Origin of the sequence: Streptosporangium fragile (assembly GCF_039534445.1) — a bacterium.
Classification (GTDB): domain Bacteria; phylum Actinomycetota; class Actinomycetes; order Streptosporangiales; family Streptosporangiaceae; genus Streptosporangium; species Streptosporangium fragile.
Map to the genome: position 1 here is coordinate 170,417 of NZ_BAAAVI010000004.1, position 54,655 is coordinate 225,071.

Genomic DNA, 54,655 nt, shown 5'->3' on the forward strand with positions numbered 1-54,655 from the left:
AGTTCACGTGGTGCCGGGAGGGAGTCCGCGCGTGGGCCCGCGCGGTGCCCGGGACGGCTCAGACGATCAGACCCCGCAGCGCCCGGGGACGGCGTGCGCCGTCGTAGTCGTGCCAGGCGGCGGCGAGCCGTGTCACCGACTCGGTGATCGTCTTCTCGTCGAACAGGAACGGCAGGCGCAGTCGGTCGCCGTGGCCGCCCGACGGATCGAACGAGCGCCCCGGGGGCACCGCGACCCGGTGGCGAAGGGCCACCTGGGCGAAGGCGTCGGCGTCGCCGTCCGGCAGCCGAGCCCAGACCGTCTGCCCGCCCTGGGCGGGTTCGGCGCTCCAGGTGGGCAGCCGCGCGCCCAGCTCGGCGAGGAGATGATCGTGCCGCCGCCGCAGGAGCGTCACCCGGTCGCGGCGCAGCTCGCCCACCTGGGAGAGCAGCCGGGCCGCCGCGAACTGGGAGAGCACCTCGCCGCCGAGGTCGTGGAGGGCGCGCAGCCGTGCCAGCCGGGAGACCAGCGGCGGCGCCGCGCGGATCCAGCCGACGCGCAGACCGCCCCAGACGAGCTTGCTCAGCGAGCCGACCGTGATGAGCTGCTGCCCGCTCGCGTAGTGGGCGAGCGGGGGTGGCGGCTCGCCCGAGAAGCACAGCTCGGCGGGGACCTCGTCGTCGACGAGCGGCACGTCGTGCTTCACGGCGAGCGCGGCCAGGCGGCGGCGGGTCAGCGGGGACATGACCGCGCCGGTCGGGTTGTGCCCGGTCGGGACGAGGTAGGCCAGCGCCGGGCGGTCCGCCAGCGCCGCGCCGAACGCGTCCGGGTCCCCGGCGGTGCGGAACAGCGCGGCGGCGTCGCGGAAGGACTCCAGCGCGCCCGGGTAGGTGGGCGTCTCGGTCAGTATCGTGTCACCGGGTGCCACCAGCAGGGCGGCCAGCAGGGTGAGCGCCTGCTGCCCGCCGTTCGTGACCAGGATCTGGTCCGCCGAGGTCGGCACGTCGCGCGCCCGGTAGTACGAGGCGAGGGCCTCGCGCAGCACCGGATGGCCGGCCGGGTGGTAGCCGATGTCGTGCCGTACCCGCGCCAGCCGGGCGGCGGCCTCCCGGTAGGCCTCGATCAGCGCCGGGGGAGGCTCGTCGGGTGCGGTGCAGGTCAGCAGGATGACGCCGTCCGGCGGGTCGAGCAGGTGCAGCAGCAGCGGGTTGACCACCGGGGCGGCGGGGCCGAGGGCCGCCGTCCGCTCCGCGGTGCAGACCCGGGTGCCGCTGCCCTGCCGCCGGACGACCTTGCCCTCCTGCTGGAGCAGGTCGTACGCGGCGACGACGGTGCCCCGGCCGACCGCGAGCCCTCGCGCGAGGAGCCGGTCGGGCGGGAGCAGGGTGTCGGGCGGGATCTCGCCATCGTCGATCATGGCGCGCAGCCGGGTGGCGAGCAGGAGGTAGAGCGGGCCTCTGCCCGACGACCAGCGCCCGAGGCCGGTGATCAGTTCGTCGTAATTGGCTCGCATGATGAACCAATATTGCCTGATTGGATCTGACAACCGACCGGTAAACCGGACATTCTTGACACATGACTGATTTCCGTCCGGAGACCCGTACCGTCCACCTTCCCCAGCCCTCGCTGAACGGCAGCCGCCCGATCGCGGTGCCGCTCTACCAGACCTCGGGCTTCGTCTTCGACGACCCGGCCGTCTTCGCCGACGGGATGGGCCGCCCCGACGGCCCCTTCGTCTACGGGCGCCTGTCGAACCCGACGGTCCGCTCCCTGGAGGAGGCCGTCGCCGGGCTGGAGGGCGGGGTCGCCGCGGTGGCCACCGGCTCCGGCATGGGCGCCATCAACTCCGTGCTGCTCGGCCTGCTCCAGCCCGGCGACCACCTGATCGCGCAGAAGGCGCTCTACGGCGGCACCGCCGCGATGATCAACGACCTGGTCGAGCGCTTCCAGATCTCGGTCTCCTACGTGCCCGAGAACGACCCGGCGGCGCTGCGCGCGGCCGTCCGGCCCGAGACGAAGCTGGTCTACCTGGAGACCATCGCCAACCCGGTGACCCAGGTCGCCGACCTGCCCGGGATGTGCGCCGCCGCCCGCGAGGCGGGCCTGATCTCGGTGGTCGACAACACCTTCGCCTCGCCGATCCTCTGCCGGCCGCTGGAGCACGGCGCCGACATCGTGGTCCACTCCACGACCAAGTATCTGAGCGGGCACACCGACGTGCTCGGCGGGATCGCGGTCTTCGCCGCCGAGGAGCTCCACCGCAGGGTGTGGTCCTTCGCGATCGAGCTGGGCGCCACCGCCGACCCCTTCGCGGCGTGGCTCACCCTGCGCGGCATCCAGACGCTGCCGCTGCGGATGGAGCGCCACTGCGCCAACACCCGCGAGCTGGCCCTGCGCCTCGACGGTCACCCGGCGGTCTCCGCCGTGCACTGGCCCGGCCTGCCGTCGCACCCCTCGTACGAGCTGGCGGCCAAGCTCCTGCCCGACTTCGGCGGGGTCTTCTCCTTCGACCTGGTCGGCGGGCGGGCCGCGGGCGAGCGGTTCATGAGCTCGGTACGGCTGGCGCTGCTGGCCCCGTCCCTCGGCGGAGTCGAGACGCTCATCCTGCACCCGGCGACCACCTCCCACCGCTCGCTCTCGGCCGAGGAACTCGCCCGGCACGGGATCGGCGAGGGCACGGTCCGGGTGGCGGTCGGCATCGAGCACATCGAGGACCTGTGGGCCGACTTCGAGCAGGCGCTCTCCTGACCCGGCGCTCCCGGCCCGGGCCGATGGAGTCCCGGGTCCCTACACTGCGGCGCAGGACCGCCGCGAAGGCCGGACGGTCGCCTTTTCGAAAGGGGCGCGTGTGAGCGTGTCGATCGGGGACGTGGAGCGGGCCGCCGGGCGGATCGCCGGGCATGTCCGGCGGACGCCGGTGCTGGAGGTCTCGCCCGGCCTCTTCCTGAAGCTGGAGGGGATGCAGCACGCCGGATCGTTCAAGGCGCGGGGCGGTTTCAACCGGGCCCTGTCCGCGGGGCGGCTGCCCGAGGCCGGGCTGATCGCGGCCAGCGGCGGCAACCACGGCCTGGCGGTGGCGCACGTGGCGCGGAGCCTGGGCGTCCGGGCGGAGATCTTCGTGCCGACGGTCGCCAGCCCGGTCAAGGTCGAGGGGCTGCGGGCCCTGGGGGCCGAGGTCACCCAGACCGGCGCCGTCTACGCCGAGGCGTACGAGGCCGCCGCCAAGCGCGCGGGCGAGACCGGCGCGCTGGACGTCCACGCCTACGACCAGGCCGAGGTCGTCGCCGGGCAGGGCACGGTCGGGCTGGAGGTGCTGGAGCAGACCGGGGGAGTCGACACCGTCCTCGTCGCCGTCGGGGGCGGCGGGCTCATCGCCGGGATCACCGCGGCGGTCGACGGCCGGGCCCGCGTGGTCGCCGTCGAGCCGGAGCTCATCCCCACCCTGCACCGGGCCCTGGCGGCCGGCGGGCCGGTCACGGTGGAGGTCGGCGGGGTCGCGGCCGACGCGCTGGGCGCCAGCCGGATCGGCGACATCGCCTACGAGATCACCGGCGCCGCGGGGGTGCGCAGCCTCCTGGTGCCGGACGAGGCCATCGTCGGGGCGCGGCGCGAGATGTGGCGGGCCTACCGGGTCGCCGCCGAGCACGCGGGCGCCACCGCCTACGCGGCCCTGCTCACCGGCGCCTACACCCCGGCCCCGGGAGAACGGGTCGCCGTGATCGTCTGCGGGGCCAACACCGACCCCGCGACCCTGACCTGACCCTCCCCGCGGGAGGGCCCGGGGTTTCCCGCACGGAGCGGGGCCCCGGGCCGGGGCGGTCGCCGGCCCGGGGGTGGGCGATCAGCGGTAGCTGTGCTCGGGGGTGGGGAAGGCCCCGGTGGAGACCTCGTCGGCGAAGGCGCGTACCGCGCGGTCCATCTCCTGGGCCAGGTCGAAGTACTTCTTGACGAACTTGGCGGGGTGGGCGGTCAGGCCCATCAGGTCCTGCCAGACCAGGACCTGGGCGTCGGTGCCGGGACCCGCGCCGATGCCGATCGTCGGGATCGACAGCGAGGCGGTGACCCGCTCGGCCAGGTCCGTGGGCACGCACTCCAGGACCACGGAGAAGGCCCCGGCGTACTCCAGGTCCTTGGCGTCGGCCATCAGCTCGTCACCCGCCTGGCCGCGGCCCTGGACCCGGTAGCCGCCGAGCGTGTTGACCGACTGGGGGGTCAGCCCCAGGTGGGCCATCACCGGGATGCCGGCCGAGACCAGCGCCTCGACCTGCGGGAGCACCCGGCGTCCGCCTTCGAGCTTCACCGCGTGCGCCCCGGCCTCCTTCATGAACCGGGCGGCCGTCTCCAGCGCCTGCTGGGGGGAGGACTGGTAGGAGCCGAAGGGCAGGTCGGCGACCACCATCGCGCGGGACGAGCCGCGCACCACGGCCGCCGTCAGCGGCATGAGGTCGTCCACCGACACGGGCAGTGTCGAGTCGTAGCCGTACACGACCATGGCGGCCGAGTCGCCGACGAGCAGGACCGGGATGCCGGCCTCGTCGAAGACCCGGGCGGTCATCGCGTCGTACGCGGTGACCATCGGCCACCGCTCGCCGCGCTCCTTGGCGGCGGCGATGTCGCGCACGGTGATCCTTCGACCAGCCTGGCCGCCGTACAGGGTGGTGGGCCGGCTGGTGACGGACGGAGAGGACATGGGACCTCCAGAAAAGTCTCGAGGCGCCCCAGTGGCGTCCCCGGACGGTTCCGATGATGGCACGCGTTCGAAAGGTGCAACAGACCCGGATCGTGCGGTAATCCGGTGGCGGGCGTCCCGGTGGCATACGACACAATGCTGCCGGAGGTAAGTAATAACAATGGCTTTGGAACCTTACCGTCGGCTGCTGGCCGTCCCGGGTGTGCGCTCGCTGCTGCTGGTGGGAATGCTCGCGCGCATCCCCTCGACCGCGGTCGCCATCACGTTGACGATGCACGTCGTGCGGGAGCTCGACCTGGGGTACGGCGCGGCCGGCCTGGTGACGGCGGCCGCCACGGCGGGGATGGCCGTCGGCTCCCCGCTGGCGGGAAGGTTCGTCGACCGGCGCGGCCTGCGGCCGGTGCTGGCGGTGACGACCCTCGCCCAGCTCGCCTTCTGGTCCACCGCGTGGGCGATGCCGTTCCCGGTGCTGCTGGCGGCCGCGGTTCCCGCGGGCCTGCTGAGCCTGCCGGTGTTCAGCGTGATCCGGCAGTGTCTCGCCGCGCTGGTCCCGGTCGAACAGCGCCGGCTGGGCTTCTCCCTCGACTCGATGATCGTCGAGCTCTCCTACATGGCCGGGCCCGCGCTGGCGATCGCCGGGGTGACGGCCCTGGGCAGTATCCCGACCATGGGCCTGGTCGCGCTCGGCCTGGTCGCCTCCGGGACGGCGCTCTTCGCGCTGAACCCGCCCATCCGCTCCGCCGACGAGCTCAAGGAGCCCGCCGGGAAGGTCTCGCGGCGCCAGTGGCTCACCCCGGCCATGCTCGGCCTGCTGGGCATGACGGCCGCGGCGACCTTCGTGCTGGCCGCCACCGAGCTCTCCCTGGTGGCGACGATGGAGCGAGCCGGCGACACCGCGTGGATCGGCCTCGCCATCGCCCTGTGGTGCGCCTACTCGCTGCTCGGCGGCTTCGTGTACGGCATGCTGCCCCGGGGCCTGTCGCCGCTGGTCCTGATCGGCGCCATGGGGCTGCTGACCGTTCCCGTCGGGCTGGTGGGCGGCGGCTGGCACTGGCTGATCCTGGCCGTGCTGCCGGCCGGCGTGCTGTGCGCCCCGGCGCTGTCCGCCACGGTCGACACGGTGAGCCGCTGGGTTCCCGCCGGGGCGCGCGGCGAGGCGATGGGCCTGCACGGCACGGCGCTGCTCATCGGGGGCGGCATCTCGTCGCCGATCGCCGGTGCGGTCATCGACGGCCCCGGCCCCGGCTGGGCCTTCGCCGCCGCCGGGGCGATCTGCGTGGTGATGGTGCTGGTCGCCCTGCCGTTCTGGCGGCGTACGGAAACCCCGGCCGAGGAGACGGTCCCGGCCGCCGCCTGAGGGCGGGGACGCGGGGGGCGCCGGAGCCGTTGGCGGCCGAGTCGTCCGGCGGGCCTCGGCGCGCCGGCGCGGTGGACCTCACCGCCTTGCTCCCGCGCCTGGCCGGCCCGGGGGAACGCGGGTCAGGCGCAGCTCGTGCGCGCCGTCCGCGCGGGTCATCTCGTAGTAGAGCCGCCACTCGCCGTCGACGACCAGGGCGTCGAGGTAGCGCACCGAGCCGGAGGCGTGCGGCGCGGTGACCCACGGCCCGTCGTCCGAGAGCCGGTGCCAGGTGAACAGGTCGGCCGAGACGGCGATCCCGCACCGCTCCTCGTAGTTCTCCTCATGCGAGGCCGAGCCGTCGTAGAAGCCGACGTATCCGCCCTGGACCGGGACGACGCTGTTCAGGCGGGCCTGGTAGCGGTTCCAGCCCTCGCCCACCGGCAGGACCGTGCCGTGCCAGGTGAACGTCTCGCCGTCCAGGCTGGTGGCCAGGCCGGTGGGATGGGTGGTGGCGCCGACGTTGTAGATGTCGCCGGTGCTGTGCGCCTCGGGGGCCGGGCCGGTCAGCGGCTCGGCGTAGCTGGCGAACAGGTACGTCACCGGCCCGACCCGCATGACGTACGGGTCCTTGACGCCTTCGGTGCCGGTCGAGGCCGCGGTCAGCACCGGGCGGCGGGTGGCGATGTCGAACTTCGACGGGTCCTCGGCGGTCAGCGCGTCGATGCGCCACCGGTTGTCCGCCGGGTCCACGTACGAGATGAACAGCCGGAACCCGCCGTCGTCCGTCGGCGTGAGGCAGAAGCGCTCCATCGAGGAGCTGCCGAGCTCGTCCTTGTGCACCGACCAGACGTCGGTGAAGCCGACGCCGTCCTCGCTGACGGCCACGGCGCAGCGCCAGCCCCGCTCGGTTTCGGCGCCGCGGGGGCGGCGCCGGCGGTAGGTGAGCCAGTACCGTTCGCCGTCGTGCAGCACGCCCGCGCACCCGACCCAGTAACCGGGCTCGTTCTTCTCCGGGGTGAGCACCACCGTCCCGGCCGTCGGGTCGAACGGGGCAAGGGGCAGGTGGACGCGATGCAACGGAACTCCTCTATGCGTTGTAGAAAAGACGGTCCAGGGCGACGGCGGCGCTGCCGACGACGCCGGCGTCGGCGCCGAGCGATGAGCGCTCCACGCGGACCGTGTCACGCAGGATCGGGAACGCCTTGGCGCGCAGGGCGGCCCGGATCCTGTCGAAGATCTGCTCGGGGGCGGTGTCGAAGATGCCGCCGAGCAGGATCAGCTCCGGATTGAGCAGGTTCACCGCGCTGGCCAGCCCGGTGGCCAGGTGGTCCACCAGGTCGTCGAGGATCGGCACGGCGCGTGCGTCGCCCGCGCCGGCCAGCCCGGCCAGGTCGGCGAGCGGGCGGGCGGAGGCGCGGCCGAGCAGCATGGACAGCTGCTCGGTCAGGTACGGCTCGGAGACGATGGTCTCCAGGCAGCCGGTCGCGCCGCACACGCACGGGCGGCCCTTCTCCACCACCCGCAGGTGGCCCAGCTCGGTGACGCCGTAGGTGCCCGGCCGGAACGGCTGCCCGCCGATCACGACGCCCGCCCCCACGCCGGTGCGGACGTACACGAACAGGAGGGGGTCGGCGTCCCCGGTGTGGCCGTAGCGGGCCTCGGCGAGCGCCATCGAGCGCACGTTGTGGTCGACGACCGTCGGCACGCCCAGCGCGGACTCCAGCGGGTCGCTGAACGCCACGTCCCGCCAGCCCAGGTTCACCGACAGCACGTTGCGCCGATGGCCGGGGTCCACCGGACCCGGCGCCGCCACCCCGATGCCGAGCAGTCGTTCGCGCGGCAGCCCGGCGCGGTTCACCAGCTTGGCGACCGCTTCGGCGATCCGTGTCACGACCTGTCGGGGCGGGGTGCCCGCCGGGTCGAAGGAGAACGAGCCGGCGCGCCGGACCCTCGCCGTCAGGTCGCACAGCCCGAGCTGTACCGTACCGGCGCCCACCTGCACGCCCACGACGAACCGCGCGCCGGTGCGCAGGCGCACCCGGGTCGGCGGGCGGCCCACCCGGGTGCCGTCCCCTCCGGCCGCCTCCTCCACGACCACGCCCTCCTCCAGCAACTGGCCGACCACCTTGGTCATCGTGGTGGCCGACAGGCCGAGCCGGCGTGCCAGGTCGGAGCGGGGCTGCGGCCCTTCGTCGCGAAGGCTCTGCAGGACGAGGCGGCGGTGCAGCCGCCGGACGTCCTGCACGGGGGTACGTCTTTCGATCATCGTCACCCTCGGCCGGAGTTGCTAACTAAGGTTGAGAAATTAAAGCTCCGGGAATTTTCACGCGTCAACAGGCGTAATTCGACCGTTACCCGAGGTGCGGGGGTGCGGCTGCCCCGCGTCGACCTGCATCGATGTGCCGGGCCTGCCCGGCGCGGCCACGCGCCCCCGTGGCGCCGGCGTCATGCGAACACCGCCATGGCCCCGTCCGGCCCGCGGCACTTCCCGGGGTGCGCCGCCGGTCGTGAACGGGGCCGGCGGCCGGCCGGGGCGAGGGTGTGATCACTCGTCCGAGGCCCGCGGCCGCCGGTCCGTCCTGATGCTCTTCGTCTTCCCCGATGGCCGCCGCCGGTGACCTGCGTCCTCGGCGGCGGGGGGCGGGCGCGCGCCGGCCGGCCGTGCGACCCCGCCGATCGTGAAGACCCGTCAACGCCGAGGTGAATACGAAACGATACTGTTGCGTATCGGAAGGATTGCCGCTACGGTAGTGTTTCGAAACTATGGCGTATCGAAAAACGGGGTCCTCTGTGGAACAGCAACTCGGCCACCCGAGACGGTGGCAGATCCTGGGAGTGCTGGTGTTCAGCCTCCTGGCGGTCGTCCTCGACAACACGATTCTCAACGTCGCGCTGAAGACGATCGCCGATCCCGTGGAGGGCCTGGGGGCCACCCAGAGCGAGATGGAATGGGCGATCAACTCCTACACCCTCGTGTTCGCGGGCCTGCTGTTCACCTTCGGGGTGATCGGCGACCGGACCGGGCGCAAGCGGATGCTGATGATCGGCATGGTCCTCTTCGGCCTGGCCTCGCTGGCCAGCGCCTACGCCCAGGACCCCATGCAGCTCATCGTCGCCCGCGCCTTCATGGGCGTCGGCGGAGCCGCGATCATGCCGGCCACGCTGGCGATCATCTCCAACGTCTTCCCGCCCCAGGAGCGCGGGAAGGCGATCGGCGTCTGGGCCGGGGGCGTGGGCCTGGCCGTCGCGATCGGCCCGATCACCGGCGGCCTGCTCATCGAGCACTTCTGGTGGGGCTCCGTCTTCCTGATCAACCTGCCGATCGTGCTGATCAGCATGGTGCTCATCGGGCTCGTCGTGCCCGAGTCGCGCGACCCCAAGCCGTCCAGGCTCGACCCGGTCGGCGTCATCCTGTCCATCGTGGGCCTCGTCGCCCTCACGTACGGCATCATCCGGGGTGGTGAGCTGGCCACGGTCGCCAGCGCCGAGGTGCTCGTCCCGACGATCCTGGGCGTCGTGGTGCTCGCCGCCTTCGCCTGGTACGAGCGGCGCATCGACCACCCGGCCTTCGACGTCACCTACTTCCGCGACCCCCGCTTCGCCACCGCGGTCGGCATCGTCGGCCTGGTGTTCTTCGCGATGATGGGCGCGATGTTCTTCCTGGTCTTCTACCTCCAGATCGTGCTGGGCTTCAGCGCGCTGCAGGCCGGGGCCCTGATGATCCCGTTCGCCGCCGCCCAGCTCGTCTTCGCCCCGCTCAGCCAGCAGATGACCAGGCGCTTCGGCGGCAAGCTGACCGCCACCGTGAGCATGGTCGTCGTGGCCGGCGCGCTGGGCTCGTACGCGCTGATGGACGAGCACACCCCCGTGCTCGTGCTGGAGATCGTCTTCTTCGTCCAGGGCGCCGCGATGGCCAACATCATGCCGCCCGCGACCACCGCGATCATGGAGTCGCTGCCCAGGGAGAAGGCCGGCGTCGGCTCGGCCATGAGCAACACCGTCCGCCAGGTGGCGGGCGCGCTCGGCGTGGCGCTGCTCGGCTCGCTGCTCTCGGCCACCTACCGCGATGAGATCGCCCCCGCGCTGACCGCCCTGCCCGAGCAGCTCAAGCACATCGCGGGCGAGTCGCTGACCGGCACGCTCGGCGTGGCGCAGAGCCTCGGCGAGCGTGGCGCGGCGCTGATCGAGCCGGCCAAGCTGGCCTTCGTCGACGGCATGCACGTCACCGCCCTCGTCTCCGCCGCGATCGCGCTGGCCGGGGCCCTGGTGGTGTTCCGGTGGCTGCCCGGCAAGGCCGCCGAGGCCCTCGTCCCCGACGAGGGGAGCCGTGACAAGGAACCGGCAGTAGTGTAGGCATGCGATGACGACCACCGACGAGACGCAGACGGCCCGCCCCGCGGGCCGTCCCCGCAGCGCCAGGGCAGAGAAGGCGATCATCGAGGCGACCCTCGACCTGATCGGGGAGAGCAGCGGTATCGCCGACCTGTCCATCGAGGCCATCGCCGCTCGTGCGGGGGTCGGCAAGACCACGATCTACCGGCGCTGGTCCAACAAGGAGGACCTGCTCGTCGACGCGCTGGCCGCCCTCAAGTCGCCGCTGCCGCCGCCCAGGGGGGTCTCGGTCCGGGAAGACCTGATCGCCTACCTCCGGGTCTTCCAGCACGACGCGTGCGACGCGCGCAGCCGCTGCGTGATGAACATCGCGATGAACGAGGTCGAACGGCACCCCCGCCTGGTGGAGCGCATCCGCCAGGCGGCCATCGAACCCCGCAGGGCCGCGCTCACGGCTCTGCTGCGGCGCGGCGTCGCCACCGGCGAGCTCCGCGCCGACCTCGACATCCCCATCGCGATGGCGACCATCACCGGCACCATGATGTGGTACATCCGCAGCGTGGAGCCGAGCGAGCACGAGAACATCCCGGAGGAGCTCGCCGAGCGGATCGTCGACCACCTCCTGGCCGGCCTCGGCCCCCGCTGAGCCTCCTGCCCGGCCCGTCCGGCCGTTCGGCGGGTCACCCGCCGTCGCACCGGAAAAGCCGCGGAATCCGGCCGTCCGGAAGGCCGGGCCCGGGGCGGGGGAGATTCGTCAGGGGGCCGTCTCCCGCCAGCGGTTGGTGATGGGCAGGCGGCGGTCGCGGCCGAAGTTCTTGGGGGTGATCTTGGGGCCCGGCGGGTACTGGCGGCGCTTGTACTCGGCGAGGTCGACCAGGCGGATGACCCGGGCGACCAGGGCCGGGTCGTGGCCGGCGGCGACCAGCTCGGCCGAGCCCATGTCCTTCTCGACGTAGTCGTCCAGGAGCCGGTCCAGGATGTCGTACTCGGGCAGTGAGTCGGTGTCGCGCTGGTCGGGGCGGAGCTCCGCGCTGGGCTCCTTCTCGATGGAGTTCTCCGGGATCGGCGGGGTCGCGAATCCGTACAGGAAATCGCTCGACGTGCCCGCCTGGGCGTTGCGCCAGCGGGCCAGCTCCCAGACCAGGGTCTTGAGCACGTCCTTGATGGGCGCGAAGCCGCCGGCCGAGTCGCCGTAGAGGGTGGAGTAGCCGGTGGCCAGCTCGCTCTTGTTGCCGGTGGTCAGGACCAGGTGCCCCTCCTGGTTGGACAGGCCCATCAGGATCATGCCGCGCACCCGGGCCTGGAGGTTCTCCGCGGCCAGGCCCGACAGCTCGATCTCCTTCTCGAAGGCGTTCACGATGTCGGCGATGGGCGCGACGCGGGCGTTGATCCCCTGCCGGGCGACCAGCTCCTGGGCGTCGCCCAGCGAGTGGTCGGAGGAGTAGCGCGACGGCATCAGCACCGCGTGCACCCGCTCGGGGCCGATGGCGTCGGAGGCGATCGTGGCGGTCAGCGCCGAGTCGATGCCGCCGGACAGACCGAGGATGACGGACCGGAAGCCGTTCTTGGCGACGTAGTCGCGGACGGCGAGCACCAGCGCCGCGTAGACCTCGGCGGTGTCGTCGAGGTGCGGGGCGATGGCGGGGGGCTCCGGTTCGTACGGCTCGACGGGCGAGGCGGACAGCTCCAGCCGCTCCACGGTGATCACGGTGCCGTCGCCGGCGTCCACCTGGAACGTCCCGAGACCGCCGAACCGGGCCTCGGGCAGCTCCAGGTCGGTGACCAGCAGCTCCTCGGAGAACCGCGCGGCCCGCGCGATCAGCTCGCCGGAGGCGGAGACGACGACGGAGTCGCCGTCGAAGACCAGCTCGTCCTGGCCGCCGACCTGGTTGACGTAGGCGAGGGCGCACCCGGCCTCCTGGGCGCGCCGGGTGACCAGGGAGAACCGTACGTCGTCCTTGTCCCGCTCGTACGGGGAGGCGTTGGGCACCACCAGCAGCCCGGCGCCGGCCTCGGCCACCACCGCGACCGGGCCGCCCTCCTGCCACAGGTCCTCGCAGACCGCGATCGCGACGTCGACGCCATGCAGCCGGAAGATGGGCAGCCGGTCGCCGCGCACGAAGTAGCGGTACTCGTCGAAGACGCCGTAGTTCGGCAGATGGTGCTTGGCGGTCTTGGTGACCACCCGGCCCCGGTGGAGCAGCGCGGCCGCGTCGAGCGGGGCGCCCTTGGGCTGCCCCAGACGCGGCGCGAGGTTGGCCCGGTCGACGTAGCCGACGACCACGGGGAGGTCGCCGAGCCCCTCGTCGGCCAGCCGCCGCGCGACGTCCTCGACCGCGGCGATGGAGGCCTCCACGAAGGAGCTGCGCAGCACCAGGTCCTCGACGGGGTAGCCGGTCAGGAACATCTCGGTGAAGACCACCAGGTGCGCGCCGCGGTCGGCGGCGCGGCGGGTCCACTCGACGAGCTTGTCGGCGTTGGCCGCCAGGTCTCCGACGGCGGGGTTGGTCTGGGCCAGGGCGATGCGGAGTTGAGCCACGTGCCCATCTTATGGGGACACGACAGAGGCCATCGTCCAGGCGATCCTTACCAGATCGTTTTCATGACATATCCCGCAATAGCGGGATATGTCATTTCCTATCCTTCCCAGCCGTACGGGCCTGGGCCTACTCCAGCACGCCGACCAGGCCGAGGGCGCGGGCCCTGGCGGGCTCCGCCAGGCGCTGGAGCTCCTTGCCGGAGGCGGAGAGGACCACCAGCGTGTTGGCGGTCGCGCCCTTGACGCGGACGGCGAGGCGGCCGTCGCGGAGGTAGCGGGCGCCCAGCAGCCGGCCCTTGACGGGGATGGCGATCTTCTTGCCCGTCCTGGTGTCGTGGATCGACGGGGTGAACGTCAGCGGCCAGGAGCCGTCGCCGCCGGGGGCGTTCGCGCCGATGGCGTTGACCACGACCCTGCGGGCGTCGGGAGACAGGCTCTCCACGTGGTTGGCGAGCTTGATGCCGGGGACGCGGCCGGAGACGCGCGTCCGGGTGTCCAGGAGATGGACGCCGTCGGTGTCACCGGCGTACCCGGCGAGCGTCCGGCCGTCGGCGGACCAGGTCAGGTGGCAGGGCCCGAGGGTCTTGCCGGCGTCGGACCGGCCCTTGCCGTCGGAGCCGACCACCGCCACGGTCGTGGCGGTGGTGCCGCCCTTGACCGGGTACACCAGGCGCCTGCCGTCGGCCGTCCAGGCGGGGGTCAGGCAGGGGCCGCCGTAGGCGGCGTCCTTGGCGATCACTTTGTCCGCGCTCCCGGCCCTGACGTGCAGGCGGCCCTTGTCGTCGATCCAGGCGACCCTGAGGCCGTCCGGCGCCACCGCGAACTGCCCGGCGAAGCCGGCGCCGCCGACGGTATGGCGGGTCCAGCCACCCCGGTGGGCCTGCACCTCGACGCCGCCGCCCCGGTAGCCGAAATAGACGGCGCCCGCGACGGGAGCCGTCCGGTACGAGGCCGGCGCGGCGGGTCCGGCGGGCGCGGCGGCGAGGGCGGGGGTGGCGGTGAGGGCGGCGGACACGGCGAGTGCGGCGCCGGCGGCCAAGGCCCGGTGCTTCAAGGAGATCTCCTCAGATGAGTTTCCAACGCATGGTTAGAGCCCTGAGCAGTGGAGAAGGTTTACACGCGGCCGGCCGGGACGGGGGAGGCCTCCGGCGGAGGGGCGGGGGGCGGAACGGAGGGAAGCGGCAGTACGGCCTCCACCACCGTGCCACCCCCGGGGGCCGGGCCGATCACGCAGGTGCCGCCGAGCTCGGCGGCCCGCTCGCGCATCGACACCAGCCCGATTCCCGAGCGCGGGCCCTCGGGCAGCCCGTGCCCGTCGTCCTGGACACGCACCACCAGCGACTCCCCGCGCACCAGCGAGATCACCGCGGAGCGGGCCCCGGCGTGCTTGCGGACGTTGGTGAGCGCCTCCTGCGCGATCCGGTAGGCGGCCACCTCGACCGCCGCGGGCAGGTTCGCCAGGTCGCCCTCGATCTCGACGGCGACCCGGGGCGTACCCTCGACGGCCAGTGCCCGTACGGCCCCGGCCAGGCCGAGGTCGTCGAGGGTCGGCGGGCGCAGGCCGTACACCAGCTCCCGGATCTCCTGGCTGACCGCGTCCATCCCGCTGCGCAGCTCCAGCAGGAGCCGGTCGGCCGAGGCGGGGGCGGTGCGCAGGCTGATCCTGGCCATGTTGATCGACATCGCCATGTCGGTCAGCGCGTGGCCGAGCCCGTCGTGCAGGTCCCGGCGCAGGCGACGGCGCTCCTCCTCGCGGGCGGCGAGGATGCGCTCCCGGGAGCGCTGCAGGTCGGCGGTCATCCGCACCGCGTGCGCCACGTCGGCGACGTACGGGGTGGCGACGGCGATCAGACGGTCGTTGTGCGCCGCGGCGAACCTGCGGGGGCCGGGGGAGCCGAGGAGCAGCCGCCCGACCGGCTCGCCGTGCCAGACCAGCGGTATCTCGCGTGGCGCCGGGTTCAGCAGGCCGACCTGTACCTGCCGGGCACCGGGCTCGTACACCTCGACCGCGACCCCGGTGACGCTCAGCCCGTCCTTGACCACCGCGGCGACGGCGGCCAGCGCGTTGGCCGGCTCGGTGTCGCGGACCTCCCTGGCCAGGCGGGCGGCGAACGCCCGCGGGTCACCGTGCGTGCCGTACATGAGCCGGTCCACCAGGGTCCGGAGCCGCTGCCGGAGCGGGTGGAAGATCACTCCGGCGAACAGGGCCGCCACCAGGCCACCGATCCGGTCGTAGCCCGACAGCGCCAGCCCGGCGACCGCGCCGACCGCGTAGACGGCGCTGATGATGGTGATCAGCCCGGCGGCGACGAAGGTGCGGCTGACCACGGTGTCGATGCCGTAGAGCCGGTAGCGCATCGCGGAGAAGGCGATGGACAGCGGGAGCATCACCGACCAGAGCGTGCCCACCAGCCACATCTCCTGCCCGAGGAGCAGGAACGCGATGTGGACCGCGAAGGCGCTCAGCGGCCAGGCGATCTGGCGGCGGAGCACCGGCCCGGCCCGCCGGAAGCGCAGGACCAGGGAGACCAGGGCGATGACCGCGAGGCCGACGATCGCCTGGCTCGTGCTGTGGTGCACCGGGGTGGCGTAGGGGGCGAAGGCGTCCACCCCGAGCGGGTTGGGGATGACCCTGGGCCAGGGATACTGCGTGTAGCCCGCCGCGGAGCGGAAGGTGGCGTTCACGATGCCCACGGCCATCATGATCACGGTCAGCGCCACCACCGGCCGCCAGCGCCGCGAGGGCAGCCGGCCGTCGGGGGAGAAGAGCGGGAGCAGGACCGTCAGAAACCCTCCGCCGATCATCCAGCCCGGGATCACCCCCAGGCGGAGATATCCGGCCAGGACCACGTCGCCGGCGGCCGCCGCGCGGAGCATCGTCATGTTGGTGAACACGTAGAGCGCGCAGCCCAGCCCGCCGAAGTACATCAGCCGGGCCGGGATCCGGGGCGCGCCGCGGAACAGCAGGAACGCACCCACCGCCGGGAAGGCGATCCCGGCCACGAGGTCGGGCGTGGCGCTGACCTCCCGGGACCACTCGGGCGGCAGGTCCATGAAGATCATGAGCCCGGTCACGGTGAGCGCCGCCGAGACGACGGCCGTCGCGACCATGGCGAACCGCAGCGGCACGCCGACCGGCCGGGGCGTGAGCGGCGTGGCGGGCTGCGGCGCGGTCACGGTGACCGCGCCGACGGCCCGCCGGGGCACGCCGTCCGCGCCGGCGAGCACCCGGATGCGGTCGCGCATCCGCGTGTCCATCCCTACCTGCCCATGTCACCGGGGTTGACCAGGCCCGACTCGTACGCGACGACGACGAGCTGGGCCCGGTCGAACAGCCCCAGGTGGTCCAGCAGCTTGACCACCGACTGCGAGACCGACCGCTCGGAGACCGACAGGGTCGCCGCGATCTGCCGGTTGGTCAGCCCCCGGGCCACCAGCTTCATCAGGTCCAGGTCGGCGTCGCCGAGACCGGCCAGGCGGGGCGGGGCGGCCGGGTTGGCGTGCCCGGCGAAGGCCGCGATCAGCCGGGTGGTGACGGCCGGGTCGATCAGCGCGTCACCGGCCTGCGCGGCCCGTATCGCGGTGATGAGCTGCTCGGGCGCCGAGGTCTTGAGCACGAAGCCGCTCACCCCGGCCCGCAGCGCCGCGTAGAGGTTGTCGTCCGTGCCGAAGGTGGTCATCATGATGACCTTCGGCGGCGCGTCGTCGGCCAGGATCCGCCGGGCCGCGGTCAGCCCGTCCAGCCGGGGCATCTGGATGTCCATCAGCACCAGGTCGGGTGAGGTCTCCCGGACGACCGTGATCGCCTGCTCGCCGTTCTCCGCCTCGCCGACGAGTTCGAAACCGGGTTCGCTGTCCAGCACCACGCGCAGGCCGGTGCGGACCAGCGCCTGGTCGTCGACGATCACGATCCGCACCCCCGGCAGGGCAGGCGCCTGCTCGTCGGCCGCGGCGGCGCGCGGGGGCGCGGGTTCGGCCGGCCGCGCGGTCACCGCCCCGGCGGGCGGGTCGAGGTGGACCGCCTGGGCGAGCATGTCGGACTCCAGGCGCTGCAAGGTGGCGCTGAGGTCGAGGCCGAGCTCGTCGCGGAGCATCGTCCTGGCCCGGCGGAGCGCCCCGAGCGCGTCGCCCTGCCTGCCGTTGCGGTACAGGGCCAGGGCGAGCAGCCGCCAGGCCTCCTCGCGCAGCGGGTGGGCCGAGGCGTGCGCCTCCAGGTCGGGGACCAGGGCACCGGAGTGCCCGAGTACGAGCCCCGCGTCGGCGCGGCGCTCGACCGCGATCAGCCGCAGCTCCTCCAACCGGCCCGCCTCGGTCACCGCCCACGGCAGGTCGGAGAACTCGGCCAGCGCGGGCCCCCGCCACAACGCGAGGGCGGCGTCCAGCCGCTCCCACATCTCGGCCGGCGTGCCTTCGGTCTTGACCGCGCTCTCGAATCTCCAGGCGTCGACCTGGCCGGTGGAGGCACGCAGCGCGTATCCCGGCGGGGCGGAGACCAGAACCTCGGCCTCCTCGCGCGGGGCGCGGCCGGGCTCCAGGGCACGCCGCAGACGCGAGACGTATCCCTGGATCGTGGACAGGGCCTGGGTGGGCGGCTCGCCGGGCCAGAGTTCGTCGATGAGCGTGCTCACCGGGACGGCCCGGCCGCCGGCCACCAGGAGCCGGGCCAGCACCGCCATCTGGCGTTGACCTCCGAGGTCGAGCACCGCGTCGCCGTGGCACGCCTGGAATGGCCCGAGAGCGTGAAATGTCAGCATTGCAGGCGTAAGGGTAGAGCTACCTGGGTCAACGTCATAGAGCGATACCCACCATCGTTCGCAGGCTGTAAGAAATCATCGGGGGTCAGATCTCTACATTCAAGTTGACCGGAAGTACCGCTTCAACCACCGTGCCCCCTTCGGGGGGCGATGTGATTATGCAGGTTCCACCCAGTTCGGCGGCGCGCTCGCGCATCGACGCCAGGCCGATCCCCGAACGCCGGTCGGCCGGGATACCGATCCCGTCGTCGCTCACCCGGACCGCCAGGTCGTTCTCGCCGCGCTCCAGCGAGACCCGCACCGTCCCGGCCCCGGCGTGCTTGCGGACGTTGGTCAGCGCCTCCTGGACGATCCGGTACGCGGCCACCTCGGCCGCCGCGGGCAGTCCCGCGAGGTCGCCCCTGACCTCGACCGCGACACCGGGGCCCGCCATCTCCGCCACCGCCCCGGCCAGCCCGAGGTCGTCCAGGGCGGGCGGGCGCAGGCCGTAGACCAGATGCCTGATGTCGCTGGTGACGCTGTCCATGCCCACGCGCAGCTCGGTCAGCAGGCGCTCGGCGATGTCGGGCGAGGCGTGCAGGGAGTGCCGGGCCGCGTTGATCGACATCGCCATGCCGCTGAGCGACTGGCCGAGACCGTCGTGCAGGTCACGGCGGAGGCGCCGGCGCTCCTCCTCGCGGGTGGTGACGATCCGCTCGCGGGAGCGTCGCAGCGCGCCGACCAGCCGGACCGCGTGGGCGGCGTCGGCCACGTAGGGTGTGAGCGCGGCGATGACCCGCTCGTTGTGCGCCGCGGGCAGGCGCCTGGCCCCGGGCGGGCCGATGAGCAGACGGCCGACGGGCTCCCCGTGCCACACCAGGCGGACCTCGCGGACCACCTCGTCCAGCGTGCCCGCCACGGTCTCCTCCGGCCAGTCGTCCTTGAAGCGCACGCCGGTCCCGGTGACCCCGAGCCCCTCGCGGAGTACGTCCAGGGTGGCGACCAGCCCGCCCACCGGGTCGGTCCGCTGCAGCCGCCGCCGCAGCTCCTCGGCCAGCGCCACCGGATCACCCTTGCTGCCGTAGAGCAGGCGGTCGGCGGCGCGCTGGAGCAGCCGCCGCAGCGGGTGGAAGAACGCCCCCGCGCAGAGCGCCGCGATCAGGCCGCCGACCGGGTCCACGCCGGACAGGAACAGGCTGGAGGCGGCGCCCGCCGCCACGTACACGCCGCCGATCACACCGACCAGCCCCGCCCCGACCAGGGTTCTGGTGATGAGCGTGTCGATCCCGTACAACCGGTGCCGCAGCACGGAGAAGGTGATCGCGGCCGGGACGAGCGGGATGGTGAACGAGGCCAGCCACCACACCGGGTTGCCGATCACCCCGGGGACGATGACGGTGGCGATCGCGATCAGCGGCCAGAGGATCTGCCTGCGCTCCTCGGTGCTCGCCCGCCGGAACCGCACGGCCAGCGAGACGAAGGCCAGGATGATGGCGGCGTTGATGAGCTGGTCCAGGACGAGTTGCAGCCGGTAGCGGGGCGAGTCCCAGCCCGGCTGGTCGTAGGGCAGGAACTCCGCGCGGAGCGTGGCGGCGGTCAGCAGCGCGACCGCGACCCAGGGCAGCGGGCGCCAGCGCGGCGAGGGCAGCCTGCCGTCCGGGTAGAGCAGCGGCAGCAGCACGGTCATGAACAGGACGGTCAGCCTCCAGCTCACGTCGACGACCGTCCAGATCGCGTCGGGCAGGAATATCCATTCCTGTCTCGTGTCGAGGGCCGCGAGGTTCATCGTGAGGCTGTTCAGCGCCGAGCACAGCCCGCCCAGGCAGAGCAGCCAGCCGATGACCAGGCGGGGACGCTGGAAGACCAGCAGCGCGCCGAGGATGGGGAACGCGGTGCCGGCCACGTCCTCCGGCGCGAACGGCAGGGGCGTGTAGGAGGGCTGCGGCAGCTGGGCGGTGACCCAGATGTTGACGGACTCCATGGCCACCGACACGGTGGCGATCAGTACCGCGGCGATCCGTGCCTGTACAGGCGACGGCGTGGGGAACAGCCGGTTCAGCCCGCGCATCGCCTCGGCCCTTTCATGTCGTGCTTAAAGGGACTTTAACCGGTTTAAGCCACAAACTTATCAATGAGCGATCAACGGGGAGTGGATCCCGCACGTCGGCGAGGGGACGGCCGATCGTGAGCACGCCTGCCGCGGCCACCGGACCGGCGGCGCCGGCGGCCGTCCGGCGCGCGGCTCCCGGGGGACCGACCGGGAACGACGGCCGGCGGCGTTCGGGCACGGCTCTCCTCGAACGCCGCCGGAGAACATGAGGGGATCAGGCGATCACGTCACGTCGTACCGGCCTGACTCCAGGAGCCATTCCAGCTGGGCCCGCGGGGCCACGAGGAACGCGCACGCCACCTCGGTGATCCGCTCGGCCCGGTCGGCCGGGAGCCCGAACCGGTCGAACAGCTCGGGCAGCCGCCGGGCCGCGGTCCGCAGGTCCTCGGCCCCGCGGGCGACGCGCTCGTTCACCCACGCCACGGCGCCGCTGTCGGAGAGGCCGAACGCCGTGGCGGCGACCGTCACGTAGTTGTGCACGTCGCCGTTGGCGCGCTCCTTGGGGTGGGAGGCGACGTCGTTGCACCACGCGGTGACGTCGTTGCAGGCGTCCACCAGCGTCCGCCAGGTGGCGCTCTCCCGCAGCCGTGCGGGCACCTCCACCCCGAGGCAGGGTTCCACCAGGTCGAACAGGTACGGCCCCGCGGTCCCCCGGCGCAGCCGGGGATACTCGCCCGGGGAGGGCACCCGCCCCGCGCACCGGTTCTCGGCCTCGGCCCGGCACGCCCGGCCCTGGGCCGCGAGTCCCGCCAGGAACCGCCGGCGCCATCTGGGGCTCATCCGTTCCGCGGTGGTCTCCCACAGGTCCGCGAAGGCGACCTCGACGGGGAGACGGGGCTCTGCGGAGGCGCCCGCGGCCGAGACGTCCACGGTCGAGGCGTCCACGGTCGAGACGTCCGCGGTCGAGGCGTCCACGGTCGAGACGTCCGCGGCCGAGACGTCCGCGCCGGGGCGGGACCCGGTGGGGGCGTCCGCGATGCGGGCGAGCCGCGCGAAGGCGGTCTCGACGGCCTCGGCCGCCCGCCCGGCCGGCTTCTCGTCCCACTCGTCGTCGAAGTGGAACAGCCAGGTGAGCCACTTGGCGAACAGCAGCGCCGCGTCCACGCCGGAGCCGGCGAAGGCGCGCCCGGCCATCCGCTCGAACCCGGCGCGGGAGTGCGTCTCCAGGCCGACCTCGCGAGCCCAGCGGGCGAGCTCGGCCCCGACCAGGTCGACCTCGGGGTGCATGGCGCACGGCACCGCCAGGGCCGGGACCAGGCGGGTGAGGGGCAGCAGCAGCGTCGCGGCGGGTGTGGGGCCCTCCTCCCGCCGGGGCGGTGCGAGGAGGGCCGGATTCCGTGGCCGGGTCTGGGCCGGAGGCCGCGACGCCGCCGGGAAGGGGAGCGGAGCCCGGGACCGCGATCGGGGTGACGTCGCGGGCTGCGGCCGGGCCGGAGCCTGGGATGGAGGCGAGATCCGGGCGTGCGGCCGGGACGGGGCCGGAAGCGCGGGCGGGATCGGGGGCGGGGTTTGGGGCTGGGGCGGAGATTGAGGCAAGGTCTGCGGCAGGGGTCGGGGTCGGGACGGGGGCTCGTCGAGGGCTGGTACGGGGGCCACTACAGCGGACCGAACAGCCGGCGGCCGGCCGTCTCCGGGCCGGGGGGCGCGGGAAGCGGGCGAGGCGTCTCGGCCGGCTCGCCCGCCCGTCCGGCGCCGTCGGCGTGTGCGTACCCGCGGGCGCGGCCCGGTCGGCGGTGGAGGAGCTCGGTGCCCATCGTTTACTCCTTGGTTACTCGGTGAGCTGTGATCGTCACTCTAGGTGACGATAGCGAGGCGATTCCAAGAGCCACTCCAGGTGCGCCCTGGAGATGGTCAAGAAAGCGCACACCACCCGCATCACCTCGCGCGAGGGGCCGAACCCGAGGCCGTGCCGCTCCACGAGCACCGGGATCACCCGGGCGGCCGTCCACAGCTCCTCCATCCGGTCCGCGACACGGTCGACCGCCTCCTCCGTGACCACGGCCGTGGAACGTTCCACAAATCCGGCCGCCGCGCTCGCACGGCCGTCCCGGGTGGCGAGGTCCAGACACCGGGCGGCCACGTCGCCGCTCGCCTCGACGACCGCCCGCCACCGCGGGCTCGCGCGCAACGGCTCGGGCACCTGCACCCCGGTGCAGGGTTCCACCAGGTCGAACAGGTAGCGCCCGAAGGCGTTCCTGGCCCGTCCGGGGCAGTCCCCGGGCGAGGGCACGCCACCGGCCGGCGCCTCGTGCGCGGTCAGTGCCTCATGCTGGGCGGCCAGCCCGGCCAGGAACCGCTCGCGCCAGGCGTCGTCCATGCCGGGCACGCAGGACTCCCACAGGCCGGCGAAGGAGCGCTCCAGCGGCGCCGGGCCCGGCTCGCCGCCGGCGGCCACCGTGAGGATCCCGGCGAGCGCCCCGGGCTCCTCACGGATCCGGGACATCCAGGTCAGCCAGCGGGCGAACATCTCCGCCGCGCCGGGTTCGCCACCGGCGAACGCCCGCGCGGCCAGCCGATGGACGGCGGAGTCGGCGGGGTCGGCGCCCAGCCCCGCCGCGCGCGACCACTCGATCGCCGCGGCACCGATCCGGTGCGCCGCCGGGTGCGCGGGACAGGGCACCGCCATCGCCGCGAGCCGCTCGGTGAGCCGGGCCAGCGGCCCCGGCGGCCGGTGAAGTTCGGTGAGCATCGTCTTCCCCCCGGGATGGAACTTCCAGCGGTCCCGGTCGCACACTGTAAGAGGAGAAAGGGCCGGTCACGGGGAGGCGCGACGGTCCTGATGCGGCATCTCACCGCTCTTCCCCGTAACGTGTGCGAAACACTGAGCGGGCAGACTGAGAGACCAGTAGGCGTGTCGCACCACGTCGGAATGAAGGAGAAGCCTTGGACCGCCAGCAGGAGTTCGTTCTCCGCACCCTTGAGGAGCGCGACATCCGGTTCATCCGGCTGTGGTTCACCGACGTGCTCGGGTTCCTGAAGTCGGTGGCCATCGCTCCGGCCGAGCTCGAGGGGGCCTTCGCCGAGGGCATCGGCTTCGACGGCTCGGCGATCGAGGGGTTCGCCCGGGTCTACGAGTCCGACATGCTCGCCAAGCCGGATCCGTCGACGTTCCAGATCCTGCCGTGGCGCAGCGAGACGCCCGGCGTCGCCCGCATGTTCTGCGACATCCTCATGCCGGACGGCTCCCCGTCCCACGCCGACCCGCGCTGGGTGCTCAAGCGCACCCTGGCCAAGGCCTCCGACATGGGCTTCAGCTTCTACACCCACCCGGAGGTCGAGTTCTTCCTGCTGAAGAACCGCCCCGAGCGCGGCGAGCGCCCCGAGCCGATCGACGACGGCGGCTACTTCGACCACACCCCGCACAGCTCGGGGCACGACTTCCGGCGTAACGCGATCATGATGCTCGAGTCGATGGGCATCTCGGTGGAGTTCAGTCACCACGAGGGCGCGCCCGGCCAGCAGGAGATCGACCTGCGCTACGCCGACGCCCTCACCACTGCCGACAACATCATGACCTTCCGCCTGGTCATGAAGGAGGTCGCGCTGGAGCAGGGCATCTGGGCCTCGTTCATGCCCAAGCCCTTCACCGAGCACCCCGGCTCCGGCATGCACACCCACATGTCGCTCTTCGAAGGCGACCGCAACGCCTTCTACGAGCCCGGCGCCGACTACCAGCTCTCCAAGATCGGCCGTTCCTTCATCGGCGGCCTGCTCACGCACGCCGCGGAGATCACCGCCGTCTGCAACCAGTGGGTCAACTCGTACAAGCGGCTCTGGGGCGGCGCCGAGGCGATCGCCGGAGCCGGCGGTGAGGCCCCGAGCTACGTCTCCTGGGGTCACAACAACCGCTCGGCCCTGGTCCGGGTGCCGATGTACAAGCCGCACAAGGGCGGTTCCACTCGTATCGAGTTCCGCTCGCTCGACTCCGCCTGCAACCCCTACCTGGCCTTCGCGGTGATCCTGGCGGCCGGTCTGCGGGGCATCGAGCAGGGCTACGAGATGCCTCCCGGTGCCGAGGACGACGTCTGGGCACTCACCTCGGCGGAACGGCGGGCGCTGGGCATCCAGCCGCTGCCGCAGTCGCTGGACGAGGCCATCACGGTCATGGAGCGCAGCGAGCTCGTCGCCGAGACCCTCGGCGAGCACGTCTTCGACTACTTCCTGCGCAACAAGCGCACCGAGTGGCGCGAGTACCGCCGGCAGGTCACCGAGTTCGAGCTGGGCCGCTACCTGCCCGTCCTGTAGCCGCCGGTACGGCGGGCATCCGGGGCGCCCGCCGTCCATCGTGGCGGCGGGCCGGGAGCCTTCCCGGCCCGCCGCCGCACGGCCTTCCCGGCCCGTCGCGCGGCTCGCCCGGCGCGCCGTTCCCGGTTCTCCGTACGTCCGTCGTTCCCGCGTCGGCTCTTCACGCCCGCCCTCTCGCGCGGCCGCCGGTGCCGTGCGTCCGCTCCCGCGGCGGTGAGGGAGGGGGCGGTTCCTCCCGGCCCGGACGCCCGGGGCCCTTCTCCGGACAGCACTGAATAGTGCGGAAAGTCATGACGGGCGGTGCGGGGGCGTGTACTCTGTCGCCTCCGCCGGAACGTCATATCCGCGTTACCGCCGGCTAACGGAAGTGTCATGGGCCCCGAGTTCGCTGTATGTACAAGCACTCCGGTAAAATCGGTTGTCCGTTTAGCGTGATTTACAAGGACTAATCGCCATGTAGGCGACAGGAGGTGTGGCATGACGACGGCTGCCGAGCTGCAGACCGTGCTGACCGTTCCCGCGCGTTTCCGCGGGCCCGAAGGGGTCGCGAACGGCGGATGGATCGCGGGCACGGTCGCCGAGGCGTTGCACGGCGCCCGGCACGACTCGGCCGTCGAGGTCACGCTGCACGCGCCGACCCCGCTCGACGCCGAGCTGTCCCTGCGCCACCTCGCGAACACCGCGACCCTCACCCGCGGTGACACCCTGCTCGTCGAGGCGATCACGGTCGCCGAGCAGCTCGACGCCCCGGCCTTCGTACCCTTCAACGAGGCGGCGCGCGCCGAGCGCGGCTTCCCCGGCCTCGTCGCGCACCCGTTCCCCGGCTGCTTCGCCTGCGGCCTGCGCGAGCCCGGCGACGGCCTGCGGATCTTCCCCGGCCCGGTGCCCGGCACCGACCTGGTCGCGGCCGGCTGGCGGGTGCCGTTCACCGTCACCGACACCGACGGCGTCGTCCCCGACGCGATCGTCTGGGCCGCGCTCGACTGCGCCACCGGCTGGGCGCACTTCGGCCCCGGCGAGTCCGCCCTGCTGGGCCGGCTGACCGCCCGGGTCCACCGCCGGGTCTACCCCGGCGGCACCTACTCCGTGGTCGCCCGCGCCACCGGGCGCGAGGGCCGCAAGCTCTTCGGCGAGAGCGCCGTCTACGAGGTGGACGGCACCCTGGTCGCCGCGGCCAAGGCCGTCTGGATCACCCCGGCCTGACCCGCGTCCGGGCGGGCCGCCGCTCCGCCGGGCCGTCGCGGCGGGGGTTGTCAGCGCGATGACAACCCCCGCCGGATAAATCGCTCTCCACGGTGGAGCTTTCCACGGGACGTGCGATTAGGTTCGGCGGGCATGGCCTCCCCTTCCGCCGCGCCGCGGGATCTCGCGGCCCAGCCCGTGCCGTGGTTCGAGCGCCTCCTGGTCGTCCTGTTCGTCGTCGTGCCGTTCCTCGCGGTCCTGGCCGCCGTCCCCTTCGCGTGGGGGTGGGGGCTCGGCTGGCGGGACGTGGCCGTCGCCGCGGCGATGTACCTCATCACCGGTTTCGGCGTCACCGTCGGCTACCACCGGCACTTCACCCACCGCTCCTTCCAGGCCGACACCTGGCTGCGCGTGGTGCTGGCGATCGCCGGGGGCATGTCGCTGCAGGGACCGGTGATCCGCTGGGTGGCCGACCACCGGCGGCACCACAAGTACGCCGACAGGGAGGGCGACCCGCACTCGCCCTGGCGGTTCGGGCCCGGGTTCGCGGGGCTCGCGCGGGGACTCTTCCACGCCCACGTCGGCTGGCTGTTCAGCCCGGAACGGACCTCGCGGCGGCGTTTCTGCCCCGACCTTCTCGCCGACCGGCCCATCAGGTTCCTCTCGCACAACCTGACCTACGTGCCGGTCGTCCTGCTCTCGATCGCTCTGCCCGCACTGGCCGGGGGCCTGTGGGGCGGGTCCTGGCAGGCCGCGCTCACCGCCGGGTTCTGGGGCGGGCCGGTCCGCATCTTCGTCCTGCACCACGTGACCTGGTCGATCAACTCCGTCTGCCACACGTTCGGGAAGGAGGAGTTCTCGGTCAGGGACCGCTCCCGCAACGTCCGGTGGCTCGCCGTGGTCTCCCTGGGGGAGGCGTGGCACAACCTGCACCACGCCGACCCCACCTGCGCCCGGCACGGGGTGCTCCCCGGGCAGGTCGACCCGAGCGCCCGGCTGATCTGGCTGTTCGAACGCGCGGGCTGGGTCAGGGACGTCCGCTGGCCGGACCCGGACCGGATCGCCGCCCGGCGCGTCGCCCGCTCCGCCTGAGGCGGTCCCGCCGCCTTCGTGAGAGCGACCTCGTCGCTCCCCGAAGGCGGCCCCTGAGCGGCCCCGCCCCGGCGCCCCCGCGTCCCGGTTCAGCGGGTGAGACGATCGGCGAGCAGCGCGGCGCAGCGGTCGTCGAAGAGGATCGTGTAGTGGTTGCAGTCGTCGACCACCTCGTCCTCCAGCGCGGGCAGCCGCGCGGTCCAGACGGCGGCGAGCTCGTCGGGCATCATGCCGACCGGCTGGTTCAGCAGCCCTCGCGGGGCGCGCAGCAGCGACAGCGGAGACGCGATCGCGTGCAGCGCGGCACCGATCGCCTCGCCCTGGGTGAGCATCCACCGGCCGTCCTGGCGGACCGCCTCCTCCCGCGCCCGCGAGCGCACCGCGTCCTCCGGCCCGGACGCGTCGTATCGGACGTACTCCTCCGCCGCCTCGTTCCAGGCGTCTGCGAAGGCGGGGTGCGCCCTGAAGAAGTCGACGTACGCGTCGGCGCCCGGGAAGGTCCGGCGCAGCCGCTCGATGGCCGGGCCGAGCGTGGCCTCCAGCACCGCGTCGGGGTCGGCGCCCGCGGGCGTCGGCATCGGCAGGCCGCCGTCGATCAGTACCACCCTGGCGTAGTCGCGGCCGGCCGCGGCGAGAGCGGTGACGTAGGCACCCATCGAGTGGCCGGCCAGTACGATGTCGGACTCCGCGCCCACCGACCGGGCGACCAGGTTCACGTCCTCGGCGTGCCGCGGCAGGCCGTACGGGCCGGGGAGCCCGGCGCTGTGGCCGCGGCCGCGCAGGTCCATCGCGACCAGCGACCAGCCGGCGGGCAGCCGGCGGGCGACACCGGACCAGGACATCAGCGAGGCGGTGATGCCGTGTACGGCCACGATGACGCGCGGGCCGGTGCCGAACCTGGCGACGCGCATCGTGCCGCCGGGGACCTCGACATCGCCGAAGACAGGGTTCAAAGGGGATCTCCTCGGGGGTCGGCGGGGGCGGGCGCGGCCGCGCCGATCCGTCCGGTGCCGATCCGTCCGGGTCCGTATGGCGGCGTCCCGCCGGACCAGTCTGCCACCCGCCCGGCCGGGGCCGGATCGGCGGGTCCCGGCGATCAGCGGGCCGCCCCGGCGTTTCGTGCGGCCGCCGCCTGCCCGGCGGGACCGGGGCGACGGACCCCGGCGCGGGAGCATGTCCTGTTTCCGCCCATAATTCATTGCATGAGAATTACCGTCATCGAGCACGAGGCAGGGGCCGGGCTGGGATTCTTCGCCGGATGGCTGGCGGACTCCGGCGCGACATGCGAGGTCATCCGGCCGTACCTGGGTGAGACCGTGCCCGGCCGCGCCGCGGACGGGCTGATCGTCCTCGGTGGCGAGGCGGCCGCCTGGGAGGACGAGCAGTACCCCTGGCTGCCCGCCACCCGCGACCTGATCCGCGCGTCCGTCGAGGAAGGCGTGCCGACGCTGGGGATCTGCCTGGGCGCCCAGCTCATGACGCTCGCCTGCGGGGGCGCCGTAGAGCGTGGCGGGCACGGCCTTGAGGTCGGGGCGACCGAGATCGTCCCGCTGCCCGCCGCGGAGACCGATCCGCTGTTCGCCGGGCTGGACCCCGCCCCGGCCGTGCAGTACCACCGCGACGCGATGACGGAGCTCCCTCCGGACGCGGTGCCGCTGGCCACCGGGGACCCGTACCCCAACCAGGCCTACCGGCTGGGGGAGCGGGCCTGGGCGGTGCAGTTCCATCCGGAGGCCACCCCGGACATCTTCGCCGACTGGACGGCCGGGTCGGCCGACCACCTGAGCGACCTTGGGCACTCCGTCGACGACCTCAACACCCGGGTGAAGGAGGCGGAGGAACGTCTCGTCGGCGCCTGGCGGCCGCTGGCGCGGGCGTTCGCCCGCGTGGTGAGCGGCGGGTGAGCCGGGCCGTGGGTGAGCCGGGCGGTGAGCGGACCTGGTGGTGGGCGAACCGGGCGGCCACCGGGGGGACGGGAGACGGGCGGCAAGTGATCGACCATTGAGATCCAAGGCGCTCCCGTTAGACCGATGGTGTGAGTGATGAGACCCGTCCCTCGCGGCGACGGGGGCGCCCGATGACCCGACGGGAACGCCGCCGCCTTCGCAAGCACCCGCCTCCCCCGCTCAACACCTCCCTGCAGGACGTGTGCTCGCACCAGGAGATGTGCCTGGCCCACTACATCCGGGAAAAGGGCGGCATGCCCCTCCACTTGTCGAACCTGTTCGCGGGGTGGGCGGGGTACGCGGCGCTGAGCGCGCAGTGCTTCCAGTGGCCCGGGCCCCTGATGCTCGTGGTGTTCCCCGGCGAGGCGCTCCTGGTGATCTTTTTCGGGCTCGTGGTCTACCGGAACGAGGGTCATCGGGGCTGGTGCCGGATCCTGCGATCGCTGGACCTCGCCAACGTATTCAGTCCTCGGAAACTCGCCTCCTCGTTCCTGCGCTGCCTGCGGACGCGAGGACAGGCTCCCGGCGGGACCGCCGGTGACAAGTGACCGGTCAGTGAGATCCAAGGCGGCGCTGTTAGAACGGTGGCATGAGTGACGAGATTCACCCGCTGAGCCGGAGAGAAGGCCCCGAACCGCCGCCGGAACCCGGCAAGGTGCCGCTCGACACCTCCCTGCCCGACGCGTGCCGGACCCGGGAGATGTGTTTCGCGCTTCAGGTGCAGTCGGTGGGCGGCATGGACTGGTTCATCGGTGGCCTGCTGATCCAGTGGGTGCTGGCTGCGGCGCTGGGGGGGATCGGCGCCCTCTTCGAGGGGCCGCTGCTCTTCGTCATCGTCATGGGGCTGGTGCTCTCGCTCGTCCTGTTCGGGTTCGTGGCCTATCGGATCGACGGGCACCGCGGTTGGTGCTGGATCCTGCGCTCGCTGTACTTCCTGGAGAGCGTCGAGAGATTCGCCCAGGTGCTGAGGAGGTTCTCCCGCTGGATCCTGCGGCCCTTCCGCCCGGTCCTGCGGTTCCTCGGCTGGATCCTGCGGCCCTTCGTCTGGCTCTTCAAGCTCCTGTCCAGGCTCAGTCAGCTCTAGCGGCGACTCCAGCGGTAAATCGTAATCGTCTGATTACGGTCCGGACCCGCTAACGACGCCGTGCGGTTTCCGGATTAGCCTGTGCGGCGACGCTCCGGATGCCTGGGGCGCGAGCCGGGGGCGGGAATCCGGTGCGGAGGCGCCACGTCGATCCCGCCCGGCCGCCGGGGACCCAGGTGCATAGGATCGCCGGAAACGTGCACCTTTGATCGCTCGGGGTAGGAATGTGGGGAGGGCACCCGTGCGTGTGATCGAAGACGAGGGAGGGTCGGTGGACACCGTGCCCCGGATGCAGACGACCGCCGGCCGGCTGGCCCGGCTCGGGTTCGCCGACGGGGCCAGGGCCGAGCGCCTGCTCGACGAGCTGGGGCCCGAGGCCGTGGGGGATATCGCGCTGCTCGACGCGCTGGTCGGCACGGCCGATCCGGACCTGGCACTGACCTCGCTGAACCGGCTGGCCGAGCGGGATCCCAGCGTCCTCGGAGCGCTCCGCTCCGACCCCGGCCTCCGCGCCCGGCTGCTCGGCGTCTTCGGGGTCAGCGCCGCGCTCGGCGACCACGTCGTCAGGCATCCGGAGCACTGGCCCCTGCTCGGCGGGGCGTCGGCCGTGGAACGCCCGACGGAGGCGGAACTCCGCGCGCAGCTGCTGCTCGCGGTCGGCGCCGAGCCCGACGACGCGGAGCCGGTGGCCGCGGACGGCTCCACCGCCACCCTGTCCGCGCTGCGCGTGGCCTACCGGGGCCGCCTGCTCCACCTGGCCGCACGGGACGTCACCGGCGCCGCCTCGCTGTCCGAGGTCACCGCCGAGCTGTCCGACCTGGCCGCGGCCGCGCTGGAGGCGGGACTCGCCATCGCCCGCTCCCAGCACCCTGAGGCGGGCGCGGTGCGGCTGGCCGTCATCGGCATGGGCAAGTGCGGGGCGCGCGAGCTCAACTACATCAGCGACGTCGACGTCGTCTTCGTGGCCGAGCCGCGCGAGGGCCCGGACGGGACCGTCGACGAGCACCGGGCGGTCCAGCTCGCCACCCGCCTGGCCCAGGGCATGATGCGCGCCTGCTCCGCGAGCACCCCCGAGGGGTCGCTGTGGCAGGTCGACGCGGCGTTGCGCCCGGAGGGCAAGGCGGGGCCGCTGGTCCGCACCCTCGCCAGCCACCAGGCGTACTACCGGCGCTGGGCCAAGACCTGGGAGTTCCAGGCGCTGCTGAAGGCCCGGCCGGTCGCCGGCGACGCCGAGCTCGGCGGGCAGTACGTCGACACGATGAACGAGATGGTCTGGCAGGCCGCCACCCGCGAGAAGTTCGTCGAGGACGTTCAGGCCATGCGCCGCCGGGTTGAGGCCCACATCAGGGCCGGGGAGGCGGAGCGCCAGCTCAAGCTCGGTCCCGGCGGGCTGCGCGACATCGAGTTCGCCGTCCAACTGCTCCAGCTCGTCCACGGACGCCTCGACCCGCTGCTGCGCCGGCGTGCCACGCTCCCCGCGCTGGCCGCGCTCTCCCGGGGCGGCTACGTGGGCAGGGACGACGCCAAGGCGCTCGCCGAGGCCTACACGTTCCTGCGCCAGGTCGAGCACCTCATCCAGCTGCACCGGCTCCGCCGCACGCACGTGGTGCCCGAGGACACCGCCGACCTGCGCCGTCTCGGCCGGAGCCTCGGCATGACCTCCGACCCGGTGGGGGAGTTCACCACCCGGTGGCGGCGGCACGCCATGGAGGCGCGACGCCTGCACGAGAAGCTGTTCTACCGGCCGCTGCTGCAGGCCGTGGCCCGGCTGCCCGAGTCGGAGGACCGGCTGTCCACCGCCGCGGCCAAGGCCCGCCTGGAGGCGCTCGGGTACGCGGACCCGGGTGGGGCGCTGCGCCACATCAGCGCGCTGACCAGCGGCGTGTCGCGCCGCGCGGCGATCCAGCGGACCCTGCTGCCGGTCATGCTCGGCTGGTTCGCCGACGCGCCCGATCCCGACACCGGACTGCTCGGTTTCCGCCAGGTCTCCGACAAGCTCGGCGCCACCCCCTGGTATCTGCGGCTGCTGCGCGACGAGACCGCCGTGGCCTCCCGGCTCGCCCGGATGCTCGGCACCAGCCGTTACGTGACCGGGCTGCTGATGAACGCGCCCGAGGCGGTCTCGATGTTCGGCTCCGACACCGAGCTCGTCCCCCGGCCCGCCGAGGCGCTGCTGACGGAGGCGCGGACCATCGTCGGCCGCCACCCCGGCGAGGCGGAGAGCGCGGTGACCGCGGTGCGCGGCCTGCGCCGCCGGGAGCTGCTGCGCACCGCCGTCGCCGACCTCTCCGGGATCATCGGCATCGAGGAGGTCGGCCAGGCGCTGTCCGGGCTCAACGACGTGACGATCCAGGCCGCGCTCGACGCCGCGGTCGGCAAGGTCGAGATGGAGCGTCGCGGCCCGCTGGGCACCAGGTTCGCGGTGATCGCCATGGGTCGCCTGGGCGGGATCGAGTCCTCCTACGGCAGCGACGCCGACGTGATGTTCGTGCACTCGCCGCTGGACGGCGTACCGGAGCGCGAGGCCACCGAGGCGGCCTTCGCGGTGGCCAACGAGCTGCGCCGCCTGCTGGCCCTGCCCGCCCCCGACCCGCCGCTGCTCATCGACCCGGACCTGCGCCCGGAGGGCCGCCAGGGGCCGTTGGTGCGCACCTTGGCCTCCTACGCCGCCTACTACGAGCGGTGGTCGTCGCCGTGGGAGTCCCAGGCGTTGCTGCGCGCCCGGTTCTCCGCGGGGGACGCCGAACTCGGCGTCGGCCTGCTCCACCTCGCCGACCCGCTCCGCTACCCGGCCGAGGGCATCTCCGACGCCGCCGTGCTGCAGATCCGCAAGCTCAAGGCGCGGATGGAGGCCGAGCGCCTGCCCCGTGGCGCCGACCCCGCCCTGCACACCAAGCTCGGCCCCGGCGGGCTGTCCGACGTCGAGTGGGTGGCCCAGCTGCTCCAGCTCCGGCACGCCGGGCGCCTGCCGTCGCTGCGGACCACGCGGACCCTGGAGGCGCTGAGCGCGGCCGTGGGGGAGGGCCTGCTCGCCGAGGCGGACGAGGCCGTGCTCGCCGACGCCTGGCGGTTCGCCTCCCGCATCCGCGACGCCATCATGCTGGTCCGGGGCCGGGCCGCCGACTCCATTCCGGTGGACCCCCGCGAGCGCATGCTCATCTCCCGTGCCCTCGGTTACCCGCCCGACGGCACGGAGGACTTCGTGGACGACTACCGCCGCGCCACGCGCCGCGCCCGCCGGGTCGTGGAGCGCGTGTTCTACGACGGCTGACCCGCGCCGCGGGTCCGCCGGACGGGCCCGCCCGTGCGACCGATCGCCGGGTGGGTCCGTCAGGGGCCGTGACGCGAGCCCGCCCCGGGGAGGTCCCGCGGAGCACCGGGTGGCGTCCGGAGGCATCGGGCGGTGTCCGGAAGGGGGCGCCCGATGCCCGGAGGCGCCGGGCGGCACCGAAGGAATCGAGGGAACCAGGGGAATCAGGGGAACCAAAGGAACCGGGCGTTCGGCGGCACCGGGGCATCGGGATCGGCCTGTTTTCCGGGATCGCGTTGCGCCGTCCGGGGCGGGCGTGTATCAACGGTCCGGGTGATCCTTTTGATATCCGTTTACCTTGACCTCGCCATCGGCCTGATCCTCGCCTTCCTCCTCCTGTCGCTCCTGGTGAGCGGGGTCAACGAGGGTTTCGTCCGGCTGCTCGGGATCCGCAGCAAGTTCCTGTGGGCCTATCTCCGGGACACGATGGACGGCGGCTCCGAAGACGGCGGGTCGTGGATACCGTCGAAGGTGGCCGACGTCTTCGCCAAGCTTCCCTTCTCCCGGCGGGATCCGCGCCCGGCGCACAGTCCCGACCCGGCGCCCGCCGTGGTCGAGCCGATGCCCGTCGACCCCGCCGAGGCCGAGGCCGCCCAGGAGGCCGTCGCGGTGCTCGCCAGGGCGGGCGCCGCCGGGGCACCCGTCACCGCGCCCGCGCCGCCGGTCGACATGACCGCCCGGCTGTACGAACGGATCCAGGAGATCGACCACCCCAAGGGAGCCCGCACCAGCATCGCGTACATCCCGCCCGAGCGGTTCTCCGGCGCGGTGATGGAGCTGGTCGCCGCCGAGGACGGCGGCGTCGAGGGCCTGCTCGCCAAGCTGGAGGCCATCCGCAGCCCGCTGGCCGGGCACCTCAGGGGCGTCTGGGAGGGCGCCCAGCGGGACATGCAGAAGTTCCGCCAAGGGGTGGAGAACTGGTTCGACGGCGAGATGCAGCGCCTGTCCTCGCTGTACGCCCGCTACGTCAAGTGGGTGGTGTTCGCGCTGGGCGTGGTGCTGACGCTGCTGTTCAGCATGGACTCGCTGGAGTACGCCAAGACCCTGCTGCGCGACAACGCCTACCGCGCCGGGGTGACCGCCCTCGCCGGCGGCGGCCAGGACGGCTACGCCGCGCTGCGGGACAGGTGCGCCGGCGGTGAGAACGGTCCCGCCGAGCCGTACGCGTGCGTGACCGAGGCCCTCAGCTCCCCGGCGCTGGTGAAGATCTTCGACCACGCCGTCGTGAGCATCGAGATCCCGCCCGACGGCTCCGGCGACCCGTCCTTCCGCTGGAACGGCGCCGCCTGGTGGGACCGGCTGACCACCCCGGGGCACTGGCCCGGCTACCTGATCACCGTGGTCGCGTTGCTGTTCGGGGCGTCGTTCTGGTGGGACGTGCTGCGCCGGCTGACCGGCGTCCGGGGCCACCGCCCGTAGCCGCGGACGCCGGTCGGCCGGTGCGGTCAGCGGAGCTCGGCCAGGAGCAGGTCGACCTGGGGCAGCGGATCGGGCCCGAACGGGCGGACCGCCACCGTGTCGGCCCCCGCCTCCCACAGCGACCTGACCACGTCGGCCGCGGCCTCGGGGGTGCCCACCGCCTGGGTGATCTGCTCGGGGGAGATGCCGAGGAACTCGGCCGTGCCCGCCGCGAGGGCGGCGCCGACGGAGGGGTCCTCGCCCAGGTAGAGGTTGGTGAAGACCACCAGTTCGTGACCGTCCTCGCCGATGACCTTCCGGGCGTCCCGGATCCGGTCGGGGCCGACGCCCTCGGGCAGGATCGTGCCCTGCGCCACCCGCCCCGACAGCTCCAGCGAGCGGGGCCGTACCACCCCGGCCAGGACCGGCGGCGGGTCGGCGGGCGGGTGCACCAGGCTGATGCCGTCCAGGTGCACGGCCCGGCCCCGGAGCGTGACCGTCTCACCGCGCAGCAGCCCGCGTACCGCCGAGATCGTCTCCTCCAGGAGCGCCAGCGGGGAGGGCGGGAGGGCGCCGGCCCGGCGCATCCAGTCTTGGACCCCGTGCCCGATGCCGGCCGCGAGCCGGTGCGGGTGCACGCGGGCCAGGTTGCCGAACTCCATGGCCAGCAGGGCGGGGTTGCGCAGCGGCGCCGGGGCGATGCCGATGCCGACGCGGAGCCGCTCGGTGACGGCGAGCGCTGTGGCCGCCGACGAGATGCCCCCGGTCCAGCCGAGGTCCTCCACCACCCAGACGTCCTCCACCTCGGTCGCGTCCAGATGGCGGCAGAAGGGGATGAGCGACTCGGGGGGAAGGTCGCGGTCGAACATGACGCCCAGGCGCATTTCTCTCCTACAGGTGTTACAGATAACGGAAGTATCCGGCGAGGTCCTCGATGACCGTTACGGGATCCGTCCGGATCTCGGTCCCGGTCCTCAGGGCATTGATCATTCTGCCCCGGCCGACGTAGACGCCGACATGGTGAGTGCTGACCTCGTCCTTCCCGACCCTGCCGTAGAACACGAGGTCCCCCGGCCGGGCCGCCGCGGCGGGGATCATCGTGAGCCTTCTGACGTGGTCGTCGGTGTTGCCCGGCCCCAGCACGTCCCGCCCGTAGGCGAGATGGTAGACCCAGCGGGCGAACCCCGAGCAGTCGAGGCCCCGGGTGCGGGTGGCCGGGCAGGGCTGGATCGCGCCCCGGTAGCCCTGGCAGGTGCCGAAGGACGGGCCGGGGGCCTCGTCGTGGCCGCCGCCCCACGAGTACGGGATCTCCCCGCCGGACCAGCCCGGCTGGTGCTGCCCGGCCTGGATCGCGTACGCGATGGCGGTGATCCGGTTGAGGGCGGCGGGCCGGGTCGGGACCGAGGCGCCGGCGGCGACGAGGATCACCAGGAGTGTGATCGCCGCCGCGGGAACACGGGGGCCCCGGAGAATCCTCCCGGGCGCCCCGGACGTCTCTCGCCGACCGTTGAAAACGCTCCGGTGCTCGCCGGACGCGCTCCGGTGACCGCCGGGAACGTCCTGACGCCGCCTCTCCCTCGAGGAGATCCCGGCCACGCCCACCCCCGATCCAATGCCGTAAGTCAGCGCCATTCTGCCCAAACCATCACTGGCGCGCGCTCTCGCTCGTCCGGACGTTCACGGTGCGACCGCACGGGGGCGGCCTCCCCCCTTCTCTCCGGGACCGGTCTGGTGAGCACCATTGATAGGGGAGAGCGGTTGTAACGCACTTTTGTATGGCTTGACGCGCAGCTCAACCTCTGTGTCCGACAGGTCCGGGCCCGGCGGAGCCGATCCCGTACGCTCCGGCCGGCGGCGTCACCCAGGGGCGGGGGCGACCAGGTGCCGGTCGAGCCACCCGACGACGTTCCTGACGAAGGCCACCCGGTTGGCGGTCCGCCGGATCTCGTGCCCCTCGTCCTCGAACAGCAGGTAGTCGCAGGAGACCCCGCGGGCCCGGGCCGCCCGGACCACCTGCTCGGCCTCGTGGACCGGGACGTTGGTGTCCCGGGCGCCGTGCACGACCAGCAGCGGCGCGGCCAGCCGGTCGAAGGAGTGCAGGGGGGACAGGGCCCGCAGCAGGTCGCGGTCGACGGCGGGGTGGCCGTACTCGCTGACGGCCGCCGCGGCGATCCACGGCTCGGTCCGCTCGTAGAAGGTCGCGAAGTCGGCGATCCCGCAGACGTCGACCCCGGCCCGGAAGAGGCCGGGGTGGGTGACGAGGGCGGCCAGCGTCAGGTAGCCGCCGTACGACCGTCCCATGCAGGCGATCCGGGCCGGGTCGGCGGCGCCGCGCCGCACCAGTTCGGCGGCGCAGTCGGCGACGTCGTCGATCGCGCGGAAGCGGAGGGCGTGGTTGTCGGCGTCGCGGAAGGCCCGCCCGAACCCGGTCGAGCCGCGGACGTTCGGCGCGAGCACCCCGATCCCGGCGGCCAGCAGGCTCCGGAACAGCGGGTTGAACGTGGGCCGTTCCTGGCTCTCCGGGCCGCCGTGCAGGTAGACGACGAAGGGCGCCGGAGCCCGGACACCCGGCACCGGGTGGAGCCAGGCGGTCAGCTCCGTGCCGTCACGCGCGGGAAAGCGCACCAGTTCCGTCCCGGTCTCCGCGGTGATCCGCCCGGTCCCGGCGACCCGCCGGTAACGGCCGGTCGCCAGGTCGCACAGCAGGACGTGGGAGGGATGACCGGGCCCCTCGGCCGCCAGCACGGCCAGGCCGCCGTCCGGGGACAGCCTGATCGAGGACACCACCTCGGCGGGGGGAGGCGGGAGCGCGCGTGCCACGCCGGTGCCCGTCTCGACCACCTCCAGCCCGGACCGGCCGTCCTCGTTCCAGACCAGGACGGCGCGGCGGCCGTCGGCGCTCAGCGCGAACCGGTCCAGTTCGGCGTCCGGGCGCTCGGCCAGCACGGTCGCCCGGCCGTCATCGCCCACCGCGACGAGCGCGGCCCGGTCGCGGCCGGCGTCGGACAGCAGATAGGTGGTCGTCCCGTCGGGGGAGAGGACGCCGTGGTCGGTGGAGCCGGGCAGCCCCGCCAGCAGCGGGCGCTCCCCGCCGCCCGGAGTGTCTCCCGCGTGCTCCCCCGGCGGGCCGGAGGCACCGGGGGCGGAGCCCCGCCGCGGGCCGGCCGGCGCGTCCGGGGGAAGGCTCGCGGGAGGAGCCGCGGCCAGGCCCGGGAGAAGGTCCACGGGGCGGCCGGTGGGAGGGCCCGCAGGGAGGTCCGCCAGATACATGCGCCGGACGCCGCGCGGGCCGCGCCGCAGCAGTATCCGCCCGTGGTCGCCGCTCACCGACGCCGGGTACGTCAGCGATCCGGCCGCGACCACCTCCCGGCCGCCGGAGCCCGCGTCGACCAGCACCGCCTCGGTCCGGCCCGACGCGGAGACCTCGGCGACGAGGAGGACGTCGCCCCGCCCGGTCCAGCGCACGAACGACGCCGACCCGCCCTCGGGCGCGGCCAGCGGGCGCAGGTCGCCGCCGTCCGGCCGGACCGTCCAGACCTGCGTGTGCTCTCCGCCGCCCGGCACGACGAGGACGGCCAGCCGTCCGCCGCCGGGAGACCAGCTCACGTCCGCGACGGGTTCCGGGCCGGTGTCGACCGGCCGCGCTTCCGCGTCCTCGCCGAGAGGCCGGATCCAGACGCGCGGTGAGCCGTCCCTGTCGCTGACGAAGGCGACGGCGCTCGCGCCGGGCGCCAGGGCGGGCGCCCAGCAGCTCCAGGCGGTGAGACCCGTCTCCACCGGCGGGCGGGACCGGGCGCCGATGATCTCCGTCATCAGATTCCTCGCGTCAGATTCCTTGGGTTTGCAACCACAGCTCCAGGAGTCCAACCTGCCACAGCGCGTTGGCGCCCAGAGTCGTCCGGTGCTCGTCGGGCGCCGCGAGCAGCCTGTCCACGTACGTCCGGTCGAACAGGCCGCGGGACCGCGCGGCCCGGCCGGTCAGCGCGTCGCGGACGAGCTCCAGGAAGGGCCCGTGGATGTGCCGGATGGCGGGCACCGGGAAGTACCCCTTGGGCCGGTCGACGACCTCGGCGGGCAGCAGCTTGCGGGAGGCGTCCTTCAGGACCCCCTTGCCGCCGTGGGCGAGTTTGAGCTCGGGAGGGCAGGCCGCCGCCAGCTCGACCAGCTCGTGGTCGAGGAACGGAGTCCGGGCCTCCAGCCCGTAGGCCATCGTCATGTTGTCCACGCGCTTGACGGGGTCGTCGACGAGCATGACGGAGGTGTCCAGGCGGAGCACCGCGTCGAGGGCGGTGTCGGCGCCGGGCGCCGCCAGGTGGCGCCGGACGAACGCGCCGCTGACGTCCTCGTCCACCAGGTGGTCGGGCGTCAGGATCCCGGCCAGGGCGTCGTGCGGGCGGTCGAAGAACTCCCTGGCGTACGTGGCGGCGGCCTCCTCGCGCGGCACGCCGGCCAGCGGCGGGTACCAGCTGTAGCCGGCGAACACCTCGTCGGCGCCCTGGCCGGACTGCACGACCTTGACGTGCCGGGAGACCTCCTGCGACAGCAGGTGGAAGGCGACGCAGTCATGGCTCACCATCGGCTCGCTCATCGCCCCCACCGCGCGCTCCAGGGCGGGCAGCAGGCGCCCGTCGTCGATGAGGATGCGGTGGTGGTCGGTGCCGAAACGTTCGGCGACGAGGTCGGAGTAGGCGAACTCGTCCCCGGACTCTCCACCCGCCGCGGGGAACCCGATGCTGAAGGTCGACAGCCCCGCCTGGCCCTCCTCGGCCAGCAGCGCGACGATCATGCTGGAGTCCAGGCCGCCGGAGAGCAGTACGCCCACGGGGACGTCCGCGACCATGCGTCTGCGTACGGCCACGCGCAGCCGGTCCAGCACGGCCTCGCGCCACTCGCCGGGGGTCAGCCCGGCATACTCTGGCAGGGCCGAGCGGGTGTGGGGCGGCTCCCAGTAGCGGCGGTCGGTGACCGTGCCGTCGGCCTCGACGGTGCGCACGGTGGCCGGAGGGAGTTTCCGCACGCCGGTGAGGATCGTGCGCTCGGCCGGCACCACCGAGTGGAAGGTCATGTAGTGGTGCAGGGCCACCCGGTCGATGCCGGTGTCCACCTCCCCGCCCGCCAGCAGTGCCGGCAGCGTCGAGGCGAACCGCAGCCGACCGGCGGTCCGGGCCACGTACATCGGCTTGATGCCCAGCCGGTCCCGGCCGAGCGTCAGCCGGCCGGTGTCCCGCTCGACGACGGCGAAGGCGAACATGCCCGTGAACCGGCCGACGCAGTCCGGCCCCCAGCGGTGGAAGGCCTTCACCAGCACCTCGGTGTCGGAGGTGGAGAAGAAGCGGTACCCCTCGCCGCGCAGCTCCTCGCGCAGCTCCCGGTAGTTGTACAGGCAGCCGTTGAACACCGCCGCCAGGCCGAGGGCGCTGTCCACCATCGGCTGGGCGGCCTTCTCCGACAGGTCGATGATCTTCAGGCGCCGGTGGCCGAGGGCCACCGGTCCCAGCGACCACAGGCCCGACCCGTCGGGGCCGCGGTCGCGCATCGCGTCGGTCATCCGGCCCACGGCGCCGATGTCGGCCGCCCGTCCGTCGAACCGGATCTCACCGCTCAGTCCGCACATGGCTCATCCCCCGGAATCCACGTGTCCTTGGCGCCCCCGCCCTGGGAGGAGTTGACGATCATGCTGCCGGCCGGCGCGACGCGGGTCAGCGCGGCCGGAGGCACGGTCGCCGTCTCCCCGAAGCAGACGAAGGCCCGCAGGTCGACGACGCGCGGGCGCAGGCGCTCCCCGTCGAAGGCCGGATGGGTCGAGAGCCGGACCGTCTCCTGGGCGACCCACCGGTCGGGCGAGGCGAGAATCCTGTCGCGGACCTCGCGGAGCTCCTCACGGGAGGCGTCGGGGCCGACGACCACGTCCTGCCCGCCGAACCCGTCCACCGGCTTGACCACCAGCTCCGCCAGCCGGTCCAGCACCTGCTCGCGGTCGTCGGGGTCCCGGCACAGGTAGGTGGTGACGTTGTCGATCAGCGGCCGCTCGCCCAGGTAGTACTCGATGAGCCGGGGCACGTACCGGTACAGGCACTTGTCGTCGGCCACGCCGTTGCCCGGCGCGTTGGCCAGGACGAGCGCGGAGCGCCCGACGGCGTCCAGGACGGCCCGTCCGGCAGGCGCCGCGAGCAGGTCGTCCTCGTCGATCCGGCGGTAGAGCACGTCGATCCGGCGGCCGGCGGCCTCGACGTGCCCGTTCCTGACGGTCAGGTCGGCCGGACCGGCCAGGACCGCCCCCATCTCCTCGGCGAGCAGCCGGTGCTCGTAGTAGGCGGAGTCACCCGGCCCCGCGGAGACCACGGCGATGGTCCGGTCACCCGCGCCCGCGGCCAGCAGCGCCTCCCGCAGCGTCCGCAGGGCCTCCCGCGGCTCGGCGAACCCCGCACCGGGGACGAGCTCGGGCAGGACCTCGGCCGCCAGGCGCCGGTTGGCCACGGCGTACCCGATGCCCGAGGGCACCCGCAGGTTGTCCTCCAGCACCGCCCACCGGCCGACGTCGTCCCGGACCAGGTCGAGCCCGGCCACGACGCAGCGCACCGTGCCGGACGGCACCCGCCGCCCGGCCTCCCGGTAGCCGGGGGACTCCTCGACCACCCAGGTGGGGATCACGCCGTCGCCGACGACCTGGCGCTCGCCGTACACATCGTGCAGGAACGCCTCCAGCGCGCGTACCCGCTGCGGCAGCGCCTGCCGGATCCCGGCCCACTCGTCGGCCGGGACCAGTCGCGGGACCAGATCGAACGGGAAGATCCGGCCCTCCTTCTCGTCCTCCACCTGGAAGGTCATGCCGTTCTCACGCTGGTGGCGGTCGCGGCGGCGCTCCCGCTCGCGCAGGCCGTCGGCGCCCAGGCGGTCGAGGACCCGCAGGACCGGCCGGTAGGGCTCGCGCACCGTGCCCTCGATGATCACCTCGTCGCCCGGGACGTCGTAGCCGTCGAGCAGGCCGGTGCGCATCCGCGGGGCCGGCCTGCCGAAGGCGGTCTCCCCGTCCGCGGACCGTGTCTCGGCGAGGACGAGGTCGACCACGTCGGCCAACCGCCCGCCCCGGGCGAACGCCTGCCGCTGGCGGGCCGAGGAACTGCCCCGCGCCAGCGCCTCCCGGGTCAGGGACGTGACGAGTTCCCAGTCGGAGAACTCCTCCAGTTGCGGGCGCAGGCCGTCCACCATCCGCCCGATCACCTCGGCGGCCGGCCGCGGGACGCCCCCGACCGGATCGACGAGATCGCCCTCCAGCCCGGAGCGCGCCGCCCGCCACGTTGCCGCGCGGACCATCTCCAGCCGGACCGAGCGGCCCGGCCCGTTGCGGACCGCCTCCAGCTCCCGGGCCACCAGCGCCCGGAACAGCCCGGCTATCAGCACGACGTCGCTCACGCGGGGGCAGGCGTCGCATATCCGCAGCTCGACGGTGGGGACGTGCGCCGAGGGCCGGATGTCGAAGTAGATCATGCCGGGATCCGTGATCACACCCGAGCGCACCAGCTCGTCGACCACCCGGTCGTACTCGGCGGCCGACTCGAAGGCGGCCACGGGCCCGGCGGTGGGCCAGCGCTGCCAGATGAGCGGGCGGTAGCTGGCGTACCCGCTGTCGGCCCCCAGCCAGTACGGAGAGCTGGAGCTCAGCGCGAGCAGCGGGGGCAGCCACGGGGCCAGGCGGTGGGCGACGGCGACGGCGAGGTCCCGGTCCTCGACCTCGGCGTGCACCTGGGCCCCGCAGATCAGCTGCTCGCGGGTGAGCAGCTGGTAGTCGGCGAGCATCTGCTCGTAGCGGGCGTCCGGGGAGATCTTCAGCGCCTCCAGGTCCACCAGCGGCACGCTTCCGGCCGCCGCGATCCCCAGGCCCAGCCCGTCGGCCGCCTGGATCACCGTGCGGCGCAGCGCGGTCAGGTCGTGCCCGAGGTCCTCCAGCCGCACGAACGGCCTGCTGTTGGCCTCCACCACCGAACGCTGCAGCTCGTGGGTGAACCGGTCCGCCGGTAACTGCTCCAGCAGGACGCCGGCCCGTGGGACGAGATGCCGGGTCTCGAGATCGACGACATGGAACTCCTCCTCGACGCCGACCGCGATCGGCCCCGCGAGACCCGCCATATATCACCACTCCAGAAGTTCGACACCTTCAAGCGGATTTTTCGCTCTTTTCCCTAAAAAAAGGCTTTCGCACTTCAGGGGGTGTGTGAACTCGTACGGAGCGGCGGCGGGGCGCACGCGAAAGGCCACCGGCCGCGTCCTGGACGGACGGCGGGCCGATGGCCTCCGGGAGACTCCGGCGCCCCGGACGCGCCCGCAGTCGGGGCCACGTCCGGGGCTGCGGCGTCACACGTCGTAGTACAGCTCGAACTCGTGCGGGTGCGGGCGCAGGCGGATCGGGTCGATCTCGTTCTCGCGCTTGTAGGAGATCCAGGTCTCGATCAGGTCCGGCGTGAAGACGCCGCCCTCCAGCAGGTACTCGTGGTCGGCCTCAAGCGCGTTGAGCACCTCGGCGAGCGTGCCCGGGACCTGCGGGATGTTGCGGGCCTCCTCCGGGGGAAGCTCGTAGAGGTCCTTGTCGACCGGCTCGACCGGCTCGATCTTGTTGCGGATGCCGTCGATGCCGGCCATGAGCTGGGCGGCGAAGGCGAAGTACGGGTTGCACGACGGGTCCGGCACGCGGAACTCGATGCGCTTGGCCTTCGGGTTGGAACCCGTGATCGGGATGCGGATGCACGCCGAGCGGTTGCGCTGGGAGTAGACCAGGTTGACCGGGGCCTCGTAGCCGGGCACCAGGCGGTGGTAGGAGTTGACCGTCGGGTTGGTGAAGGCCAGCAGCGACGGGGCGTGCTTGAGCAGGCCGCCGATGTAGTAGCGGGCGGTGTCGGACAGGCCCGCGTAGCCGACCTCGTCGTAGAAGAGCGGCTCGCCGTCCTTCCAGAGGGACTGGTGGCAGTGCATGCCGGAACCGTTGTCACCGAAGATCGGCTTGGGCATGAAGGTGACCGTGTGGCCGTGCTCCAGGGCCGTGCTCTTGACGATGTACTTGTACAGCATCAGGGTGTCGGCGGCCTTGAGCAGCGTGTTGAAGCGGAAGTCGATCTCCGCCTGCCCGGCCGTGCCCACCTCGTGGTGCTGCATCTCGACGTCGATGCCCGCGCCGATGAGCTTGCGGACCATCTCCGAGCGCAGGTCGGTGAAGTGGTCCATCGGCGGGACCGGGAAGTAGCCGCCCTTGAAGCGCGGCTTGTAACCGAGGTTGCCGCCCTCCTGGGCCTTGCCGGTGTTCCAGGCGCCCTCGATGGAGTCGATGTGGTAGTAGCTGGAGTGCGCGCTGGTCTCGAAACGGACGTCGTCGAAGATGTAGAACTCGGCCTCGGGGCCGAAGTAGACCGTGTCGGCGATGCCGGTGCCCTTGAGATACTCCTCCGCCTTGCGGGCGACGTTGCGCGGGTCGCGGCTGTAGGCCTCACCCGTCAGCGGGTCGTGCACGAAGAAGTTGAGGTTGAGCGTCTTGTGCTGGCGGAAGGGGTCGAGCACGGCCGTCGACGGGTCGGGCAGCAGGAGCATGTCCGACTCGTGGATGGCCTGGAAGCCACGGATCGACGACCCGTCGAACATGAGACCGTCGGTGAAGACGCCGGCTCCGAAGTTCTCCGCGGGGAAGGTGAAGTGGTGCGTCGTCCCCGGCAGGTCGGTGAACCTGACGTCAACGAACTGCACCCCTTCGTCCTTTATGAACTTCAGGACGTCGTCGGCGGAGTTGAACACGCGAACCTCCCATGGGGCACGGGCTATCAGACTGAAGCTACGTCTGAGCCGTTTCCGCCCCGTGTCTCGTTTGTTTCACCCGTGTTAAGGGAGAGCCGCCTTCACGCTAGTCGCCGAGCTGGCTCGGGCAAGGTGAAATGGACCTTCTTTGCCCGAGTTTCACGTGCCAGGTCGTCCAGGTCTCACGTATCGGACTTCAGGCGCGAGCACTCTCCCCGCTCCTCGTTCTCCTTGCGGGAGTACGGGTCCACCGCGGGGCCGGTCGCCTTCGGGTCGTTCTCGCTGATCTTCGAATCCGGGTAGAAGGGGTGCACGAAGCCGTCCTTGGTGCCGCACCGCGCCGGGGCGACGCCTCCGTCGTTCCAGCGGGTGATCCAGAAGCGCAGCCGGCCGCGGTCCCGCCAGGCGTCCACCGCGCCGACGCTGTGCGCGACGAGCCTCGTCCGGGTCTCCGGCCTTCCGGGCCGCTGGATCGCGTACACGAACAGGTAGTTGACCTTCACCCGGACGCCCCGCACGCCGTCCTCGCGAAAGGTGGACAGCCGGGTCTCGCCGTCCACCTTGAAAGTCGTGCTGATGAGCTCCGCGCTCCCGGGCTTCAGGCTGGTGACCCGGTTTCGGCTACCGCCCTCGCGTGCGCCCCGGCGGTCGAGGTTCTTGACGGACCACGTGCGCTGCTCGGGATCCAGGAGACCGATCAGCTTCATGGGCCTGCCGCCCATCAGCACCTTCCGATCCAGGTGCGCGACCGCCAGAAGATCCTTCGCCTGCCGCAGGGCGGCCGCCACCTCCTTGCGGCTCAGCCCGCCCATCGCCCTGGCCGGCGGCGTCACCAGCCCCTTCACGCCGTCGGCGTACTGCGCGGCGGGCGAGCCGTCGAAGGGAGAGGCTTTCACCGGTTCCGTCTCCGCTTCCCCTTCTTCCCTGTTCCCTTCCCCGTCCGCGGGAGCGGTCGCCTCGAAGACCGGGGCGGTGCCGGGGTCCGCGAGGCGTTCCGAGACGACGGCGCGGATCCGGTCGGCGACGTCGGGCCGGTAGGCGACGAGCACCCCGGCGCCCGCCATCAGGGCGACCGCGGCGACCGCCGGGACCCACCGCCTCCGGCGGCGCCCGCCGTGGGGCGAGCGCGGCTGCCACCGCGCGGCGGCCCTGCTCATCCGGCGACGTTCGCGCTCGTCGATCTGGGCGGTGAGCGCTTGGAAGCGCGCGTCGATGTCATCCATGTCAGGCATCGGGGGACTCCGAGGGGGCGTTGTCGCAGGGAGACGCGACGCGGAAGGAAGACTCGGCATACATGATCCACTGTCCGGGGCGGAACCGGGTAACGGCCCGGTTCGGGCGGATGCGAGAGCGAGCCCCCGGGCGGCTACCGTTGAGGTCATGAGCAGCAAGCAGCAGCCCCGTTGGACCCAGACATGGCTCGGCGGCGTCAGGTCGGCCGGGATCGACCTGGGCTACCCGGGCGAGCGGCTCGGGCTGCCCGAGGAGGGCAGCGGCTCGGTGGCCCGGTTCGGCCGCAGGATCGGCGCCATCCTGATCGACTGGCTGATCTGCACCTGGGCGATCGCCCGGGGGCTGCTGGGGATCGACCCGACCAGGGCGCCCTGGGCCCCGGTTCTGATCCTCGCGGTCGAGTATCTCCTGCTGGTGGGCACCATGGGCATGACCTTCGGGATGCGCCTGATGGGCATCCGGGTCGCCGCGCTCGACGGAGGCGCCCCCCGGTTCGTCCCCGTGCTGGTGCGCACGTTCCTGCTCTGCCTGGCCGTGCCCGCCCTCATCTGGGACCGCGACCAGCGGGGCCTGCACGACCGCGCCGCGAACACGGTGGTCGTGCGCCTCTGAGCGGAGCCGCGACCCGGGCGGGCCGCGCCGGGCGGGTCTCCGCACGAGGCCGGCCGCCGCACGCGCGGGCTCCCGTACGGACGGGCCGCGCCGGGCGGTCCGGTGTACGGGGCGGACGGCGCCGCGGGCGGCGGGACCGGACGGGAACCGGGCGCCTACCGCGCGCAGGTGAAGATCGCGGTGCCGGGCAGGTGACGGCCGCGCAGCGGGCTCCAGCCGCCCCACTCGCGCTCGTGGCCGCTCGGCCACTCCGGCTCGACCAGGCCCCGCGGCACCAGCCCGGCCCCGGTGATGAGCCCGATCCAGTCACCGAGCGTGCGGTGGTGCTCGACATAGGAGGGCCGCCCGTCGTCGCCGATCTCCACGTACGGCGACCGGTCGAAGTAGGACCGGTCGGCGGTCAGCCCGGCGGGGCCCGGGTCGTCGGGGAAGGCCCAGCGGATCGGGTGGCTCACCGAGAAGACCAGCAGGCCCCCCGGGCGCAGCACCCGGCGGGCCTCGGCCAGCACGGCGCCGGCGTCGGCCACGAACGGCAGCGCGCCGAACGCCGAGCAGGCCAGGTCGAACGAGCCGTCGGCGAACGGCAGGGACTCGGCGTCGGCCTGGACCACCGGGAGCGAGGAGCCGGTGTCGAGGTCGATCCGCCGGGAGTGCTGGAGCTGGCGGAAGGACAGGTCGAAGGCGGCCACCCTGGCGCCCTGTCCGGTCAGCCACCGCCCGCACTGCCCGGCGCCGCAGCCGATCTCCAGGACGTCCTTGCCCGCGACGTCGCCCAGCAGTCGGGCGTCGGCCTCGTCCAGGCCCTCGGGGCACCAGACGAAGCCGGAGTCACGCAGGAACGCGCCGTGCTCCGCCTGGTACTCGTCGGCGGCGCCGTCCCACCAGCCGCGGTTGGCCCGGGAGGTGACCGCCGCGTCGACGCCGTGGCGGCCGACTCCGGCGAGGCTCATCAACGGATCTTCGGCCGGGGCATCCGCGCCCCACGCGGGAGCGGGCCCTTGGGCATCGGCAGCGTCTGCGGCAGAGCCTTGAGCCGGTTGTTGATCTCGTAGACCGCGGGCTTCTTGAGGTTGCGGGGCAGCTTCATCAGATGACGCTGCAGCTTGGCCAGCGGGACCTGCCCGTCGCCGTCACCGGACTGGATGTCGTAGACGGGGACGTCCAGGGCGATCCGCTGGACGCGCTTCTTCTCGGCCACGAGCATCTTCTGCACGCGGTTGCCCGGCCCCTCGGAGACGAGGATGACGCCGGGGTAGCCGACCACGCGGTGCACGACGTCCTGGTCGCGGGTGACGGCGACGGCGGGGGTGACCTGCCAGTTGCCGCGCATGCCCTGCAGGATCGCGGCGGCGGCGCCGACCTGGCCGTGCAGCATGGAGTACTGCGCCTTCTGCGCGAGCTGGCCGAAGACGACCAGGCCGACGGTCATGGCCAGCATGATCCCGATGAACAGCAGGTACCAGATCCAGCCGGTGACCAGCCCGATCACGACGCACACCGCCAGCGTGCCGAGCGCCGAGGCGTAGACGATCGGCATCCCCTTGGGGTTGGCCTGCTTGATGATCTGCGCGATCATGCGGAGCTGCTTGATGCGCCCCGGGCGCTCTGAGTCTTCGGGCTTCTTGGCCATGTTCTGAAGGATACAAATCCCGGGGTCAAGAAGTGAAAACGTGACCTGCCGCGCGGGGCAGGCCGGGGCGGACGCGGCCACGCGGCCTTCCGGCGGTTCTTCCGGCCGCGTCCGGTGGAGCGCACCGTACAAGCCTCGTCGCCACCCGCCCACGGACCCCGTCCCCGGACCTGGGACGGAACGCACCTCACATGGTGACGCCGGAACTCAACACCCGCTCACCCGGACGGTCACCGTCGCGGACAGCCGGCGGTCGGCGAGGCTGCGTCCCGCCTCGACGGCGTACTCGCCCGGGACCGTGCGCCAGCCCTCGTCCGTCCAGCGCTGGAAGGCGCGTTCGGGCAGGCGGACGGTGCCGACCACGGTCTCGCCCGGGGCGGCGTCGACGACGGCGAACCCGGCGAGGACGCGGGCGGGGCGGTCCGGCCCCGGTTCCACCGGGGCGAGGTAGACCTGCACGATCTCGCGTCCGGGACGCTCACCGGTGTTGGTGACCGCGACGGTCGCCGACGTCCCGGAGGCGGACATGGCGTCGTAGGACCAGTCGGTGTAGCCCAGGCCGTGGCCGAACCAGAACGCCGGGGTGCGGCCGGCACGTTCCCACGCCCGGTATCCGATGAAGACGCCCTCCCCGTAGACGACCGCGCCGCCGGCCGGGGTGACGCTCAGGACCGGCACGTCGGACGCGCGGCCCGGCCAGGTGGTGGGCAGCCGGCCGCCCGGCTCGGCGTCGCCGAACAGCACGTCGGCCAGCGCGTGTCCGGCCTCCTGCCCGGGGAACCAGGTCAGCAGCACGGCGGGGACCAGCTCCCGCCACGGCATCTCCACCGGGGAGCCGGCGTTGACCACGACGATCGTTCGGGGGTTGGCCGCGGCGACCCTGGCGACCAGTTCGTCCTGGCGCCCCGGCAGGGCCAGGCTCGTACGGTCGAAGCCCTCGCTCTCCACCTCCATGGTGGTGGAGGCGACCACGATCGCCACGTCGGCGCCCGCGGCGACCTCCACCGCCTCGGCCATCAGGGCGTCGTCGCCGGGGGAGGGGGCGGCGTGGCCCAGGGCGAACGCCACGAACGCCATGCCGCCGAACGACCCCGACGGCTGCCGGGCGCCGATCCGGACCGGGACGCCCGCGGTGAGGGCGACGGTGATCCGGCGCTCCGGCGGGGCCAGGAACGCGGCGGCCGGGTCTCCGCCCTCCGGCGCGAGCTTCCCGTCGAAGACGGTCTCACCGTCGACCGTCACGGTGAAAGCGCCGACGCCGGTGATCGAGAACTCGTGTACGCCGGTCACGTCCGGGGTGTGGACGGCGCGGATCTCGACGGCGGCCAGGCGCGCGGTGTCCACGTCCGGGGGGAGGTCGCCGACCCAGCGGGCCTCGGCGGTGGCCAGCGGGTGCTCGGCCAGTACCTCGCCCGCGGCGTCCAGGAAGAGGGCGCGGGCGGGACCGGGCAGCGGCGCCAGCCGGATGCGGGGATCGGTGCCGATCGCGTGGCGCACCTCCACGTCCCCGCGCTCGCGCAGCCCCTCCAGCGGGGAGACGATCCGGTCGGGGAACACCTGGGCGCTGCCGCCGCCCATGACCCGGGCCTCCGCGGCGGCCGAGCCGATCAGCGCCACGCTGCGCACGTCCCGTAGCGGGAGCAGCCCGCCCTCGTTGCGCAGCAGCGTGAACGACCGGGCGGCCACCTCGCGGGCCAGCGCGATCCCGTCGGCCGCGGCGGGACCGGCCGCCGGGTCCGCGCCGGAGCCGGGCGCGGTGGCGGGTGCGCCGGTGGTCGTGCTGATCGGTGCGCCGGCGGGCGCGGCGCTTCGTGCGGATCCCGGTGCGCCGCCGGGCGCGGTGGGGGGTGCGCCCGGGTCCGCGGGCGGACGGCCGAGGGCGCCGACGCGCCGGGCGAGACGCAGCACGCGGCGTACCCGGTCGTCGACGGCCTCCTCGGAGACCCGTCCCTCGCGGACCGCGGCCTCGAGCTTCGCGCCCCACGGCCCGGAGGGCCCCGGCATGGCGACGTCGAGACCGCCCTCGACGGTCGCCTCGGTGGAACGGGCGGCCGTCCAGTCGGAGACGACGAAGCCGTCGAAGCCCCACTCGTCCTTCAGCACCTCGCGCTGGAGGGGCCGGTTCTCGGTCATCGTGGTCCCGTTGACCGAGTTGTAGGCGGACATCACGCCCCAGGCGCCGGCCCGTACGACCCGCTCGAAGGGCGCCAGGTAGACCTCGCGCAGCGTCCTGCCGTCGACCCTGACGTCCACCGTGAACCGGTCGGTCTCGAAGTCGTTGGCCACGAAGTGCTTGGGTGTGGTGGCCACGCCGTACTCCTGGACGCCCTCGACGTAGGCGGCGCCGATCTCGCCGGTCAGGTACGGGTCCTCGGAGAAGCACTCGAAGTGCCGGCCGCCGAGCGGGCTGCGGTGCAGGTTGAGGGTCGGGGCGAGCAGCACGTGCACACCCTTGCGGCGGGCCTCCCGGGCGAGCAGCCGCCCGACCCGGCGGACCAGTCCGACGTCCCAGGTCGCGGCGAGCGCGGTGGGGCTGGGCAGCGCGATCGACGGGTCGGCGGAGGACCACTGCGTGCCGCGGACGCCGATGGGACCGTCGCTCATCACCAACCGCTCCAGCCCGATCTCCGGCAGGGCGGGCAGCGACCACATGTCCGCGCCGGTCAGCAGGCGTACCTTGGCGCTCAGGTCGAGTCGGCTGATCAGTTCTTCGATGTCCACCCCGGCAGTCTCGCCCGGCATACCGAGTGTCCGGTAGGTTTCGTTGCCATGGCGTTATGGAAAGCCGATCTCGCGGGGGAGCCGCGCCGGCGGCCCCGCCCGTGAACCGGCGGCCTCCCCGGAAGAAGAGGAAGACCCCGCGCGGGGCGCGGGGTCCGAAGGGGCCCGGGCCGGGTCGGCGGCCGGGTCAGGCGTGCTGGCGGGCCTCGACGGCCTGCTTGTAGAGGCGGCCGGCCCGGTAGGAGGAGCGGACCAGCGGGCCGGACATGACGCCGGCGAAGCCGATGGCCTCCGCCTCCTTCTGGAGCTCCACGAACTCCTCGGGCTTCACCCAGCGCTCCACGGGGTGGTGGCGGGGAGTGGGACGCAGGTACTGGGTCACGGTCAGCAGGTCGCAGCCGGCCTCGTGCAGGTCGCGCATGGCCTGGACGACCTCCTCGCGCTCCTCGCCCATGCCGAGGATGAGGTTGGACTTGGTCACCAGCCCGGCCTGGCGAGCCTTGGTGATCACTTCCAGGGACCGCTCGTAGCGGAACGCGGGCCGGATGCGCTTGAAGATCCGCGGCACGGTCTCGATGTTGTGCGCGAAGACCTCGGGCCTGGCGGAGAAGACCTCCTCCAGCTGGCTCTGGTCGCCGTTGAAGTCGGGCACCAGCAGCTCGACCCCGCAGCCCGGCAGAAGCGCGTGGATCTGCCGCGCCGTCTCGGCGTACAGCCACGCGCCACCGTCGGGCAGGTCGTCGCGGGCGACGCCGGTAACGGTCGCGTAGTTCAGGCCCATCTGCCGCACCGACTCGGCCACGCGGCGCGGCTCGTCGGTGTCGTACGCCTTGGGCTTGCCGGTGTCGATCTGGCAGAAGTCACAGCGCCGGGTGCACTGGTCACCACCGATGAGGAAGGTGGCCTCGCGGTCTTCCCAGCACTCGGAGATGTTGGGGCACCCCGCCTCCTGGCAGACCGTGTGCAGGCCCTCGCGCTGGACCAGCGCCCGCAGCTCGGTGTGGTTGGGGCCGGTCCGGAAGCGGGTCTTGATCCACTCGGGCTTCTTCTCGATGGGGGTCGCGGCGTTGCGGACCTCCAGCCGGAGGAGCTTTCGGCCTTCGGGGGCGACGGTCATGCGAGCTCCTTCATCGGTCACCGTACCGAGGTGTTGTATATCGAGGTGCTGTCCATATCGTCACGCTCGCTCACCTCCACAGCTTATGTCCCGTCGCAACCTGCGGCAGACCCGGGGCTCAACGCCGGAACAGCTCCTCCTCCGGCAGCTCGAAGCCCTGCGCGCCGAGCGCCTCCGCCAGGTGCTTCTCGGCGTACGGCAGGACCTCGTCGACCACGATCCGGCGGCCCGTCTCGGCCGACAGCGAGGAGACCCCGGCGTCGCTGATCCCGCAGGGGACGATCCGGTTGTACCAGCTCGGGTCGTTGGAGCAGTTGAGCGCGAAGCCGTGCATCGTCACGCCACCGGAGACCCGGATGCCGATCGCGCCGACCTTCCTGTCGGGCAGGCCGTGCGAGGGATCTCCGGCCACCCAGACGCCGCCGCGCCCCTCGACCCGGCCCGCCTGCACCCCGAAGTCGGCGCAGACCTGGATGAGCGTCTCCTCCAGGAGCCTGACGTAGGAGGTGACGTCGAGCGGACCGCCGAGTTTGACGATCGGGTAACCGACCAGCTGGCCGGGGCCGTGCCAGGTGATCCGGCCGCCCCGGTCGACCTCGACGACCGGGGTGCCGTCGGTGGGCCGCTCGTGCGGGGCGGTGCGCCTGCCGGCCGTGTAGACCGGCGCGTGTTCGAGCATCAGGCAGGTGTCGGGGATCTCGCCGGCGACCCGGCGGGCGTGGATCCGCCGCTGGAGATCCCAGGCCTGCTCGTAGGGGAAATCAACGCCCAGACGGACGAACGCCAGCTCACTCACGCATCAAGAGTAATTGACCCGCCGGTCCTCAAGACGTGAGAAGCCGAGGCTCGATGCGGATCTCCTTGGCTCCTCCGGCCCCGTCGTGCTCGACCCGGTAGGCGTACGCGTCGCGGTGCACGGCGACGGCCTGGATGAACTCGGTGCCCACGTAGTGGAGTCCGACGCCCTCGTCGGCGGCGTAGCCGCCGGGCAGCTCGCCGGAGCCCACCGACTCGTGCAGCAGCCGGCGGCGCTGCGGGTCGGAGTCGTAGTGGACGCCGCACGAGTACGGCAGCAGGCCGAGGCCGTCGGCCCACACCCGCAGCTCCGGCCCGAAGGAGTCGGTGTTGCCGCCCACGTGCCAGCAGAGCGCGCCCGCGCTCTGACCGGACAGCACCACGCCGGCCCGCCACGCCTCCTCGAAGACCTCGTCCAGGCCGTGCAGCCGCCACAGGGCGGCCAGGTTGGCCACGCTGCCGCCGCTGACGTAGATCATGTCCTGGCTCAGGACCCACTCCCGCGGGTCGTCGACGTTGGGCATCGGGAACACCGTCAGATGGCTGACCTCGACGTCCCACTCGCGGAACGCGCCGTACATCTTCAGCAGCCACTCCGCGTCGTCACCGGTGGCGGTGGCCAGCAGGCCCAGCCGGGGCCGGTCCTGGCCGGTGAGGTCGAGGGCGTACCTGAGCAGGGGACTCGCCTCGATGAACCCGTAGCGCGCGGACGGGCGGAAGGAACCGCCTCCGATCGCTAGGATGTGCGACTGTCCGGACCTGCCCATGTCCATCTCCCTCAACGGTTCCATCGGTGAACAGAGGGACCCTAGAGTACGGCGGCCAGTGCGTCGTTGAGACGCGTATGCCGGAACGTGTAGCCGCTGTCCAGCAGGCGCCGCGGGAGCACCCGCTGGCCGGTCAGCACGCCCTCCTCGGCGAACCCGCCGAGGGCCGTGCGCAGGACGAACCCGGGCACCGCCAGCGGCATCGTGGATCGGCGCAGGGCCTTGCCGAGTTCCCTGGTGAACTCCGCGTTGGTGACCGGCTCGGGGGCCGTCAGGTTCACCGGACCCGATACTTCTTGATTTTTCAGGATGTATTGGACGGCGAGGACCCAGTCGTCGATGGAGATCCACGACCAGTACTGCCGCCCCGACCCCAGGGGCGCGCCCAGGCCGAGCCTGAAGACCGGCAGGATCTGCGCCAACATGCCGCCCCGCCCGCTCAGCACCAGGCCGGTGCGCAGCCGCGCCACCCGGATGCCCGCCTCCTCGGCCGGTGCCGTCTCCGCCTCCCAGGGCACCACCACCTCTTGCGCGAGGAACCCGGCGCCCGCCGGGGCCGTCTCGTCCACCGCCCGGTCGCCGGTGTCCCCGTAGAAGCCGATCGCGGAGCTCGACAGCAGCGCCGGAGGCCTGGCCGACAGGCCCGTCAGCGCGGTGACGAGGGTCCTGGTCCCCTCGACCCGGCTGCGGACGATCTCGCGCCTGTAGGCGTCGTTCCAGCGCCGGTCGCCGATGCCCGCACCGGCCAGGTGGACCACCGCCTCCGCGCCCTCCAGGGCGGCCCGGTCGACGATGCCCTTCCCCGGGTCCCAGAACGACTCGTCGTCGCCCCGCGGCGGGCGCCGTACCAGACGGACCACGCGGGCGCCGTCGGCCCGCAGAGCCCTCACCAGAGCCGATCCCAGCAAGCCCGAGGACCCGGTCACAATGATCGCCATGCCGTTCAATGTAATCGACCTCCCATCCGGATCTTCGGAGGCCGGGCATCCGCCGGATTCGCACCGAGGGCGGTGCTCCGGAAAGGCGACGGGCCCGGGAACGACGGGGCCGGGAGCGACCGGCCCGTAAGCGCGACGTCCCCGGGAACGGCCGCCCGGGGACGACCGCCCCGGAGGCGGACGCGTCCGGAAACGGGGACCGGGCCGGAAACGGGGAAGGAGCCGGAAACGACGGCCGGGCCGGCCCGCGGATCGCGGACCGGCCCGGTGCGGGAGAACGGAGACTCAGGCGTTCAGGCCCAGCTGGTTCTCGAAACGGCCCTCCTCCAGGCGACGCTTGATCGTCGTCAGGAAGCGGGCGGCGTCGGCGCCGTCGACCAGGCGGTGGTCGTAGCTGAGCGCCAGGTACACCATCGAACGGACGGCGATGACCTCGCCCTCGGGGGTGTCGACGACCACCGGGCGCTTGACGACCGCGCCGGTGCCCAGCATGCCGACCTGCGGCTGGTTGAGGATCGGCGTGTCGAACAGCGCGCCGCGGCTGCCGGTGTTGGTCAGCGTGAACGTGCCGCCGGTGAGCTCGTCCGGGCTCACCTTGTTGGTGCGGGTGCGCTCGGCCAGGTCGGCGATCTTACGGGCGAGACCGGCGATGTTGAGGTCGCCGGCGTCCTTGATCACCGGAACGATCAGGCCGCGCTCGGTGTCCGTCGCGAAGGCCAGGTGCTCGGCGTCGAAGTACGTGACCTCGTTGGTCTCGCTGTTGATCGTGGCGTTCAGCTTCGGGTGCTGCTTGAGCGCCTCGATCGTGGCGAGGGCGAAGAACGGCATGAACGAGAGCTTGACGCCCTCGCGCCGCTGGAACTCGGCCTTCGCCTGGTCGCGCAGCCGCGCGATCTTGGTGACGTCGACCTCGACCACGGTGGTGAGCTGGGCCGAGACCTGGAGCGACTCGACCATGCGCTTGGCGATGGTCTGGCGCAGGCGGGACATCTTCTCGGTGCGGCCGCGCAGGGTCGTGTCGACCGCGACCGGCTCGGGAGCCGGGGCGGGGGCCGCGGCCTGGGCCGGGGCGGCGGCCTGCGGGGC

At 73.0% G+C, this 54,655-nt stretch carries 41 protein-coding genes; 14 read left to right on the top strand and 27 right to left on the bottom strand.

Annotated features, from left to right (window positions below):
• Positions 1-58 precede the first annotated feature (58 nt).
• Positions 59-1,492, bottom strand: coding sequence for an aminotransferase-like domain-containing protein (locus ABD841_RS04545; RefSeq protein WP_344968140.1), 1,434 nt, complete (start codon positions 1,490-1,492; stop codon positions 59-61).
• 62 nt (positions 1,493-1,554) lie between these two features.
• Between ABD841_RS04545 and ABD841_RS04550 the strand changes: the two genes are divergently transcribed.
• Positions 1,555-2,727, top strand: coding sequence for a trans-sulfuration enzyme family protein (locus ABD841_RS04550; protein WP_344968142.1), 1,173 nt, complete (start codon positions 1,555-1,557; stop codon positions 2,725-2,727).
• A gap of 100 nt (positions 2,728-2,827) precedes the next feature.
• Complete coding sequence (locus ABD841_RS04555) at positions 2,828-3,739, top strand: threonine/serine dehydratase (RefSeq protein WP_344968144.1); 912 nt, start codon at positions 2,828-2,830, stop codon at positions 3,737-3,739.
• A gap of 81 nt (positions 3,740-3,820) precedes the next feature.
• Here ABD841_RS04555 and panB read toward each other — a convergent pair whose 3' ends face one another.
• Complete coding sequence (gene panB, locus ABD841_RS04560) at positions 3,821-4,669, bottom strand: 3-methyl-2-oxobutanoate hydroxymethyltransferase (protein ID WP_344968146.1); 849 nt, start codon at positions 4,667-4,669, stop codon at positions 3,821-3,823.
• A 160-nt stretch (positions 4,670-4,829) separates the two neighbouring features.
• Here panB and ABD841_RS04565 point away from each other — a divergent pair, with 160 nt between their 5' ends.
• A complete protein-coding gene (locus ABD841_RS04565; RefSeq protein WP_344968148.1) occupies positions 4,830-6,026 on the top strand; it encodes an MFS transporter in 1,197 nt (398 codons plus the stop codon).
• Between the two features lie 78 nt (positions 6,027-6,104).
• Here the strand turns inward: ABD841_RS04565 and ABD841_RS04570 are convergent, their stop codons facing one another.
• Both ABD841_RS04570 and ABD841_RS04575 read right to left on the bottom strand, forming a co-directional pair.
• Positions 6,105-7,085, bottom strand: coding sequence for a glycoside hydrolase family protein (locus tag ABD841_RS04570; protein WP_344968150.1), 981 nt, complete (start codon positions 7,083-7,085; stop codon positions 6,105-6,107).
• 10 nt (positions 7,086-7,095) lie between these two features.
• Positions 7,096-8,274, bottom strand: coding sequence for an ROK family transcriptional regulator (locus ABD841_RS04575; protein ID WP_344968152.1), 1,179 nt, complete (start codon positions 8,272-8,274; stop codon positions 7,096-7,098).
• A gap of 524 nt (positions 8,275-8,798) precedes the next feature.
• Here ABD841_RS04575 and ABD841_RS04580 point away from each other — a divergent pair.
• A complete protein-coding gene (locus ABD841_RS04580; protein ID WP_344968154.1) occupies positions 8,799-10,361 on the top strand; it encodes an MFS transporter in 1,563 nt (520 codons plus the stop codon).
• A gap of 7 nt (positions 10,362-10,368) precedes the next feature.
• Positions 10,369-10,986, top strand: a complete 618-nt coding sequence (locus ABD841_RS04585) for a TetR/AcrR family transcriptional regulator (protein ID WP_344968156.1) — start codon at positions 10,369-10,371, stop codon at positions 10,984-10,986.
• Positions 10,987-11,094: 108 nt separating this feature from the next.
• On the opposite strand, the gene ABD841_RS04590 is transcribed toward ABD841_RS04585, so the two are convergent.
• The 7 genes from ABD841_RS04590 to ABD841_RS04620 form a co-directional block, all read right to left on the bottom strand.
• Positions 11,095-12,879, bottom strand: a complete 1,785-nt coding sequence (locus ABD841_RS04590) for an NAD+ synthase (protein WP_344968158.1) — start codon at positions 12,877-12,879, stop codon at positions 11,095-11,097.
• Between the two features lie 127 nt (positions 12,880-13,006).
• Positions 13,007-13,933, bottom strand: a complete 927-nt coding sequence (locus ABD841_RS04595; protein ID WP_344968160.1) for a TolB family protein — start codon at positions 13,931-13,933, stop codon at positions 13,007-13,009.
• A gap of 59 nt (positions 13,934-13,992) precedes the next feature.
• Complete coding sequence (locus tag ABD841_RS04600) at positions 13,993-16,125, bottom strand: sensor histidine kinase (protein WP_344968162.1); 2,133 nt, start codon at positions 16,123-16,125, stop codon at positions 13,993-13,995.
• A 14-nt stretch (positions 16,126-16,139) separates the two neighbouring features.
• Entirely contained in the window at positions 16,140-17,633 is a 1,494-nt protein-coding gene (locus ABD841_RS04605) for a BTAD domain-containing putative transcriptional regulator (RefSeq protein ID WP_344968163.1), read from the bottom strand.
• An 85-nt stretch (positions 17,634-17,718) separates the two neighbouring features.
• Entirely contained in the window at positions 17,719-19,680 is a 1,962-nt protein-coding gene (locus ABD841_RS04610) for a sensor histidine kinase (RefSeq protein WP_344968165.1), read from the bottom strand.
• A 264-nt stretch (positions 19,681-19,944) separates the two neighbouring features.
• Complete coding sequence (locus ABD841_RS04615; RefSeq protein ID WP_344968167.1) at positions 19,945-20,949, bottom strand: terpene synthase family protein; 1,005 nt, start codon at positions 20,947-20,949, stop codon at positions 19,945-19,947.
• A 562-nt stretch (positions 20,950-21,511) separates the two neighbouring features.
• Complete coding sequence (locus ABD841_RS04620) at positions 21,512-22,411, bottom strand: terpene synthase family protein (RefSeq protein WP_344968169.1); 900 nt, start codon at positions 22,409-22,411, stop codon at positions 21,512-21,514.
• A 194-nt stretch (positions 22,412-22,605) separates the two neighbouring features.
• Here ABD841_RS04620 and glnA (ABD841_RS04625) point away from each other — a divergent pair, with 194 nt between their 5' ends.
• From glnA (ABD841_RS04625) to ABD841_RS04635, 3 genes are all read left to right on the top strand, one after another.
• Complete coding sequence (glnA, locus tag ABD841_RS04625; protein WP_344968171.1) at positions 22,606-23,967, top strand: type I glutamate--ammonia ligase; 1,362 nt, start codon at positions 22,606-22,608, stop codon at positions 23,965-23,967.
• Positions 23,968-24,444: 477 nt separating this feature from the next.
• A complete protein-coding gene (locus tag ABD841_RS04630) occupies positions 24,445-25,170 on the top strand; it encodes a hotdog fold domain-containing protein (RefSeq protein WP_344968173.1) in 726 nt (241 codons plus the stop codon).
• A 132-nt stretch (positions 25,171-25,302) separates the two neighbouring features.
• The gene (locus ABD841_RS04635; protein WP_344968175.1) at positions 25,303-26,241 is read left to right on the top strand and encodes an acyl-CoA desaturase; all 939 of its coding nucleotides are present in this window, start codon (positions 25,303-25,305) and stop codon (positions 26,239-26,241) included.
• Between the two features lie 89 nt (positions 26,242-26,330).
• On the opposite strand, the gene ABD841_RS04640 is transcribed toward ABD841_RS04635, so the two are convergent.
• Positions 26,331-27,194: an alpha/beta hydrolase gene (locus ABD841_RS04640; RefSeq protein ID WP_344968177.1), complete on the bottom strand. Its 864-nt coding sequence runs from the start codon at positions 27,192-27,194 to the stop codon at positions 26,331-26,333.
• 249 nt (positions 27,195-27,443) lie between these two features.
• Between ABD841_RS04640 and ABD841_RS04645 the strand changes: the two genes are divergently transcribed.
• The 5 genes from ABD841_RS04645 to ABD841_RS04665 all read left to right on the top strand — a co-directional run bounded on the left by ABD841_RS04645 (position 27,444) and on the right by ABD841_RS04665 (position 34,000).
• Positions 27,444-28,145 (top strand): type 1 glutamine amidotransferase, encoded by a 702-nt coding sequence (locus tag ABD841_RS04645; RefSeq protein ID WP_344968179.1) that lies wholly within the window; start codon positions 27,444-27,446, stop codon positions 28,143-28,145.
• 173 nt (positions 28,146-28,318) lie between these two features.
• Entirely contained in the window at positions 28,319-28,735 is a 417-nt protein-coding gene (locus ABD841_RS04650) for a hypothetical protein (protein WP_344968181.1), read from the top strand.
• Positions 28,736-28,776: 41 nt separating this feature from the next.
• The gene (locus ABD841_RS04655; protein ID WP_344968183.1) at positions 28,777-29,271 is read left to right on the top strand and encodes a hypothetical protein; all 495 of its coding nucleotides are present in this window, start codon (positions 28,777-28,779) and stop codon (positions 29,269-29,271) included.
• Positions 29,272-29,560: 289 nt separating this feature from the next.
• Complete coding sequence (locus ABD841_RS04660; RefSeq protein WP_344968228.1) at positions 29,561-32,542, top strand: bifunctional [glutamine synthetase] adenylyltransferase/[glutamine synthetase]-adenylyl-L-tyrosine phosphorylase; 2,982 nt, start codon at positions 29,561-29,563, stop codon at positions 32,540-32,542.
• Between the two features lie 312 nt (positions 32,543-32,854).
• Positions 32,855-34,000 carry a hypothetical protein gene (locus tag ABD841_RS04665; protein WP_344968185.1) on the top strand — a complete coding sequence of 382 codons (1,146 nt, stop codon included), beginning with the start codon at positions 32,855-32,857 and terminating at the stop codon, positions 33,998-34,000.
• 26 nt (positions 34,001-34,026) lie between these two features.
• Here the strand turns inward: ABD841_RS04665 and ABD841_RS04670 are convergent, their stop codons facing one another.
• The 7 genes from ABD841_RS04670 to ABD841_RS04700 all read right to left on the bottom strand — a co-directional run bounded on the left by ABD841_RS04670 (position 34,027) and on the right by ABD841_RS04700 (position 44,988).
• Complete coding sequence (locus tag ABD841_RS04670) at positions 34,027-34,863, bottom strand: LLM class flavin-dependent oxidoreductase (protein ID WP_344968187.1); 837 nt, start codon at positions 34,861-34,863, stop codon at positions 34,027-34,029.
• Between the two features lie 16 nt (positions 34,864-34,879).
• Complete coding sequence (locus ABD841_RS04675; protein WP_344968189.1) at positions 34,880-35,407, bottom strand: C40 family peptidase; 528 nt, start codon at positions 35,405-35,407, stop codon at positions 34,880-34,882.
• Positions 35,408-35,836: 429 nt separating this feature from the next.
• Entirely contained in the window at positions 35,837-37,792 is a 1,956-nt protein-coding gene (locus ABD841_RS04680) for a S9 family peptidase (protein WP_344968191.1), read from the bottom strand.
• Positions 37,793-37,805: 13 nt separating this feature from the next.
• Positions 37,806-39,593 carry an N-acetylglutaminylglutamine amidotransferase gene (locus tag ABD841_RS04685; protein WP_344968193.1) on the bottom strand — a complete coding sequence of 596 codons (1,788 nt, stop codon included), beginning with the start codon at positions 39,591-39,593 and terminating at the stop codon, positions 37,806-37,808.
• Entirely contained in the window at positions 39,581-42,106 is a 2,526-nt protein-coding gene (locus ABD841_RS04690; protein ID WP_344968195.1) for a glutamate--cysteine ligase, read from the bottom strand. Before ABD841_RS04690 ends, ABD841_RS04685 begins: the two co-directional genes overlap by 13 nt.
• A 225-nt stretch (positions 42,107-42,331) precedes the next feature.
• Positions 42,332-43,756: a type I glutamate--ammonia ligase gene (gene glnA, locus ABD841_RS04695; RefSeq protein ID WP_344968197.1), complete on the bottom strand. Its 1,425-nt coding sequence runs from the start codon at positions 43,754-43,756 to the stop codon at positions 42,332-42,334.
• A gap of 182 nt (positions 43,757-43,938) precedes the next feature.
• Positions 43,939-44,988 (bottom strand): hypothetical protein, encoded by a 1,050-nt coding sequence (locus tag ABD841_RS04700; RefSeq protein ID WP_344968199.1) that lies wholly within the window; start codon positions 44,986-44,988, stop codon positions 43,939-43,941.
• 148 nt (positions 44,989-45,136) lie between these two features.
• Here ABD841_RS04700 and ABD841_RS04705 point away from each other — a divergent pair, with 148 nt between their 5' ends.
• Entirely contained in the window at positions 45,137-45,601 is a 465-nt protein-coding gene (locus tag ABD841_RS04705; protein WP_344968201.1) for an RDD family protein, read from the top strand.
• A gap of 155 nt (positions 45,602-45,756) precedes the next feature.
• Here the strand turns inward: ABD841_RS04705 and ABD841_RS04710 are convergent, their stop codons facing one another.
• From ABD841_RS04710 to ABD841_RS04745, 8 genes are all read right to left on the bottom strand, one after another.
• The gene (locus ABD841_RS04710; RefSeq protein WP_344968203.1) at positions 45,757-46,551 is read right to left on the bottom strand and encodes a class I SAM-dependent methyltransferase; all 795 of its coding nucleotides are present in this window, start codon (positions 46,549-46,551) and stop codon (positions 45,757-45,759) included.
• Complete coding sequence (locus ABD841_RS04715; RefSeq protein ID WP_344968205.1) at positions 46,551-47,231, bottom strand: DUF4191 domain-containing protein; 681 nt, start codon at positions 47,229-47,231, stop codon at positions 46,551-46,553. Before ABD841_RS04715 ends, ABD841_RS04710 begins: the two co-directional genes overlap by 1 nt.
• Positions 47,232-47,438: 207 nt before the next feature.
• Positions 47,439-49,973 carry a beta-glucosidase H gene (locus ABD841_RS04720; protein WP_425581945.1) on the bottom strand — a complete coding sequence of 845 codons (2,535 nt, stop codon included), beginning with the start codon at positions 49,971-49,973 and terminating at the stop codon, positions 47,439-47,441.
• A 166-nt stretch (positions 49,974-50,139) separates the two neighbouring features.
• Positions 50,140-51,069, bottom strand: coding sequence for a lipoyl synthase (gene lipA / locus ABD841_RS04725; protein WP_344968209.1), 930 nt, complete (start codon positions 51,067-51,069; stop codon positions 50,140-50,142).
• Between the two features lie 118 nt (positions 51,070-51,187).
• Positions 51,188-51,865, bottom strand: a complete 678-nt coding sequence (gene lipB / locus ABD841_RS04730) for a lipoyl(octanoyl) transferase LipB (RefSeq protein WP_344968211.1) — start codon at positions 51,863-51,865, stop codon at positions 51,188-51,190.
• 28 nt (positions 51,866-51,893) lie between these two features.
• Positions 51,894-52,631 (bottom strand): Type 1 glutamine amidotransferase-like domain-containing protein, encoded by a 738-nt coding sequence (locus tag ABD841_RS04735; protein WP_344968213.1) that lies wholly within the window; start codon positions 52,629-52,631, stop codon positions 51,894-51,896.
• Between the two features lie 41 nt (positions 52,632-52,672).
• Positions 52,673-53,569 carry a TIGR01777 family oxidoreductase gene (locus tag ABD841_RS04740; RefSeq protein WP_344968215.1) on the bottom strand — a complete coding sequence of 299 codons (897 nt, stop codon included), beginning with the start codon at positions 53,567-53,569 and terminating at the stop codon, positions 52,673-52,675.
• Positions 53,570-53,854: 285 nt separating this feature from the next.
• Positions 53,855-54,655: 2-oxo acid dehydrogenase subunit E2 (locus ABD841_RS04745; protein ID WP_344968217.1), on the bottom strand; the 801-nt coding region annotated here is incomplete at its 5' end.

Bases quoted from the DNA above. Each gene is read 5' to 3' on its own strand.
- ABD841_RS04610 (WP_344968165.1), bottom strand. From the start codon at position 19,680: ATGCGCGGGCTGAACCGGCTGTTCCCCACGCCGTCGCCTGTACAGGCA.
- ABD841_RS04650 (WP_344968181.1), top strand. From the start codon at position 28,319: ATGACCCGACGGGAACGCCGCCGCCTTCGCAAGCACCCGCCTCCCCCG.
- ABD841_RS04630 (WP_344968173.1), top strand. From the start codon at position 24,445: ATGACGACGGCTGCCGAGCTGCAGACCGTGCTGACCGTTCCCGCGCGT.
- ABD841_RS04670 (WP_344968187.1), bottom strand. From the start codon at position 34,863: ATGCGCCTGGGCGTCATGTTCGACCGCGACCTTCCCCCCGAGTCGCTC.
- ABD841_RS04585 (WP_344968156.1), top strand. From the start codon at position 10,369: ATGACGACCACCGACGAGACGCAGACGGCCCGCCCCGCGGGCCGTCCC.
- ABD841_RS04685 (WP_344968193.1), bottom strand. From the start codon at position 39,593: ATGTGCGGACTGAGCGGTGAGATCCGGTTCGACGGACGGGCGGCCGAC.
- ABD841_RS04645 (WP_344968179.1), top strand. From the start codon at position 27,444: ATGAGAATTACCGTCATCGAGCACGAGGCAGGGGCCGGGCTGGGATTC.
- ABD841_RS04635 (WP_344968175.1), top strand. From the start codon at position 25,303: ATGGCCTCCCCTTCCGCCGCGCCGCGGGATCTCGCGGCCCAGCCCGTG.
- ABD841_RS04615 (WP_344968167.1), bottom strand. From the start codon at position 20,949: ATGCACCCCGAGGTCGACCTGGTCGGGGCCGAGCTCGCCCGCTGGGCT.
- ABD841_RS04575 (WP_344968152.1), bottom strand. From the start codon at position 8,274: ATGATCGAAAGACGTACCCCCGTGCAGGACGTCCGGCGGCTGCACCGC.
- ABD841_RS04600 (WP_344968162.1), bottom strand. From the start codon at position 16,125: ATGCGCGACCGCATCCGGGTGCTCGCCGGCGCGGACGGCGTGCCCCGG.
- panB (WP_344968146.1), bottom strand. From the start codon at position 4,669: ATGTCCTCTCCGTCCGTCACCAGCCGGCCCACCACCCTGTACGGCGGC.
- ABD841_RS04660 (WP_344968228.1), top strand. From the start codon at position 29,561: ATGCAGACGACCGCCGGCCGGCTGGCCCGGCTCGGGTTCGCCGACGGG.
- ABD841_RS04655 (WP_344968183.1), top strand. From the start codon at position 28,777: ATGAGTGACGAGATTCACCCGCTGAGCCGGAGAGAAGGCCCCGAACCG.
- ABD841_RS04735 (WP_344968213.1), bottom strand. From the start codon at position 52,631: ATGGGCAGGTCCGGACAGTCGCACATCCTAGCGATCGGAGGCGGTTCC.
- ABD841_RS04690 (WP_344968195.1), bottom strand. From the start codon at position 42,106: ATGGCGGGTCTCGCGGGGCCGATCGCGGTCGGCGTCGAGGAGGAGTTC.
- ABD841_RS04700 (WP_344968199.1), bottom strand. From the start codon at position 44,988: ATGCCTGACATGGATGACATCGACGCGCGCTTCCAAGCGCTCACCGCC.
- ABD841_RS04605 (WP_344968163.1), bottom strand. From the start codon at position 17,633: ATGCTGACATTTCACGCTCTCGGGCCATTCCAGGCGTGCCACGGCGAC.
- ABD841_RS04545 (WP_344968140.1), bottom strand. From the start codon at position 1,492: ATGCGAGCCAATTACGACGAACTGATCACCGGCCTCGGGCGCTGGTCG.
- ABD841_RS04720 (WP_425581945.1), bottom strand. From the start codon at position 49,973: ATGCCGGGCGAGACTGCCGGGGTGGACATCGAAGAACTGATCAGCCGA.
- ABD841_RS04705 (WP_344968201.1), top strand. From the start codon at position 45,137: ATGAGCAGCAAGCAGCAGCCCCGTTGGACCCAGACATGGCTCGGCGGC.
- ABD841_RS04710 (WP_344968203.1), bottom strand. From the start codon at position 46,551: ATGAGCCTCGCCGGAGTCGGCCGCCACGGCGTCGACGCGGCGGTCACC.
- ABD841_RS04620 (WP_344968169.1), bottom strand. From the start codon at position 22,411: ATGCTCACCGAACTTCACCGGCCGCCGGGGCCGCTGGCCCGGCTCACC.
- lipA (WP_344968209.1), bottom strand. From the start codon at position 51,069: ATGACCGTCGCCCCCGAAGGCCGAAAGCTCCTCCGGCTGGAGGTCCGC.
- ABD841_RS04680 (WP_344968191.1), bottom strand. From the start codon at position 37,792: ATGACGGAGATCATCGGCGCCCGGTCCCGCCCGCCGGTGGAGACGGGT.
- ABD841_RS04740 (WP_344968215.1), bottom strand. From the start codon at position 53,569: ATGGCGATCATTGTGACCGGGTCCTCGGGCTTGCTGGGATCGGCTCTG.
- ABD841_RS04565 (WP_344968148.1), top strand. From the start codon at position 4,830: ATGGCTTTGGAACCTTACCGTCGGCTGCTGGCCGTCCCGGGTGTGCGC.
- ABD841_RS04550 (WP_344968142.1), top strand. From the start codon at position 1,555: ATGACTGATTTCCGTCCGGAGACCCGTACCGTCCACCTTCCCCAGCCC.
- ABD841_RS04715 (WP_344968205.1), bottom strand. From the start codon at position 47,231: ATGGCCAAGAAGCCCGAAGACTCAGAGCGCCCGGGGCGCATCAAGCAG.